The organism is Leptolyngbya sp. BL0902, assembly GCF_016403105.1.
Taxonomy (GTDB): domain Bacteria; phylum Cyanobacteriota; class Cyanobacteriia; order Phormidesmidales; family Phormidesmidaceae; genus Nodosilinea.
Window position 1 is genome coordinate 4087501 of the sequence record NZ_CP046155.1, and the last position, 56263, is coordinate 4143763.

Below are 56263 nucleotides of genomic sequence, written 5' to 3' on the forward strand. Positions count from 1 at the left end.
AAGCGACGGGCGATGGAGAGGGCGTTGGAACGGCCCGGAATGCCCCACAACAGGCGATAGGTGGGGGAGAGGCTGACATCATCAAATTCCACCGAGGCGTTTTCAAAGCGGGAATCCTGGTATTTCAGGGCTTTGAGTTCGCCATAGTGGGTGGTGGCCACGGTGAGGCAGGCATGATCAGCCAAGTATTTCAGCAAGGCAATGGCGAGGGCAGTGCCTTCGGTGGGGTCGGTGCCTGCGCCCACTTCGTCGAGGAGGATGAGGGCGTTGGTGAGGGAGTGGGGAGTCGGGAGTCGGGAGTGGGGAGTCGGGAGTGGGGAGTCGGGAGATGGGGAGATGGGGAGATGGTCTACAGCAGAACTAGGGGAATCAAAGGAATCGAGGAAATCCGGGGAATCTGATGGCGGCAGAGACTCTGAATTTTGAACTTTGAATTTTGAATCATCCAGTGCCTCTAAAATGCGACCAATGCGTTTGATGTGGCCGGAGAAGGTGGAGAGACTTTGTTCGATGGATTGTTCGTCGCCGATGTCGGCCAGGACTTGCTCGAACCAGGGCAGTTCAACGGGTTCGCGGGCGGGGATAAAGAGGCCAACTTTGGCCATCAGCACGGCGAGGCCCAGGGTTTTGAGCGTCACCGTTTTGCCTCCGGTGTTGGGGCCAGTGATGGCAATGACGCGCAGGTTGGGCTGCATCAATAGGTCGATGGGCACCACCTCAGAACCCTGTTCGTGGCGCTGTTGCCAAAGCAAGAGGGGATGACGCAGTTGGCGCAGGGTGGTGGATTCGTTGGGTTCGGTAAAGCGGGGTGGGTTGGCCTCTAGCCAGAGGGAGTAGCGGGCGCGGGCGTAGGCCAAATCGAGCCGGGTGACGGTGGCCAGCAGGTGTTCAAGATCGTTGTAGACCTCAGCAACTTGTTCCGAGAGCTGGCGTAGAACAACCTCGATTTCGGTGCGTTCTTGGCGCAGGAGTTGGCGCAGTTGGTTGCCTAGCTCAACGATGGCGTGGGGTTCTATATATAAAGTCGCGCCACTGGCGGAGGTATCGTGTACCAATCCTGGGATGGCGTCTTTTTGGGGCGCTTTGACGGGCAGCACAAAGCGGTCGCCCCGCTGGGTAATCAGGGCTTCTTGCAGGGCACCGGACTGGCGCTGCATGATCCGCTGGAGCCGTTGCTGGATGTCGCTGCGGGTGGCTTTGAGGCGGTCGCGGATGGAACTGAGCTTGCTGCTGGCGCGATCCGTCACATCGCCCCGGTCATCGATGCAGTGGTGGATTTGCTGCTCTAGTTCGGGATAGGTGCGGAGTTCGGCTACCATCTCCTGAAGCAGGGGCAGGTCTTCTGCGGATTGGGCCTCGATGGCGCGGCGCAGTTGGCGGGCACCGTTGAGGGTTGTCGCGATATCCAGCAGTTCCTCACCGCTGAGTATGCCCTGGCGGTTGGCCCGTTCTAGGGGGGCGGTGATGTCGCGGATGCCGCCAAAGCTAAGGCCCGTGGTGTGCTGATCGAGCCAGTAGACTTCACGGGTTTGGGTGAGCAGGGTTTCGCTTTCGGCTTGGGTGGCAGGGATCGCCAAATTCTGAACCGCGAGGGCACCTAACTTGGTGGCGGCAAAGGTGGACAGGTGCTGGCACAGGCGGGGCCACTCTAGCAGGTTGAGGGTTTCTTGCTGAATCAAGGCAGGCAGGCTTGGGTGAAGGGATCTAACGTTGCATCACGGATTTCTTAATTCTTAAAGTATAGGAAACTCCTGCCTATCGGGGCGAAGATGGAAGAGTGGGACGCTTCGATGGGCGATTCGCAAACAGGTTGATCCAGAGGTGCATCGTTTCCGTGGAGTCTCCCATACACTGAAGGCATAGCGTTTGGCTCTTCCCGACCCGGTTTGTCGTTGTGATGATATGCTGCCTTAACCCAAACTGCCCCCAGCCCAATCACGCAACCTTGGCGAGGACTTGCCCAAGCTGTGGAAGCCCTTTGATTCCAAAGTTGAGAGGGCGCTATCGCCCCCTGAAACTAATAGGTCGGGGCGGGTTTGGCCGTACCTACTTTGCGCTGGATACGGATCGCCTGAATCAACGCTGCGTCATTAAGCAATTTGCCCCCCAAAACCAGGGCACCAAGTCATTCCTGAAAGCTGTCCAGCTTTTTGAGCAGGAAGCGGTGCGGCTCAACGAACTGGGGGAACATCCCCAAATTCCTCACCTCCTCGCCTACTTTGAACAGAATAAGTATCTGTACTTAGTACAGCAAATGATTGCGGGCCGCACCCTATTCCAGGAGGTCGCCGTCAAAGGGCCGTACGAAGACCAGGACGTTCGCAACCTCCTAGAGGATTTACTGCCTGTCCTGACCTTCATCCATAGCCGAGGCGTCATCCATCGCGATATTACACCCGCCAACATCATGCGCCGCAAGGCCGATGGAGTGCCAATTTTAATTGACTTTGGTGTAGCCAAACAATTTAGCGAGGCGGTGATGTATGAACCGGGCACCCGCATCGGCACGGAAGGCTATGCGCCCATGGAGCAATTACGCAGCGGCCAAGCCTACCCATCTAGCGACCTCTATAGTTTGGGGGTTACTTGCCTTCATGGGCTGACGGGGTGCAGACCTGAGGATCTCTACAGCCCCCTAGAAGGGCGCTGGGTTTGGCAAGAGCGGCTTCAGCAGATGGGCCGTACCCTTAGTCCTGGACTGGTGGATATTCTCAACGGCATGACTAAGGACTTGGTCAGTGAGCGATACCAAACAGCCCAAGATGTGCTGAGCGACCTGCAACGTCTGCCCAAGCTGTCTGGCTCAGTGCCGGGATGGCGCAGTACCGCTAGCCCAGACAGCCTCTTTACCGGGTTGCCCAAACCGCCGATGAGCGGGCCAGGAGAACGGGCAGGGCTATCGTTACCCACAACAGTGCTGCCCTCTCCGTTGGGATTGCCTGGGGCAGAGGTATCCCCTCCAATGCCCCCCCCATCCAACCCTATCCAACCCCATCCAACCCATTCAGAGCGTTCGACTCCTCTCATACCTTCCCCCCAATCGCCCCAGTTGCCGCCGCCGATCCCCACCTCCGCGCCTCCCAGCGGCCCTGGTTGGCAAGAGGTTAGGCGGCTGACGGAACACCAGTCTTGGGTGGTGACAGTAGCCTTTAACGCCAAGCGGCCTCTGTTGGTCAGCGGCAGCCTCGATAAAACGGTACGAATTTGGGACTGGCAAACAGGTCAAGTTCTCCACACCCTGACCGCCCACGACCGAGGGGTAAACGGCGTTGCCATGGGCAGCGGCGGGCAGGTACTCGCTAGCTGTGGTGATGATGCCACAGTCAAGGTTTGGAATCTAAGTAATTGCGCCCTGTTACACGTCCTCAAAGGCCACCTGCGAGATGTAACCACCGTGGCGATTGGTAGCCAAGGCTTTCTCTTGGCTAGCGGCAGCGAGGATCGCACGATTCGGCTATGGACGCTAGATCGAGGCAATTTAGTCAAAACCCTGGTGGGCTCAGCCGGGATGGTTAAATCCGTAGCCTGGGCGCTAGATGACAGCCTCCTCATTAGCGGCGGATTAGATAATACGGTGCGACTGTGGAACCCACAAACAGCCGTGAGCAGCCACACTCTCAGCGGCCATGCCAACACCGTTAACCAAGTTGCCGTAAGCCCTAACCACCAATGGATTGCCAGTGCCAGCAAAGACCGTACCGTAAGGCTTTGGCACCTGCCCAACGGAGATCCAGGGCCAATTCTTCAGGGCCATACCCAGGAAGTCAATACCGTCGCCTTCTTTCCCGACAGCCAGCGACTAGTGAGCGGCGGCAGCGATGGCACCCTGCGAATTTGGCGGATTGACGGCACCCTACAGCACGTTATTCACGCCCACACCAACCCCATTCATAGCTTGGCGGTACACAGCCACGGCGAACTATTAGCTAGCTCCAGTTCCGACAAAACCATCAAACTATGGCAATGGTGCCCACAATAGCGATTCAACGCGCAAGGGTTCAAGCCACCATACCCAGTATTTGCAATAGCCTTTTGATTAGCTTTAACGACCCTAGCAATCTGATGGAGGAAGATGGCCATACAGCACCAGCAGAAATAACCCATGGACAATTGTAGCCTTGGCTTTATCTTCCCTGACGAGTGAATAGCCAGCAGTCAAGGGAGCGTTGGCTTTCGCTGCTGCGGCGACCTGCCAGTAAGCCTTCAATGCCAATATGCTCATCGAGATCAGGCCATTCGATGGCATATCCTTCACCCAACAACTGCCAGTTGGCTCTTTCCTGCCTAGAGCCATGCATGAGGCGGGGATACCATACCAAAGGCACGACTAGACTGCGACCATCGGCGAGTTCAACGATGAGTTTGTCAGCTTCAAAGGAGATTGCCACCGCAAGGGGTTCTGTTTCAAGGGTCAAAGTAGTCATGCCAAGCCTCCAGAATGTCCTCTTGATTGGCTGAAATGATCTTAGCGATCTGGTTGAGTTCGTGATCTTTGAAGCCTCGGTTTGTCTTTAACCTAACGGAGTTAAGTCAAAGTTTGGCGATTATCGTCTACGCTACAAAATTGGCGATGAGAACCAAGTGGTTATTTTGGGCCGATGTCAGCACTTAAAAAGTGTTTACGACTAACTTTAGAACCGCCGCAGGATAGATTTGCGTAGTATAATTTAGTCGTCGAGGAGAACTTATGAGGGAAAAATTAAATAGGGGTGATGCGCTACGCTACCGCTAGCCTATCCTACGAACTAAGACAATCCACAAGTAATAGGGTTAGTATAGGTACATTGTTCTGGTGGGCTTAGTGATGAGTAACCATCCGCTGCTGAAAATGGATATCTCTCAGCTTAGTGTGGCTGAACGGATTCAGTTGGCTGAGGATCTTTGGGATAGTATTCTGGCGATGCCGGATGAGCTGCCGTTGACTGATGGCCAAACCCAGGAGCTTGATCGACGGTTAGAGCAATATCAACAAGACCCCACTTTAGGTTCTTCTTGGGAAGTGGTTAAAGGACGGTTAGGGTTGTCTCAATGAGCAACTATCGTCTGATAATTCGCCCGGAAGCTGAGTCTGATATTCAGGATGCCTTTGAATATTACGAAGCTCAAAGTTCTGGTCTAGGTTCTGAGTTTGTTCGAGCAATTGATGCTTGCTTGTCTGGTATTGGGCGCAATCCGCAGGCTTATCCGGTTGTTTATAAGCAAGCTAGACGAGCTTTGATTAGACGATTTCCCTACGGAATTTTATACGTAGTAGATCAAGATGTGATTGTTGTCTTGGCATGTTTTCACGGTAGGCGGAACCCAAAAACATGGCAGGATCGGCTCTAGGCATAGCATAATCCATGCTGAGTATCGTATTCGTATTGGTGATTACCGTCTACGCTACAAAATTGACGATGAAAACCAAGTGGTTATTTTGGGCCGATGTCAGCACCGCAAGAATGTTTACGACTAACCCCGGAACTACCGTAGGATAGATTAGCTCAACGTAATTCACATAGCGAGAAAAGTTTCGGGATGCAACATATAGGATTCTTACACTACTATGATATTAAGAAGTCTCATGAATTGCACCAAGCCATGACTATAGTTACCTATCAAATCTTAATATCTCTAACTATTATATTTTCTGGCATTTTTGCTGGCGAAAAAATGTTGACGACGATTACTGAAGGTTGGGCTGTCTGGACATTGACTCACGTCTTTATACCTTGGCTTATGTTTTTGCAGTTTGCGACAATTGGGTTGTCATGGCTTATTGCCAGTAGCTACATTAAAGGAGGATCTTCGGAATGAAAAATTCTTTGATTAGTAGCTATAGTATGGATTAGCACAGCATGATCTATACTATGATGAAAAGACTTTTTAAGGAAAAGTTTAATAGATGCTGATGTGTTAAGCTATCGCTAACGTAGCTTATGCGCTTACATGAGTTTCCAGACAATTTTGATATGCAAAATTTCCTGCTTCAGGATATCTCGAAACCTAGTATCATTAGAACAAAAAGACACCTGCCCAATAAGTTTTCCAGGAGGAATAACGCCTTCCCTTTCAAGGAGTGCGTACTTTATGAGAGGCTCTATTTCTTTTTTCCCTTTTTGAGACAAGAAAACTTCGAGGCTTGGATAGGTTGAGTGTTCAATAAAATCATTAATACCTAGACTTTTATCATTCAGTAGTTCTTCCCAAGTTTTAATTAAGTTTATTCTTTCAGTATTTCTTTGCCGCTGTTGCTCGAGTTTTGAGTCTACAATATATTTTCCCATAATACCTATCAAAGCAGCAACTATTGCGCTAAAACCAATTGTGTTCAGTAATGGGGCTTCAAAAGTTAGCCATTTAGGCAAATCAGTTGATGGAACTGATATTTGACTTGATGCTGATGTTGAACTTTGCATTAAGAATTGATTTGGCAAGGTTTTACCAGCTAATTTCATGATGTTAATAAACTTAATTATTGATTTTCTGAAGAAGAGTATGGCATGATCTGCCCGATAGATTGAAGGGGTTTCTCGATACAGAAATCTCATCAATATTGATGTGTTATATTGTCACCATCAATGCAGCCATGAGGGCATCAGTAAAATCACCTTATCTCGGTTACGATCACTAAAAAATGCCACAGGACGACTTAAGTCTTGCATCCTAATTTCCAATATATCCTTTTCGTTTAGGTGGCTAGTAGCAACATTAAGTAGCCAAGAGGCAATTGTAAAATTCTCCATCTTCCCCGTTGTTCGACCACCTAAGCAATAGATTGAATTAGTCATTCCTAAAGGAGTGATACACATTCCTAGATTCAGAAACTCAATTTTCAGTTGATTTGATATAACACCTTTCTTGGAGTCGTCATAAATTATGCCTATCATATCTCTATCGACTACACTTTCTATCTCAATAGTGCAAATATTCTGATATTTTTCTATCTCATCAAATCTTTTTTTGATGTCGTTAAATTCAGGGATGAAATCAATAAAGAGTGTAGAATTACGCATAGGAATTAAGATTCCAGATTCTCTGCCTATCATCCTCAGATACGAAAGAAATGGAACAGGATTAGATCGAAGAAGATCCTGTATCGCACGTATGTGGCCACTCTTGAGCGTAAACTTTGCAGCTTCCCCTGAAGAATAAAAGCATTTAAGGCCAGAGTCAGGAACGTAGTCTGAATTAATTTCTTTAGTATATAGAGAAGCATGACTGCCGCAATATGACGCTACTGATAAGCAGTTTTCATCTACGTAGATTGAGATCTCTTCAGGAGGCGAAGGAACTTTCCAGTACAAATCTCGAGTATTTTGAATATCTTGAAACCATGTGCGACTTTCAACGAAAGAAAAGATTTCATACAAAACAGGTTGTAAGATTTGAAGTTCAAACATTGTATATCCTCAAATCAGCATGATAGCTCTATCAGCTAAGCAGTCATAAATTCAATTTTAGGGCTTTCACCTTCAGCCAGTTCGTAGTTCAGACGTTCAAAACCAATGACAACACCAGCCTGATTTTTGATCAACAAAACTTCTTCTCCGGTTTCTTCCGCAATAAATTCGTCCGATGGATCGCCAAACCAGACAGTCAGGGTTTTGCCAAGTTCGTCGTAGTAGATCTTTAGGGTGTCCATAGAAGAGTACCTTCTTTGATTTTGTTGGTACGGTAGGCTGTAATCAAGAAACCATCACCATTGAGATAGCGGGCTACCGCGCAAATGATGTAGGGCGGCTCAGCGGCATAGTGTAGGTAAACATCAGGGTCACTTCTACTTTGCCGAATTTCTATCGGTGATTGCAAGGCTTGCTGCACCAAACCTTCTTTGCCTTGCATGATGGGATGCTTGATCGTGACGATGACTTCCCAATAGGCCACCGTCACTCTAATGCACCGCCCCAATGGTGTTGTTACGTCAAAGTATAAGGAATCTTCCACAACGATTGTTCAGGTGAAAGGGGCGGGCATGATTTTCACCACACCCACCCCTATAGTTTAGCTATTCAGCCTAGGCAGAGCAGCCCTAGCCCACCCGGTCTTCGGTTTTGGCGATTTCCAGCATGGTTTTCAACACCGTGTCGGGGTTGAGGCTGATGGAATCGATCCCCAGTTCCACCAGGAAGGCGGCGAACTCAGGGTAATCGCTGGGGGCTTGGCCGCAGATGCCGATCTTGCGTCCGGTGGCCTTGGCGCGGGTGATGACTTGGCGCACCAGTTCCTTCACCCCTTCGTTGCGTTCATCGAAGATGTGGGCCACCAGGGCGGAGTCGCGATCCAGGCCCAGGGTGAGCTGGGTGAGATCGTTGGAGCCGATGGAGAAGCCATCGAAGACTTCCGCAAATTGATCCGCCAGGATGACGTTGCTGGGAATCTCGCACATGACGTAGACTTCCAGGCCATTTTCGCCGCGCTTGAGGCCGTATTTTTCCATGGTTTCCAGGACGCGCTTGCCCTCTTCGGGGGTGCGGCAGAAGGGAATCATGGGGATGACATTGGTGAGGCCCATGTCATCGCGGACACGCTTGATCGCCTTACACTCTAGGCCGTAGGCTTCGGTGTAGTTGGGATCGTAGTAGCGGGACGCGCCGCGCCAGCCGATCATCGGGTTTTCTTCGTGGGGTTCAAACTCACGACCGCCGATGAGGTTGGCGTACTCGTTGCTCTTGAAGTCCGACATGCGGACGACAACGGGGTTGGGATAGAACGCCGCCGCAATCATGCCGACCCCCGTGGCCAGTTTGTCCACGAAGAATTCGGGCTTGTTGTCGTAGTTGGCGGTGAGCTGGGAGATTTCCCACTTGGCGGCCTTGTCTTCGAGCTTATCGAAGTTCATGAGGGCGAGGGGGTGGGCCTTAATTTGGTTGGCGATGATAAATTCCAACCGGGCCAGACCAACGCCATCGCAGGGAATGGCGGACAGGCCAAAGGCTTCTTCCGGGTTGCCCACGTTCATCAGGATCTTGGTGCGGGTGCGGGGCAGGTTATCCAGGGGCGTTTCCACCACCTCGAAGGGCACCAGACCGGAATAGACCCGACCTTCTTCCCCTTCGGCACAGGAGACCGTCACTTCCTGTCCCGGCTTGATCACCTCCGTGGCATCGCCGCAGCCGACGATGGCCGGGATGCCCATTTCCCGCGCAATGATGGCGGCGTGGCAGGTGCGTCCCCCCTGGTTGGTGATGATGGCGCTGGATTTTTTCATGATCGGTTCCCAGTCGGGGTCGGTGCGGTTCGTGACCAGCACTTCCCCTTCTTGGAACTCGGCGATGCGGTGCACATCCATGATCACGCGGGCCTTGCCTGCGCCGATCATCTCGCCCACGGCCCGCCCGGTGGTGACTACATCGCTGGTGCCTTGCAGCTTGTAGTTTTTGATCACATTGCCGGATTTCTGGGACTGCACCGTTTCGGGCCGCGCCTGCACAATGTACAGTTCCCCGGTCATGCCGTCCTTGGCCCACTCAATGTCCATCGGGGTTTCTTTGCCCCGGTGAGCGCTGTAGTGATCTTCGATGATGCAGGCCCACTTGGCCAGGGTGAGGGCTTCATCGTCGGTGATGCAGAACTTCTTGCGATCCGGTTCGGCCACGGGCACGTTCTTGGTTTCCTTGCCGCCGCCGATGTCGTAGATCATTTTGATCTCTTTGCTGCCCAGGCGCTTGTTGAGGATGGGGCGCTTGCCATCCTTGAGGGTGGGCTTAAAGACAAAGTATTCATCGGGGTTGACGGCCCCCTGCACCACGTTTTCGCCCAGGCCGTAGGCGGCGGTAATCAACGCGGCATTCTTGAACCCGGTTTCCGTATCGATGGAGAACATGACGCCGGAGGTGGCCAGGTCAGACCGCACCATCTTTTGCACACCGACAGACAAGGCGACGGAAAATTCGTCGAAGCCGTCAATCCGTTCGGCGTACTGGTGGCGATAGGAAATGGCCCGGTCGGTGAACAGCGACGCAAAGCACTTGTGACAGGCTTCCACCACGCCTTTGACGCCGTGGACATTCAGGTAGGTTTCCTGCTGTCCGGCAAAGCTGGCATCGGGCAGGTCTTCAGCGGTGGCGGAGGAACGCACGGCCACGTCCAGATCGCTGGAGAACTTGCGGCACTCATCGGCATATTCGCCCTCAAACCGCTCACAAAATTCCTGATCCTGACCATAGCGTTCACACAGCCGCAGGTAGGCGCTACTAATCGCCGCCTCCAGTTCGGGAGGGAAGGGGGTGTTCATCACCATGGAGCGGGCCTGCTTACCCCGCGCCCGCAGATCCAGCACATCATCGAGATCCAGTTCGGCAAACAGTTCCCGCAGTTGGGCTTCCAGTCCGGCCTTTTCAATAAAGTAGCGATAGGCGAAGGCGGTGGTGGCAAAGCCCGTGGGCACGTTCACGCCTTGGGAGCCGAGCTGCTGAATCATTTCCCCTAGGGAAGCGTTTTTGCCGCCCACCAAAGGAATATCATCAATGCCGACTTCCTCAAACCAGAGAATAAAGGAGTTTTCCTTTGCTTGTTGACCGGAGAGGTTGCCTTCTGGACGATGAGATAGCACCATAATAAGTCTCCAAATGCAATAGGATTTGATCTGCGACGCCTAAGCCTCGCAAATCCACGAAAACACAGTCAAAGCGTAGCCGATGGCGTAGCCATGGAAGGCTGAAAAGATGTTGAGACAGCCTGGACAACGACACTGAATAACGACACCAAAAACCAGCCCAAAAGCTGTTTCCAATAGCTCTTAAGCGCCTTCGCTGGGAGGTAAAGCCATAAAATTTGCTTTACCTTCCTATCGTAGAATTTGAATTGGTCAATGTCGCTACAATGACATGGTTATTTAAGGTCTTTGTTTCAAGTCTTAATCTTTTAGAAAAGCAAATTGTTTTAGCAAAAATTATAGAAATACATCATGGCATTACAGTGAAAAACTGTGACGATGCTAGGGGGATTACGGTGGCCATGGCCAAACCTATGGGTTAAATCGGATTCCCTAGCACTCCTTCAGCGAGGCCTCCCGAAACGGCTTTGGCGAATCATGGCGCTTTTCCGTGCCGCGAATTCCTATGGGACAAACGGCGGCAGGGGTTCTTTATAATGGGGTCTCGATGGCTAGGGTGAGTTGTCCACTCTCGCCCTTAATTTGCCTTCGCCGTTCCCGTTTATCCCCGTGTCCCTATGCCCTCTCAACCGTCTGGCTCCAAACTGTCCCCCAGTGACTCCCCAATGCCAGACGCCCCGCCCCGCCAAGATAGCCTGTGGGGCAATGTGCGGGTGTTGCTAATTGCGCTGGTGGTGGCGCTGGTAGTGCGCGTGGCCATTGCCGAGCCCCGCTATATTCCCTCCAATTCTATGGATCCAACCCTGCACATTGGGGATCGATTGCTGGTGGACAAGATCAGCTATCGCTGGCAATCGCCCCACCGGGGCGACATTGTGGTGTTCAACCCGCCCGCCCAACTGGTAAAGCTGGGCTATACCCGTGATCAAGCCTTCATCAAGCGCATCATCGGTGAACCGGGCGACACCATTCAGGTGCAGGGCGGACGGGTGATTCTCAACGGTCAGCCCCTGCCGGAAACCTACATTGCCGAAGCGCCCCAGTATGAGATGCCAGCGGTAAAGATTCCCCCCGGCTATGTGTTTGTGCTGGGCGATAACCGCAACGACAGCAACGATTCCCACGTTTGGGGGCCGCTGCCCCAGCAGAATCTCATCGGCAAAGCTCGCCTGCGATTTTGGCCCTTTGACCGCCTGGGTAGCCTTGCCTAGGCGCTGCCCTCACCCTAAATCCCTCTCCCGCTGGGAGAGGGACTTTGAGCCTTTCTAGCTCCCCTCTCCAAAATTGGGAGAGGGGCTGGGGGTGTAGCTGGCTTCCCGTCAGGGTGGGCCAAAGGGACTCTGCCATCTGGCAAATTTCCATAAATCCAAGGCTTCTCCTACAGATCTCGCTCCCCTCTCCCAGGGAGGAGAGGCGCTGGGGGGGAGGGGCTTACTCCAGAGTTTCTCCCACGGCCTCAATTTGGGGCAGGGTGGGCAGGGGTTGGCCAAAATTGTTGATCAGGGGGCTGGCCTCTAGGCGCTGGCGAAATTCCTCCGCCCCAAACCGCCGCACCCGCTGTTGCAGCACTGCTATATCGACCTCACCGGGACGCACCAGCAACTGTTCCCCATCGCGAATCACCACCACTCCGGTGGCTCCGGTGGGCTGAAAGGTGACTTCTCCCTCCCAGGCAAAGATTTCTACGGGGGCTTGGGGATCCTCATCGATATTGACAAACACCGTGGTGCCGCGAATACCCGCAGCGCCCACCGGGGTTTGAATCGTCACCGGGCCGGGAGGTGTACCCTCCAGCCAGGTAATCATTTGCCCCGCCGCCAACTGAAGGGTTTGGTTGGGCCGCAGGGTCAGCGTGGCATTGCCCCCTAGCCGAAACACCAGCGTACCTAAGCCAATCTCCACCAAGGCCGGAGCTTCGGTGCGAACGGTGTCTTCATGTTGCAGGGTGGTGCCCACCTGGGCCGGGGCTTCGTCGCTCTGGGCAGGGCGCACCCACACAGGCTGATCAATAATGTCGCGGATCACAGCCGTGACGACTTGAGGGGCAGGCGCTAGCGTCTGGGTCGGCGAGGCATTGGGCGCTTCCGTCGAGGTGGGAGGCGCTACGGGGCCACGACATCCCACCAAGGCCAGCCCTAGAAAGCCGCAGCACAGCCCCCAGCGCAACGGTTGCAGCAGGCGAGTTGGGCGTTGTTGAAGGGAAGGCAAAACCCTATGGTTCATGGTCGATGGTTGTCCTGGGTGGGCAGTGGTGGATTGGGAGATGTCTTCACCTGCGTTGGTTGACTTTCCGAATGAGCCCCATCCGGCAATCGCTCTAGGGTAGCCATCATGGGCAGATGGTCAGAGGCTTGGGCGGCGGTGGTGATGATCTGCCAATCCCGGACGGCGAGGGTGGCGGGGGTGTAGAAAATATAGTCCAAGCTGTACTGGGGCTGATCCGACGGAAACGTGGCGGATTGGGCCTCAACGGGACTGGCGCTAGCCAAGACCGGAGAATCCAGCAGGGTTTGAATGGAGGGCATTTCCCCCGTCGCCCTTTCCTCCGCCCGGTCTAGGTCGCTGTTGAAATCCCCTAGCAGCACTACGGGCATGGTTTCGGCGTACTGTTCGGCCAGTTGCCGCACAACGGCGGTTTGGCGAAGGCGGGTGGGGGCGTCAAAGGCTTCGAGGTGAACGTTCATCACCATCAATGGCTGGCCCGATAGATCCAGCTCCATCATCTGGGCCACCCGGTCGAGGTAGAGAGCATTGTAGTAAAAGGGATTCGTCGGCACCCGTTCCAACACCAGGCGATGGTTACGGCGGATGGGGTAACGGCTCAGTACCGCCTGCCCGGAGGTCACGGCTCGGTAATGGGCCTGGGGGGGCCAGTAGGGGAAGGGTACATAGCGCTTGTCCCAGTTCACGGCCAGGGCGGCAAAGGGCAGGGCGAGGGCACTGGATAGGGCATACTGCTGATTCAGATGAAAGGAGCGGTAGGCGTCAAAATCTACCTCTTGTAGGGCCAACACGTCGAGATTCTGCGGCTGTAGAGCAGCAATAGCTTTTCCTTGGTTGGTTTCCAGCCGTCCTCGATCCCGCACTACTGCTTGCTGGTTGGTCATTCCCGATAGATAGCCCAGGTTGTAGGTTGCTACCCGCAGGATGTCTGGGTTGTCGGGGCCGGGGGGATGGTTGTAGGTGATGGTGTTGTCGTAGTCGGCCTCGTCCCAGCGGGGGCTGCTGATGTAGAAAAAGGTAGCGATTAAGATCACCAAGGGCAGGTCAAAGGCGAAGGTGCTAATCCAAAGGATTTTTCCCAGCCGATGACGGCTAGTCGTTGGGTGTTGGTGGGTCATCTCTAATCTGCTCCTTTCCCTGGGTAGCCTCCACCTTGCGGCACACTCTGGGGGAATCCCATGAACGGGCCTTAATCAGTGGATGGATGGTGAATGGTTGGCGGTTCCCTCGCCCTAGGTTTGCTGTGCCTTTTGTCGCCAAGCAGTGGCGGTGTAGAGGGTGAGGGCTATCCAGATGCAGCCGAAGGTAATCAGGTGAGTCGGGGTGAAGGGTTCGCCATAGACTAGCACCCCCAGCAGCAGCGCAATGGAAGGAGCCAGGTATTGAAAAAAGCCCAGAGTAGCTAGGGGCAAGCGTTTGGCGGCGGTGTTAAACCACAGCAGCGGCATCGAAGTGGCCACCCCGGCCCCCATAAACAGCAGCGTGAGCGGCAGCGACTGGCCAAAATGCCCCTGCCCGGTGACGCCCAGATAGCCGACAAAGGCCAGGGTGAAGGGGGTAATCAGCAGAGTTTCCACCGCCAGCCCTACCAACGGGGCCACGGGGGTCGTCTTGCGCAGCAGCCCATAAAACGCAAAGCTAACGGCTAGACTCAGGGCTATCCATGGCACTGTGCCGAGCTGAAGTACAAAATAGCCCACGCCCACCGTTGCCAGCGCCACCGCCAGCCATTGCAGCGGATGCAGTCGCTCCCTCAGAAAGACAAACCCCAGCAGCACCGTCACCAGCGGGTTGATGTAATAGCCCAGGCTGGCTTCTACCACCTGATCACTGTTCACGCCATAGATGTAGATTCCCCAGTTAAAGCTGAGCAAACTGGCGGTAATCAGCAACACGCCAACCCGTCGCGGCTGACGCAGCAGGGCCACCAGGTCAGATAGCCGCTGCTGAACCAGCAAAATCAGGCTCAAAAATACCGCCGACCAAATCATGCGATGGCTCAACACCTCCACCGCTGGGCTAATACCAAGCCATTTCCAGTAGACAGGCAGCAACCCCCAGGCCCCATAGGCCAGCAGGGCATAGAGGGCACCCTGTTTGGGGTCGGGCTGAAGGGAAGAAGCAGCAGGAGAGGATGGAGCCAAGGGTCTACACTAAACGAATCAAGGGTATGAATTGAGGGCAGAAGGTCTATTCTACGCCGACGGCTTCACGGTCGAATTGCCCCTAATGACAAACCCAATGATGAGTCCGGTGTCGTCGGATGGCCCTTGCCGCCTTCGTTATCCTGGAAGGGCTAGCCCAACCTGCCAATCCTTACCCTTCCGTTGCAGGCGGATGGAGGTACATTTTGCCAAGAACTTTGGCAGCCCCTTGGGTTCACCAATGCTCTGAAGCGTTTGATTCATGGGCTGTTGATAGACCTGGGCAAAGGTACTGCTAAGGACAGAGAGCGACACCAGCCCCCCCGGCTGAGCAATCAAGCTAGGCAACACCGAAAGTATGGCCTGCTCTAGGCTTTGAGCATCCGTGATAGGGCCAGCAAAGGGTTGATCAGGCTTGGGCAAGAGCGCGGTGAGTCCTTCTGGGCTGGGCAACTTGAGGGCAACGTAAACCCCGTTCCCCTCGGCGGCTGGAGTGAGGACGAAAGTATCATCGGCTTCCAAGAGCTGGGTCAGGGTTGCATAGTCACCGCTGGTTTGCAAAATTTGATTGGGGCCAATGTGGTTGCGCTCCCGAAATAGTGCCCCCAGTCGCCCAACGGTGACGGGCTGGCCGGGGTTCGCCTGCTGTTCTTGCAGGATGAGAATTCGCAGCCAGTGTTTCATCTGCGCGGGAGAAGTAGGAATATGGGGGGTAGCCTTTGCGGCGCTAGGGCTGCGAACCTCTCCACTCTCGGACGGCAAGGCGATGGTATGGGTCGTTTGCTGGGCCAGGTTAAACACCTTAAACCCCTGGGGATTGTGGCTCACCTGGTAGGGAATCATCCCCTGGCGCAGCAGCGCATGGCCGAGGTGCAGTAGGTCAGAATCGGCGGAACAAATGAAGACTTCCCGAATGGAAGGATGGTGCAGCGAAATCAGCGATGCATCCAGAGACATCTTGATATCGGCGCTATTTTTCCCAGACGGAACGTGGATCATCTGGTAGCCCCGCCGATAAAACTCCTGGTCGCGATTGCCCAGGGTGCGCCAATTGCCAAAGGCCAGCCGATAGCGCAGCGGATAGTGCGCCAAAGACTGGAGATGGGCTTCGAGGGCGGCGGGTGGGTTCATGTTCTCGGCATCCACCAGCAACAGCCCAGACCAAGGCACTGTCGGATCTATCCTGACAGCCAGGGATGGGTTAGGGCCATCTTGGGGCAGGGAGGCTGTCGGGGCATCGGCTACCACCTCGGCGGATGCAGTCCCTAGGGCAGCGGACGGCTCACCTTCCGCAGGGATGGGCGTTGTATCAGAGGGTGGCGGCGGCGCAGGATCTAGGGGCAACGGGGTCAAGATCTGCTGCACCCGCTGGATCACCTGACCATAGGCTTTGGTCGATGGAAAGCGTGGCCCAAAGAGCTGATCCAAAAGATGATCCACCGCCCGACGGAGGCTTTCTGTATCGGTGTGGTGCGCCAACAGGGCAGCAATAACCGTGGGCTGAGCTTCCACCGGATCAGACTGCAACCAAACCAGTCCACTTTTTGTTAGCAAATGAGGATACTGCTGGCGGGCAGCGACGGCAGTAGCGTGAATCAAACGGGCAATGGCTTCACATTGATCAAGCCTAGGCGGCGCATCGGGCACAGAAGTCATGGGCCAAGTCAACAAGAGGACTGGGGAAACAATACCAACGCTACCCAGCATTTTCCACCGGAGGGGCGAGGTTCTTCCCCTAGACTACCCATTTTCCAGGCATGCTACCGTCGAACAGAGGAAAAGCAGGCGTGCTTTGGGTCTGTGCCCATCACCTGATGCGATGCGACATGGGCAGAAACCCGTTTCTAAAAAGGTTCCTAAAAAGTAGAATGGGCAGCCTTGTATCTAGTTTTGTAATCTATCCTTTTTCTTTTCTTCACTCATCAAGTTCGTTGGCATTCTGTGGCGCGATGCAAATTATTTCTAGCAACGCAAGAACCCACGGAATACCCTAATCTTCCCGACTTGTCTTCCCGTCGCCACTCGGCATTATCATGGTCTAGAGTTCGCAACCCGTGCAGCAGTAGGAGTTAGGGACGTGGAGTCCAGATATACCCCCGCCGAGATTGAGCCAAAGTGGCAGCAGGTTTGGGCCGATCAGCGGCTAGACCAGGCATCGGACGAGGCCGACAAGCCCAAGTTCTATGCCCTGTCGATGTTCCCGTATCCGTCGGGCAATTTGCACATGGGCCACGTTCGCAACTACACCATTACCGACGTGGTGGCGCGGGTGCGGCGAATGCAGGGCTATCGGGTGCTGCACCCCATGGGCTGGGACGCCTTTGGCCTGCCTGCGGAAAATGCGGCCATTGATCGCGGCATTCACCCCGCCCAGTGGACGTACCAAAATATTGACCAAATGCGGGCGCAGCTCCAGGAATTGGGCCTCTCCTACGACTGGGATCGGGAGGTGGCCACCTGTGCGCCGGATTATTACCGCTGGACGCAGTGGATTTTCATCCAAATGCTGACCATGGGTCTCGCCTACCAAAAAGAGGCGGCGGTGAACTGGGACCCCATCGACCAAACGGTGCTGGCTAACGAGCAGGTGGATAGCGAAGGGCGTTCCTGGCGTTCCGGTGCCCTGGTGGAGAAAAAGCTGCTGCGCCAGTGGTTTTTGAAAATTACCGACTACGCCGAAGAACTGCTGCAAGACCTGGATAAACTCCCCGGCTGGCCGGAGCGGGTGCGGACGATGCAGGCCAACTGGATCGGCAAATCCACCGGGGCACGGGTGGTCTTCACCACGGAGGGCGGCGACGAGTTGCCCGTGTTCACCACGCGGCCCGATACCCTGTGGGGGGCCACCTTTATGGTGTTATCGCCGGAGCATCCCCTGGTGGAGAAGCTGACCGCACCGGATCGCGTGGCCACGGTGGAGGACTACCGCAAGGAATCCGCCGCTAAGAGCGAAATCGACCGCACCGCCGAAGACCGCGAAAAAACCGGGGTGTGGACGGGCAGCTATGCGGTGAACCCCGTCAACGGCGCAAAGATTCCCATCTGGATTGCGGACTATGTGCTGATGGGCTACGGCACCGGGGCCATTATGGCCGTCCCTGCCCACGACCAGCGGGACTTTGAGTTTGCCCGCAAGTTTAGCCTCCCGGTCAAAGTCGTCGTCCAACCGGAGGGGGACACCCTGGATGGCGATACTCTGACCGAGGCATGGCCGGGGGATGGGGTAATGGTGAACTCCGGCCCCTTGGATGGCACCCCGGCAGGCAAGGGTGAAGGCCAAAGCGTGGCGGCGGCAATTCAGTGGCTAGAGGCCAACGACAAGGGCAACGGCGAAGCCAACTATCGTCTACGGGATTGGCTGATTTCGCGCCAGCGCTACTGGGGTGTGCCGATTCCCGTGGTGCATTGCCCCTCCTGCGGCATTGTGCCCGTCCCCGATGACCAGCTTCCGGTGACGCTGCCGGAGGATGTGGAATTTTCCGGTCGCGGAGCCTCGCCCCTAGCGCAGTTAGAGCATTGGGTAAACGTGCCCTGCCCCACCTGCGGCACTCCCGCCAAGCGCGAAACCGACACCATGGACACCTTCATCGACTCGTCCTGGTACTTCCTACGCTATTCCGATGCCAAGAATCCTGAGCAAGCCTTTGAGGCCGCTAAGGTGAACGGCTGGATGCCTGTGGATCAGTACGTGGGCGGCATTGAACACGCCATTCTGCACCTGCTGTATTCGCGATTTTTGACCAAGGTGCTGCGGGATCGCGGTCTGCTGAACTTCGATGAACCCTTCCAGCGGCTGCTGACCCAGGGCATGGTGCAAAACCTCACCTACAAAAATCCCAAAACGGGCAAATACGTCCCCACCGACCAAGTGGCAGATACCGCTAACCCCGTCGATCCCGATACCGGAGATACCCTGGAAGTCTTCTACGAGAAGATGTCGAAATCCAAGTACAACGGTGTCGATCCCAAAGCCGTCCTCGCCAAGTATGGGGCGGATACGGCGCGGATGTTCATCCTGTTCAAAGCGCCCCCGGAGAAGGATCTGGAGTGGGACGATGCCGACGTGGAAGGGCAATACCGCTTCCTCAACCGCGTGTGGCGACTGGTGACGGAATTTGCCGCCCGTGAGGGAGACGCCATCAACGCCGCCCTGCCCGACAGCCTCTCTAAGGACGAGAAAACCCTGCGTCGCGCCATCCACAGCGCCATTAAGGACATCACGGAGGACATCGAAGGCGACTACCAGTTCAATACCGCCATCTCGGAACTGATGAAGCTCAACAACGCCCTGGGGGATTTTGCCACCAAGGATTCCCCGATCTACGCCGAAGGGGTACGCGCCTTGGTGCTGCTGTTGGCCCCCTTTGCCCCCCACATGGCCGATGAACTCTGGCACCAACTGGGGCAGACCGATTCTGTCCACCTCGCCCCCTGGCCCAGCCTTGACCCCGCCGCCCTAGTCGCCGACGAAATCACCCTAGTGATTCAGGTGATGGGCAAAACTCGCGGCACCCTAGAAGTCCCCGCCGATTCCGACAAAGCGGCCTTGGAACAGTACGCCCGCGACTCCGAAATCGCCCAGCGCTATCTGGAAGGCAAGGACATCAAAAAGGTGATTGTGGTGCCCGGAAAGCTGGTGAACTTTGTGGTGGCGGGATAAGTCGCTAGAATGCCCCTGAATCGCCCTGTAGGGTGCCATTCGCGAAGCAATGCACCCCGCCATCCAGGCATCCCGCAGAGCCGCTAATATCAACACAATTTGCAACGACCCTGGACAATTTCGGCTAAGCTGGGCAAGCTAGAGCTACGGAGTTTTTAGCCCCCAGGAGAGAGCCATGATGAGCCAGCGTCCTCCCAGCAAAATTCATCCCAAGGTCAGCACCCTGCCCCGCCAGCGCACCGAGGCCGCCCACTACCTCGACCTGTACAAGCTGACAGTGGAGAAAAAGCGCATTCAGCAGGAAATCGAAAACCTGGAAAAGCGCCGGGAACGCCTCTACACCCGACTGGCGGAGATTGACCAGGAGGCGGATCGCCTGAATGGTCTAGCGGGCTCTATTCGGATCCAAGATAGCCAACGCCTTGGCACCAATGGCCCTCGTCCCGATGCAACTGCAACGCCGAGCAGCAATGTCTTTGTGCCCGAACGGCCCAGCACCACCCAGGGCGACTTCAACACCGTGCTACTGGAGTATTAAGGGTATAGCGATCTCTGAAAGCGAGATACCGAAGTTTTTGAAAAATCCTGATATCTAGGTATCGCCCTAGATTTTCCTGCGGGAGAGGCCGCTAAAATAGAGCCATGAAAGCTGTTTTATTGCTGCTCATTCAGGGCTATCGGCGGTTCATTTCGCCGCTGTTTCCGCCCACTTGTCGGTTCACACCCACCTGTTCGCAGTATGCGTTGACGGCGATTGAACGGTTTGGGCCACTCAAGGGAACCTGGCTGGCGGTGCGGCGCATCACTCGTTGCCATCCGTTCCATCCCGGTGGTTACGACCCGGTGCCTGAGGCAGGGACTTGCAATCATCACACCTCAGATATATAGGTCAAGCGTACTATATTAACTGTATTCTTGAAAACCCCAGTTTCTTGATTTTCAGTGCTGTCCGGCTGTCACTCGGGGAGGTAGAAATCGGGGTTATGGGCTGTTTTTAGGGCAGATTACGGCATATTGCCAGAACAGTCTTCGCTTTGGGAAAGATTCTGAAATCTAGCCAGCATCCACCAAACTTGACCTAGGCTAGAGACACTGATAGGTCTCTCCCGATGGCGGATACAACCGATATTGTGATTATTGGGGCAGGGGTTGCGGGGCTGGCAGCAGGCTGCTACGCCCAAATGAATGGCTACCACAGCCGCATCATCGAAGCCCAGGCGGGGCCGGGGGGATCCTGTTGGGCCGATTGGCAGCAGGGCTATTGCCTGGAGGGTGGCCTGCACTACATCTTTGGCAACGGGCCAGGGCAGCCGTTTCATAGCACCTGGGAAGAGTTGGGCGTGGTGCCCCAGATCCCCTTTTTGCATGAAGATTACCTGGCCCAACTATACGGCCCCAATGGGGAAGTGCTCACCGTCCACAGCGACACGGAGATTTTGGCCGAGCACATGAAATCTCTTGCGCCCCAGGATGGCAAGCTGATCGATCAGTTTTGCAAAGGGGTTCGCAACTTTAAGGATTTTGACCTGTCGATTCTGCAACAGAAGCCCAAATCAATGATGACCGCAGCCGACTGGGCCAGAATTGGGCGGCAGGTGTTGCCCTTTGTGAATTCCCTCGGCAAGTGGGGCAGCCTGTCGCTGCAAGATTTGGGCACCAAGTTCAAAAATCCGTTTTTGCAGCGGGCCGTTCCCCATATGTTTTCCTGGCCAGAGGTGCCCGTGATGGTGGGGATGTCGCTGCTGGCCTACCTCGACAATGGTAACGCGGGCTTTCCCCAGGGCGGTTCCCTCGCCTTTGTGAAGGCCATCGAGCAACGCTACCTAGCCCTCGGTGGCGAAATTTATTATTCCACCCCTGTGGAACAAATTTTATTGGAGGGCGACCAAGCCGTGGGGGTGCGCCTCATCGACCAGCGCGAGTACCGGGCCAAGCGGGTAATTTCCGCCTGTGATGGTCGCCAGACCCTCTTCCACCTGCTGCAAGGGGATTATCTCCACCACCGCCTGGAGAAAATCTACAAGAGCGATCTCCCCATGTACTCCCAGTTTCAGGTGTGCCTCGGCGTCAATCGCGACCTCTCCGCCGAGCCCCACTGGACCACCTACCTCCTAGAAGAACCCCTCACCATCGCCGGAGCCCCCCAGGGCGAGATCGGCCTCAAGCACTACAACATCGACCCGTCCCTGGCTCCTCCGGGCAAATCGGTCCTCATGGCCCTGATGACCACCCCCTACCGCCACTGGCAAGCCGCCTATGGCGAGGGTCATCCCCCCGCAGACGAACTGCCGGAAGTAGAAACCGTTCTAGACTGGCTCAACCAGCGCTACCCCGGCCTTCGCAACGACATTGAAGTGATGCAGGTACGCACCCCCCTCAGCCACGAGCGCACCACCGGAAACTGGCAGGGGTCGAGCTGCGGCTGGCTGCTCACCAAAGACACCCTGCCGATGATGGTGCAGGGCATCCCCAAACGCCTGCCGGGGCTGAAAAACTTTGCCATGATCGGCCACTGGACAGAACCGGGGGGCAGCGTCCCTATCGCTGCTATGTCTGGGCGTAACCTGGTGTACGAACTCTGCCACGAAGACAGCAAAGCCTTCACCCTTATCTGAGGCTCATCCCCTCGTACCAACCTTCCAGTCCCTTCACCCGCCCCACAATAGGGGAACAGTCTCCGTATCCGCTACGGTCAAGAACAATTCACCAGAATTTGCTCTCCCCAGGGAATGTAATTCTTTGTAAGGGCCGTTAACACTTCATTGCAAAACCCCAAAATTTAGGAAATCCCTCAGACAATGAGGATAAGGGCAAGTTCAGTTCAGCGGCACTTCATCGCTCATCGTCTTTGGAGGGTTACTCCATGCTGTCCTTCATTTTTACCTACCAAGACATTCTTTACCTAGCGACCAAGCTGGGAGCTTTAGGGGTAGTCGTCTTAGCCTACTGGCTCATCAGTCGGCACGACCATAAAGCCACCCATCACGGATAATTGGCCCCTTCCTTCAACATCTTGGCCGTTGCTATTGCCCTTAACTCTTCCAGCGAGTTATCCCATTGTTTAGAGGGCTCAAGCTATGCATCCAAAAATTCTGGTTGCCATTGATAACAGTGCCTTTAGTCGCGATATTTTCCAGGAAGCGCTTGATCTTGCTAAAGCTAGTCAAGGTTGCTTGTTTTTGGTTCATAGTCTTTCTGGGGAAGAAGAAAGTAGTCCCTTACCCATGCAACGGAGGCTGGACAGTATCTACTGGGCTCCAGGTACCGAAATTAACTTAGACGCCTGGAAAGATGAATGGCATCGCTACGAGGGCGATAGCCTAGATCATCTCAGGCATTTAGCTGGAAAAGCAAATGCCATGGGGATAAAAACAGAATTTAGGCAACTCATCGGCAGTCCTGGCCGAGTCATTTGCAAAGCGGCTCAGCAATGGGGCGCAACGATGATTGTGATGGGCCACCGTGGCCGTAGCGGCCTGTCAGAACTAGTGATGGGCAGTGTCAGCAACTATGTGATGCACCACGCGCTCTGCTCTGTGCTAGTTCTTAAGCCAGAGGAAGTGATTCGTTCCTCGCTTGCCTAAGAGATTTTTTCCTAGTGCAAATTGCCCCTGATCTAGGCCATCTAGTCAGGGGTAATTTGCGTGGGTACCGTCTTCACTAGCTAATCTAGCCGCGCCCTGAGATGAGCACGACAGCAAGGCATAGATCTCTCTATCTTCAGCCCAGTCAGTCAATGCTAGCCCATTGATTTTTCCTCAGAGGCGGATCAAAGCGTGCGACGAAGGCATACTCAAATCAGTTATCAAGCTTTAGCTTTTCCAGAAAGCATCTGTTCTTTTCAAGAAAAGCATCTACTATTCCTTAAAAATCACCCATAAAATCTGTGGAAAACCAGCTTTTTTCTGGGGAAAACCCGTGGAAAACCCGTGGAAAAAAGTGACTTAATTGGTGTTTTAAATAAATTTTCCAAGCCCCTGTGGAAAACTACGTTTTTCCTCCACATCTTTTCCACAGGGGCTTGAATAATCAAGGCCAAGCACCATGGGCGATCCCAGAGTTTTCCTCAGTTTCCACAGGCCCTACTACTACTACTATTCTTTTAAAAAAATTCTAGATAAGAAGCTCAATGCCATCAACCTAAAAAACAGGAAGTGCCATTGAAGATTGGGGAAAATAGTGTTAGATTGATGCAGCTTCACCCAAGAATCAGTAAAGTTTCCATCCTAAAGGCGTTTCGCTTAGGATTCCAGCTTTTTCCAGATCAGCACTCAATGTGTTATTTCACAGACATTCCACCTGTGGAGTAGGATGCTGGATTAAAAAATGAGATACTGCTACAGCTAGCCCAGTTCCACAACGGTGGAAGTTGGTTGGTTGCCTCTCTCCATCGCTAGTTGTCATCCTCCTGTCATTCGACGTCAGTAAACCCACCATGAAGTTTGTCTGTTCTCAAAGCGAGCTGAATAATCAACTCTCATCGGTAAGTCGGGCTGTGGCCTCCCGACCCAGTCGCCCGGTTTTGGGCAATATCCTGGTGACGGCAGATGCAGGCCAGCAAACGGTCACGCTAGTGGGTTTTGACGAGGTGTTAGGGATTGAGAGCTGCTTCCCGGCCCAGGTAGAAGCATCTGGTGTGCTGACGCTGCCCGCTAAGCTGTGGGGCGATATTGTGTCTCGGCTGCCCAATGACGACGTTCGGCTCGAAACTGATACCGATGGCACCACCGTGACGATCACCAGCGCCTCTGGCCGCTATGAGGTGCGTGGCCTGAGCGCGGAGGACTACCCCTCCCTGCCCGCCGTTGAGGAAGGTGACACCGTTGCGCTCTCTGCTGAGTCGTTGCTCCACGGTCTAGAGGGCTCGCTGTTTGCCACTAGTGGCGATGAAACCAAGCAGGTATTGACTGGGGTACACCTGCTGTCAGATGCGGACTGTTTAGAATTTGCGGCTACCGATGGGCACCGCCTTGCCGTGGTTCAGACTGTAGATGAGACGGGCACTCCCACCCCTCAGATGGATGTGACTGTCCCCGCCAAAGCCCTGCGCGAACTGGAGCGCATGATTAAGGGGCATCCGTCCAATGAACCCGTACAGGTGCGGCTGGATGAAACCCAGGTATTGTTTGACCTCGGCAACCAAAAGCTCACGACTCGCCTGCTGGAAGGGCAGTACCCAAACTATCGCCAACTCTTGCCGAAACAGTTTGCCCGCCAAATCACCGTAGATCGCGATGGCCTGATCAAAAGCCTGGAACGCATTGCGGTGCTGGCCAGCCAAAAAAACGATATCGTCAAGCTCTCCCTCGATGCAGCCCAACAGTGCGTGGCTCTATCCGTGGAGGCCCAGGAAGTGGGCAGTGGCCGCGAGGAACTGGCAGCTCAAATCAGCGGCGATGATCTGGATATTGCCTTTAATGTGCGCTATCTGCTAGACGGTTTGAAAGCCTTTGACAGTAGCCAGGTTCAAATGCAGTGCAATGCAGCTACCAGTCCAGCGGTGCTGAGCCCCCTGGGAGAGGCCAAAATTACCTACCTGGTCATGCCTGTGCAAATCCGCAGCTAGCTGTGGAAAACTCCCCACCCTGTTGAAAAGTCAGCCCCTCTGTGGAAAACTTGTCAAACAGTTGAAAAAGCTAGGGTTCTAGGGATTGGCGATCCCCCTGTGGAAAACCTACCCGTGCTGTTGAAAACTTTAGAATCTTGTTGAAAACCCTGTCCCCGTGGCAGGGTTTTTGCTTGGCTCCAGGCTTCCGACCTTGGTTAGGATAAAGACGTTCTGACCTTGGTTTCTCATTCCTATGGCAAGGCTTGTTCTGATTACGGGTGCCTCTAGCGGCATTGGCTACGAAATGGCGAAGGTGTGTGCCACCCAGGGCCATGATGTGATTGCGGTCGCTCGTCGCGAAGATCGTTTGACCACCCTAAAACAGGAAATCGAACAGACCTATGGTGTCACAGTGTGGCCCTATGCTGCCGATTTGACCGATGCCCAGACCCGTCAAGATCTCTTTGATTGGACACAAACCCTCGGCCAACCCCTCTATGCCCTGGTGAACAATGCTGGGTTTGGCCTGTTAGAACCCTTTGCCGAAACGAATTGGGAACAGCAAAACGCCATGCTCCAGCTCAACATCGTGGCGCTCACCCACCTCACCCACCTGGTTTTGCCGGGAATGATTGCCCAAGGCCAGGGCCGCATTCTGAACGTGGCCTCCACCGCCGCCTTTTTGCCGGGGCCATACATGGCCTGTTACTACGCCTCCAAAGCCTTTGTGCAATCCTTCACCGAAGCCATCGCCAGCGAACTGGAGGGCACAGGCGTCACCGCTACCACCCTTTGCCCTGGCCCCACAGAGTCCGAATTTCAGGACGTGGCGGGCATGGGAGAACTGGAATTTTTCAGCGGCAAACTGCCCACCTCGGCAGATGTCGCCACCTTTGGCTATCGCGCCATGGAAAAGGGCGAACGCACCGTGGTGCATGGGCTGGTCAATAACCTGCTGGCCTTCGCCACCCGCCTGCAATCCGACAAAGCCCTCGCCACCATGATGAAAGGGTTTCAGCAGCCCAAAGGCTCACCGAATTAGGGTTTATACCAAATCCGAATTCCACAACTCCGATTCTCAAAAGGCAAGCTGTAGGGTGCATTCGCGGCTAGATTCTAATCCGGTAACGCCCTAATCTCCGTGTTTAGCCGCAATGCACCACCGGGAAATCAGTGGTGGCCAAGTAGGATTTGGCATTACCCCGGCAACCAATCGGTGTTGAGCACATTCTCCAGAGGGAAGGGCGGCTGGATGGGGAACATCTCCCCCGGTAGTCCAGATTTCTGGAGGATGTGTTGTCTAGCCTTGGCGTAGGAGTCCACAAAAATCTCGGCTAACCAGGGCTTGAGGCTAGGGCTATCTTCCAAAATGAGATCCACCTGATTGCGCTGTTCAATCACCGTATTGCGCCAACCTCTGGCGTTTTGAGGCTTTTCGCTGTCCCAAAATATCAGCTTGAGGAGGTGTTCGAGGATGACCAGCAATCGGCTTTTGAGTTCCCGTTTTTCGCTGCGGCCCATGCTCTCCACTTCTTCTATTAAATTGTCCCAATCGACCTGATCAAAATTTCGGTGTTTGATGGCCTCAACGGTGTGCTGAAGCCACTCATAAAAATCGACCTCATACAGGGTTGAAACCGCAGATGTAGGCGTCGTAAACGGCATGGTAGCCTCACGGGATGAGGGGACTATGGCTATTGTAGGCAATAGGCTAACTTGGTGACGAAGGGCATCTCTACATCCCAGGGCTGGCCAGGTTGCGGAAACGGGTAAACTGCGGCTCAAACAACAGCTTGACGGTGCCCGTGGGGCCATTGCGATGCTTGGTAATAATCACCTCAGCAATGCCGCGATCTGGCGTATCAGGATCGTAATACTCCTCACGGTAGAGCATCATAATCAAGTCAGCGTCTTGCTCGATGGCTCCAGAGTTATGGGATACAATGCCGTCCGCCAACCAAGATGCTGGCCCTGGAACCGTCAAGTCATACACAGCCTCTTCCCCAGCAGGTTCAATCGAAATCACCTCATCCCAGAAAATATCAGCGGTTTCCTGGGCATCCTGGGCATCCTGGGCAACTGCGAGATAACTTCCTGCGCTCAATTCCTTAAGCCATTGCCAGCCGTCGAGGGTATATAAACGATGCTCTGCGGTAGCCCGAATTTTACGTCCGCTGGCGGTGGTCAAGGTATAAACGGGGCGGATGCCTACTTCCCAAACCATCTCCGCCTGGGCTTGAATGAGCTTGCCGTGGCTATCTAGACTGACAACCTCAGGGGTGTGACCGACTAAGTCGCGAATAGGAACTCGACGACCATCGGCCAGGATCACTAAGGTGTCTCCGGTAACGCACTCGCGCAAATCGCTCATCATAGGGCGCTTGTTGGTGCGAGATTCGACCCCCCGGCTGAGCTGCGAGAGGGCAATGATGGGGACGTTTAACTCACGGGCCAGACCCTTGAGGGAGCGGGTCATTTTGGAAAGTTCCTGCACCCGGTTATCGCCGCCGCCTTCCATCAGTTGCAGATAGTCGATTAGCACCAGACCCAAGGCACCGCCCTGTTCGGCCTGTAAGCGACGGCAGCGAGACCGAATTTCGGTGACGGAAATGTTCGGCGTATCGTCAATAAAAATCGGCATTTGTGACAACACACTGATAGCATGGCCCAGTTTTTCCCACTCATTTTGGGCAATGCGTCCGGTGCGGAGGCGGCTGCTTTCCATTTCCACTTCGCTGGAGAGCAAGCGATAGACCAGTTGCAGCTTCGACATTTCTAGGCTGTAGATGGCCACGGGCAGCTTTTGCAAAGCGGCAATGTTGCGGGCAATGTTCAACACGAATGACGTCTTGCCCATTGACGGCCTCGCCGCCGTAATGATCAGGTCAGAGCGCTGGAAGCCCTGGGTCATGGCATCGAGGTCGTAGAAGCCGCAGGGCACACCGGGCAGCACCACGCCGAGGGAGCGCTGCTCGATTTCGGCGAAGGTGTCGATCAAAATATCCGACGTTGCCGTGAGGCCCGCCTGGGGGCGCACCTGGGTAATGCCAAACAGCTTTTGCTCCGACTGATCTAACACCTTTTCTAGGGGAACCGTCGTATCGTAGCCGAGCTGGGAAATTTCGCCCCCGGTTTGGATCAGCATCCGCCGAGTGTACTTGTCCATCACCAGGGTGGCGTACTGGTCGATGTTGGCGGCGCTAACGGTGCGGTCAATCAGTTGGGCGATGCGGGCTTGACCCCCCACTTTCTCCAGCTTGTCGTGATCCTTCAGCCACACGGTAATGGTGAGCAAATCCGTGGGCTGTCCCTTGGCGTGGAGTTCGAGGGCGGCGCGGTAAATTTCCTTGTGGGCACCGATGTAAAAGGCGTCGGGGGTGAGAATTTCCATCACCCGACCAATGGCCTCCGGGTCGAGCAGTACGCCGCCAAGAATAGCTTCTTCGGCCTCAATATTTTGGGGCGGCAGTCGGTCGTTGACCGCATCAAACTGCAAGTTTTGTACCATGGCAAGTCCGGGGCGGAAGGGGGCCAATATTTAGAGCCCTAGTGTATCAGGCTGGAGAATTTCGGGGCGGTTTGCCTCACCCTGTCTGGGCGATGGCGTGATCTGGGCGTGCTGAGTTGGGAAGTGATGGACTTCCACAACTGTGGAACTTTGAAATTCTGATGAATGGATGTCCACAGGTTGGGGATGATCATCGTCATTGGTACGGGAAATGAATAAAAGGTGAATCCGTAATCAAGTTTGACTGAGTTCGGATTGAGCCAGGGACTGCAAGCGTGAAGATATCTTCTTCCATGCGTGTCTTTGGCCCTCACCCCCAACCCCTCTCCTTGTGGGAGAGGGGAGCTAGAAAGATTCAAAGTCCCTCTCCCCATGGGAGAGGGATTTAGGGTGAGGGCTTTCAGGGCATCGGGCTATTGAGGTTATCCCGAACCCAAGCAAGTTTAGTTCAATTGTACTATAAATATTCCGAAAAAGAACCCCGGTAAAGGGCCGGGGTTCTCTATTGTGTGACCCGGAGGTTATTCTGCGATGATGCGCAGGTTGACCGTTGCGGTCACTTCGGCATGAAGTTTGATTTGGGCTTGGTACTCACCGAGCTTGTTGATGTCGGGAACGGTGATGTCGCGGCGATCCACGTCTTTGCCCGACAGAGACTTGATCACATCGGCCACATCGGAGGAGGTGACGGTACCAAAGATGGCATCGTTTTCGCCCACGGGCTTTTGAATGGTGAACATACCAATGGTGGCCAGGGCTTTTTGGGTAGCCTCGGCTTCTTGCTTGATTTCGAGCTGACGTTGACGCTCTGCCTCACGACGACGCTCCACCTGCTTCAACACGCCAGGGGTGGTGCGGACGGCTTTGCCATTCGGCAGGAGATAATTACGTGCGTAGCCCGGTGCTACTTCCACCAGGTCGCCATTTTGGCCCAGTTTGCGAATGTCTTCGGTGAGAACTACCTGTACCCGTTTTGCCATGATCTTTCTCGTATAGCCCAGTTGACTATACTACTCAAAGAGGCTGCCCTCTGGCAACCCCCACTTTTTCTAAGATCTGTCCTGATTCTGGGTAATGTCCTATGGCAAGACCGTTATTGGCGTTGATTCCGGCCCTGTGGGTGGTGGCCATAGCCATTGTGGCGGTGCAAAATGCCACTCCGGTTTCGCTTCGGCTGCTGATGCTGCAATCCATCGAAATTCCCTTTGGGGTGCTGCTAGCCTTTGGCGCGGCGGGGGGCATGGTGGTGGCAGCTCTGGGATTGTGGCTGTTGGGGTTGTCCTCTGGGAAGCGCCAACCCCAGCGCTGATGGGGGCAGGGAGATTGCGGTAGCGTTGACGTTGGGACTGGACGAATGGCGTGTGTTTTTGGGCAATATGGTGGCCGCTTGGCTAGGTTGGGGCTGGTGGGTCTGCTAACCTTGGCCTGCCAACCCATGACCGATGGGGATCAGCCCATGGCTGTCGATAAAATTACCTTTGATTTGGAACAGCTCGACGACAACGGCCTTTATGGGCCACCGGATGGCAAGCGCTCTTTAGATTACGAGTTTTGCGTGCCTGGGGAGCCTGTCCTGGTGGAGACCGTGCAGGCTATTGATCCGTCACTGACGCTGTATCCCGAAAGTCCGGGCCGGATAGGTTGCACCGCAGAGCAGGTGTTGGCGATTGGCCATACCCACCAGCCCAATGCCGTCCTGATTTTGATGGAATTGGCGAATTTGGACTTCATCGAGCGCATTGACCGTGTGGATTGGGAATAAATGAAGATGACCCACGTCCATAGACAGCGGAGTATTCGCCTTTAAGGGTAAGTTAAATAGACGTTGACTCCACCCTTGTATAAGCATTTTCTATGGCGAACTTTTTTGTGATTTTTCTGGCCATGATGGGCGGCATTGCTACAGCGCTGCAAGGCCAGTTTATGGGTCTGCTGTCGGTGGCCATGGGACCTTTGGAGAGCGTATTTATCACCTATTCCGGTGGGGCCGTGGTGGTGGCCATGGTAATGCTGGTGGCCAAGGGCGGCAACCTCAAGGCTTGGGACACGGTGCCCTGGTATGCCTTTACCTCTGGGCTGATGGGGTTGATGATTATTGGGGCGATTGGCTATGTGGTGCCTCGGCTGGGGGTAGCGGCGGGATTTACGGTGATGGTGGCAACTCAGTTTTTGGCAGGGGCCATCATCGACCACTACGGCCTCTTTGGGGCCATGGTGCGCCCCATGGATTTGACCAAGGCGCTGGGCTTGGGGCTGTTGATGACCGGGGTGACGCTGCTGGTCCGGTAGCTCAGCGGTGCATTGCTTTGCGTTGACGCAGTCTCGCCTCGGCGTTATGAAACCCTACGGATGGCGGTAGGGGCGAGGTTTCCTCGCCCTTGTGGAATATGGCTCCTTACCGACCTAGACCATGGGTTGATAGTTGACGATGCGGGCGAAGCTGTCGGGTTCTAGGCTGGCCCCGCCCACCAGGGCACCATCGATTTCGGGCTGGGCCATCAGTTCATCGACGTTGTTGGGTTTGACGGAACCGCCGTACTGGATGGTGACGTTGGGATTGATCAACAGCTTGCGAATTGCGCCGATGACGCGGTTGGCTTCTTCGGCTTCGCAGGTGTCGCCCGTGCCGATGGCCCAGATCGGTTCGTAGGCAATCACCAGGTTGTTCTGATCTACGTCCACCAGGTCTTTTTCAATTTGGGCGGCGATCACCGCTTCGGTTTCCCCGGCATCCCGCTGCTGCTTGGTTTCGCCCACGCAGAGGATGGGGGTGAAGCCGCATTTTTGGGCCTGCTTGAGGCGGAGGTTAACGGTTTCATCGGTTTCGCCAAAATACTGGCGGCGTTCGCTGTGGCCCACGATCACGTAGCGCACCCCCAGTTCCCGCAGCATATCGCCGGAAATTTCTCCGGTGTAGGCTCCTTCGTCTTCCCAGTGGATATTCTGGGCACCCACCTTAATTCTGGCTCCGTGCAGGCTCTTGGACAGGGCGCTGAGGGCGGTGAAGGGCGCACACAGCACAATGCCGCGATCCTCGGGGGTTTCGTTGAGCTGTCCTAAAAATTGTTTCAGAAAATCCAGGGTTTCCGCCTGGGTTTTGTACATTTTCCAGTTGCCAGCAAGAATAATTTTTCGCACGGTGTCTCAGGATTAAGGGGTTTGTCTATGAACTCGCGTCATTGCATCCTACTAAGAAAGGCACCCTAGATCAAATCCCTAAACGCCCCAGGGGTAGGGAACCTGTGGGACTAAATCCCGCTTGATGGCCCCGCGTGAAAAGGGCGAGGAGACCTCTCCCCTACCGATTAACGCCTTGATCAGGGCGGCAAGCGTAGGGTATTCGCGGCTACGGGCCGACTAGGCTACCTCTTCCCCATCCTTTGCTGCAATGCACCCCTAGAATCGCGGTTATAAGCTGACTAATCGACCTCTCGAAGGAACAACTTATAGGCTCCCCCGGTTTCCCGCGATTGGTGATTGATCATAATGATGTAGGAGCCTGTATCGGTCAGGGTGACAACATCTTGGGCTTCATAGCCGCATTCTGAATCTCCGCCGCCAATCATGGCGCTGAGCCATCTTTCTTCGTCAACGGTCAACACCGTTAGCGTGGGCGCGAAGTCTTGGCTCCGCAGGCGAATCTCAACGCGCTGCCCAGCCACCCCTTCAATGGCATGGAGGTGGTAAAAGGTGCCATCATACAGCGTGGAACCGCCATCCTGAAGATTTCCCTGGATTTCGTTGTTGAGGGCCAGGGTGCAGATCACTTCATCTCTCTGGGACGAGCGCAGAAACATTTCAAAGCAGTTCTGGCTTTCGTTGGCATTGTCGCCAGTTTCAGCATCCTCACCGACTTCAGTACTCTCGCTGACTTCAAGATTCTCGCCAATGGCCAGCACCAACTGGGCCGATGCAGGAAGGGCCAGACTACCAACAAGGCCAAGGCTGGCGGCGAAAAGAGCGAGAGACTGAGCAACGTTAATCGTCATGGATTTTTGAGGTCTATGAGTACAACATAGGGCCAAGGACAAGCAGGGGCGACTGGATTTCCCTGCTTGGAAGTTTCCGCTATCAATCATGTCCGCCCTTAGCCTACAGAACCCAACAGCTCTACGGTTTGTAATTACGGACATTCCGGTTATCCCCCGTGCAAAGTTTGGGTAAAGCTTCGCTAGGAAAACCGCCTGTCCATCGCCCTTGCCAGAGAGGCAAACTATCGGAGTCAGTCGCCTCCTTCGCTGATACTGAAGACTTGGCCGGGGCTAACGACGATTCTCTAGCCCCAACGTTTCGGAGGCCATTTGCTGCAAAAAGAGGGCATCCTCCGCTGACATTTCGGCGGGGCGATAGACCAGGCCAACGGGGCTGACCTGCATCAAAAAGCCGTAAATCACACAGGCGGCGAGGTAGGTGCCGTAGAGGGTGGGGTGGGCGTCGCTTTCCGCCAGCACCAAATCCGGGCGGTTCTGCTGGGCACGCTCAAAGGCCAGACCCACCGGGGCGACGTAGACCCCCAAGGTTTGACCAAGGGCGGCATAGGCTTTCCACAGGTTGTCGGTGGTGACGCCTTTATCCAGGCTGTCCCGCCGTTCCCAGGTCATCATCAGGATCGGTTCTGCGCCGCTTTGTCGCACTTCGGCGCTGAGTTTTTCGGCAAAGTCTTCTGAAAAGGACGGATTGATCACCGGGAGCTGGCTTTGCTCTTGCAACACAATATGCGTCCAGCCGCCGGATTGGATGGATTGCCGGGTGTCGGGGCTGTTCCAGTGGTCTTGCCAAGCATAGTTGGGCTGGCTAACGCTACCCGCTTGGAAGGTGCGAGTAAAGCCGTTGAGGTGATAGTTGATGCCGTTGTTGTAGAAGGTGAGGCTGTTGCCCACAAACAGCACCCGAATCGGGCCTTCGGTGGGGGGCGGCAGGGTGATGGTGGGTTCGGCCTGGGGACGCTGAAACTGACAGGCTACGGTGAACAGGGCCACCAGGATCGCCAGAATGCAAAACTGGGCTATTGCCCTACCGTGGTGATGTCGGTCATCCATAGCCCAGTCCTGGTTGAGTTGTTGATGAGTTGAGGGTTAAAAGCCGTCTAAGCTACAAACCTTTTGCCCTCCCCCTAAATCCCTCTCCCAGGGCGGGAGAGGGACTTTGAGATGGACGATGCCTAACGAGCCGCCGCCGCTGCCCGTGCTGCTGCGGCTTCGTCGGGGTGGATGTTGAGACGGGTGAGGTTGACGCGGCCCCGACCGTCGATTTCGCGGACTTTGACGATCACCTCGTCGCCCACGTTCACCTCATCCTCCACCTTGGCCACGCGGTAGTCGGCCAGTTGGGAGATGTGGATCATGCCCTCTTGACCGGGCATAAATTCCACGAAGGCACCGATGGGAATTACCCGCATCACCGTGCCCACAAACACATCCCCAGCGGAGGGCTTGAAGACGATGGCTTCGATCATGGCCTTGGCCTGCCGCGCCTTTTCCCCAGACAGGCAGGACACGGTGACGGTACCGTCGTCGTTGATGTCCACCTTGGCTCCGGTTTGCTCGGTGATGGCCTTGATCTTCTTGCCGCCGGGGCCGATCACCATCCCGATCATTTCGGGGTCGATCTTGAAGGTGATCAACTGCGGCGCATACTTCGACATGGTGGTGCGGGGGGTGTCGATGGTGGCCATCATTTTCTCCAGGATGTGGAGACGAGCGGGCTTGGCCTGGTTGATGGCCTCGGCGATCACCTTGATGGGCAGTCCGGTGATTTTCATGTCCATTTGCAGGGCGGTGATGCCGCTGTCGGTGCCCGCCACCTTAAAGTCCATGTCGCCCAGGAAGTCTTCGATGCCCTGGATGTCGGTGAGGATGCGGACTTCGTCGCCTTCCTTAATCAGACCCATGGCCGCACCGCTAACGGGCTTGGTGATGGGCACCCCGGCATCCATCAGGGACAGGGTAGACCCGCAGACGGAACCCATGGAGGTGGAGCCGTTGGAGGACAGCACCTCAGACACCACCCGGATCACGTAGGGGAAGTCTTCTTTGGGGGGCAACACGGGCACTAGGGCGCGTTCGGCCAGGGCACCGTGGCCAATTTCCCGCCGACCGGGGGAGCGCATGGGCCGCGTTTCACCCACGGAGTAGGGGGGGAAGTTGTAGTGGTGCAGGTAGCGCTTTTCTTCGTCGGGGTGGAGGTCGTCCATCATTTGGGCGTCGCCCGGAGTCCCTAGCGTCACCACCGACATCACCTGGGTCAGCCCCCGCTGGAACAGCCCCGTGCCGTGGACGCGCTCTGGCAAGAGGCCCACCTGGCAGTAGATGGGGCGCACTTCGTCCAGCTTGCGGCCATCAACGCGCACCTTTTCCTCAACGATTTGCTGACGCATCAGCTTTTTGGTGACGGATTTGTAGGTGTTGCCCAGGGCTTTGCCGTTGGCCGCTACGGCAGCTTTGACGGGATGATCGTCTTCCAGCGCTTCGATGGTGGTGACAAGCTCGGCCTTGATGGCGTCCAGCTTTTCGTCCCGCTCCGGCTTGGTGAGGGTGAATTGCTTCAGCACCTCTTTAATAGACGCGCTGGTCTTTTCTTCGATGAAGGTGGCCAGGGTGGGATCGGTTTCCGGCTCGGCTTCCTTGACGATCTCGATGCCCAGTTCCTTAATCAGATCGAGCTGAGCCTTGATCAGGTCTTGCACCACCTCATAGCCAAAGTCGATGGCTTCGATCATGTCGGCTTCGGGCAGTTGGTTGGCCCCGGCTTCCACCATGATCACGCCGTCGGGGGAACCCGCCACGATTAGATCCAGGTCGCCGTTTTCCACTTCTTTATAGGTGGGGTTGATGACAAAATCGTCGCCCACCAGGCCCACACGCACCGCCGCCATGGGGCCATTGAAGGGAATTTTGGCCAGCAGCACCGCCACGGAAGCGCCCGTCGCCGCCAGCACATCGGGGGGCACTTGCTCATCCATCGACAGGGTGGTGGCCACAATTTGAATATCGTCCCGCAGCCATTGGGGGAATAGGGGCCGCATGGGGCGGTCAATCAAACGGCTGATCAGCGTGGCCCGTTCTGGGGGCCGACCCTCCCGACGCAAAAAGCCACCGGGGATGCGTCCGGCGGCGTAGAGGCGTTCTTCGTAGTCCACCAACAGGGGCAAAAAGTCGATTCCTTCGCGGCCCGTGGATCGGGTGGCCGTCACCAAAACGGCGGTCTCCCCCGACTGCACCAGCACCGCACCCCCCGCTTGGGGAGCTAACAGGCCGACCCGCAGCTTAATGTCCCGGCCATCAAAGGATATTGATTTTTCAATTTCTTGCATTGACTTCCTTCGTCCTTCTCGCTAGTTTCAGCGTCTTTGTACGTTCTTTTGCCTGATCCTAGCACTGATGGCCCTTTTGGCCCTCGACGACGCCCCTCAGAAGCCTAATTCTGGCCAAGACTTAAGGTTTGCTCAACAGTTCCAGAGGAGAGGGGCGTACCCTTCGGCCCCTCATCCCCGACAGTGTTGTGCCTTGCCCCCCCATGTCCGGCAGCACTGCGTCCCGTGCCTTAAATTCTGGCCTCCGGTGAAGACCCAGCCAACGAATTTGGCTTCTATGACCAATGCTCCTGACTCAAAACATCGGCACCAAGTTCAGCGTCTTTTTTCTCTGGTGCCCATGAAAAACATGAATTATTTGTGTTTTGCAGTCTCCACAAAACTAGGTATAAACTACTTCTTCATCTTGTATAAGATTTATGTTCTTCACAAGTTCCTCACAAGTCTTGGGAATAATTTGAATCTAGATTCAGGATTCATATTTGTGAGTTCTAAATCTTGCTTTGCTTTGAATTTATGATCAATCAAATAAAACGTTTCAGCGGAGACTAAATCTATCTAGTCTCAGTGTCAATTTTGTGTGTTTATCTTTCGCAGAATTTTCTTTTTCATTCAATCAAATCATCAATGCAAACCATGAATACGCCATTACTGGTCTCCATTTGTATTTCCACTTACAAACGTCCTGAGAAGCTAGCGACTCTGCTGATGAGCCTTAATAGCCTGACCTTTGATGAGTTAGATCCTCCCAACATCGAGATTATTGTGGTGGATAACGATGGCTATGGGTCAGCTGCTGCCGTCTGTGAAAATATGGCCTCATACCTAAGATGGCCATTGAAGTATGATATCGAACCTGTCCAGGGAGTTTCTTATGCTCGTAACAGATCAATCAATAATGCATCTGATTTTTCCGACTTTATCGCAATGATTGATGACGATGAAGTTCCTCATCCTGCGTGGCTAGAACGCCTCTTGATAGTACAAAATCAGTATTGTGCAGATGTCGTAACGGGGCCTGTCTTTCCTATTTTTGAAGCGAGTGTTCCTAAATGGATTAAGAAAGGTAATTTTTTCGCTCCAAAATCTTATCAAACTGGTCAAACTTTGGAGACTGCTTTTACAGGCAATGTTTTAGTAAGAACGAGAGAATTGAAGAAGCTTGACAGGGTCTTTGATGAGCGTTTTGCAATTAAGGGGGCAGAAGATACTCATTTGTTTATGCGATTAAAAGCTGATGGATGTAAAATTGTATGGGCTAATGAAGCCGTTGCTGATGAGTGGATTCCATCTTCCCGTACAAACTTGAAATGGATTTTGAGACGTGGCTATTGGGGGTGGAGTTCGTATAGTTTGTTTGAAAAAGAAATCTATCCCTCGCTTAAGATCCAGTTAATTCGACTTTTGAAGGGTTTTGCTCTGATGGTTTCTGGAGTGGTACTCATTATTCCTTCACTGTTCCAAGAGAGAGATAAGTTAGCCGCTGCATTGCTGAATATCTCCAGGGGCTTTGGCACCGTATCAGGTTTGCTAGGATTCCAGGGAGACTGGTAGTCAAAAAGAAGAGTATCTTGTTTTTCTTTTTCTCTCTCGGTGCTGATCCTTCTGTAAGGGAAGATTCCCCTCATTCAAAGAAAATGAAAAATAGAGGAGCATAATTTATTTCCTGTGAGATGGGCAATGAATATTTAAAGTAATCATTGCCTATCTCTCTCTTGCTTCGATCCATAAGTAGAATGGCTAAATTAAAATCAAGTTTGGCTCCGGGTTTCGACTGCGCTCAACTCTCCTGCTGCCTTGCGTGGGGGCATTGAGCGAAGTCGAAATGCATTCGACCCATAATTATGACCCCTTACTTAGAATATGAAAATACGTGATTGAATTGAAAAATTAGAGATATATGAAAATTATATTTATTGCTGTTATTGTAGCGATTGTGGCAGCTTTCTTGCTCTATAAGATAATACGAAAAATAATCATCACTCCAAAACTTCAGAAAATAAGCTAGACCTGGATCCCAGGTCTAGCTTGGGTTGGCCTCAGTTCATTCCTACAGCGTATCCGGGAAGAACTCTGGAGAAAACATATCGAAAAGCACCTGGGTATAGGGCTCAAAGTGCTGCATGTTCATCCGGCCCACACAACGACTAATTTCTTGATGCAACAAACTCACCATCAGGCGCACCAGTTCCCAACTCACACGCAGGGCGGGGTAGAGCATGACGCAGAGGGGAAATAGCTCCTGGGCAATCGCGCCCACGTTATCTTCTAGCACACAGGTCAACAGATAGATCTGAAACATCTCCACATCCCGCACGCTAGAGGTGCGTACCACATCGCTACTTAGGGAGCCCGTGTAGGTGGCGTAGCGGGGGTAGGCTTGGGCTACGCGGTCTACGATGGTGTGGGCAATGCCAGTAATGGCGGGTAGCGCTAGGCGTACCGCCTTGAGCCGGGGATGGTCGTAGTCGTAGTTGGCGGCGGCTTCATAGGCCCGATGCAGCGGCATGTATAACTGATCATCGACCACCTTAAAGAAATCATGCAAAACGGGTCGCTCTGAGGGTGGGGCGGCTTCAGACAGCATTTGGCCGCAGTAGTGGAACTGCATACTCACAAAGCCAATCACTCGCGGATCCATGGCGGTGTGGCCTTGCCGAATTGCGCCTAGCTTTTTAGAGGCCACAACCGAGAACCGTTGAGGAGAGACGTCGTTGGCATAGGCGTCTAGCGCCAATTCGTACACGTGGTGGGCGTCCTTTGCAATCGTCCAGGGATCAACTAGGTCACGAGAAATTTGGTGCCGCCGAATCTCATGGCCAATTAGGGTTTCCGTCTTATTCCAGGCATTCGCGCTGATGGAGCGCAGACTCTCCAGCAGGTTTTGGGCCACATCTGCCTTGGACTGGGATTGATTGAGGCCAGCTAATGCTTGGTCTTGGCGGTGCAGGCTCTCGACATACTTCCTGGCCCAAACTTCGGGTAAGGAGGAAGTTTTGCTGCTGGACTGTGCCGTGAGCCTGGGGTTAGTGTAGGTTTGGAAGTTGGCTAGCATAAGACAGTCCGCCTAGATCTACTGCATAGAGAAAAACCACTTTTGAAACAAGAGTTGTACCTATGTTACGTAATGTTAACGTGACCTCCAAAGGGCGTCAATCTATCCGGCGGGTGATGTCTCCACCCCCATGACGACGGCTCAGAGCTAGCCCATGGTGCGAGGCAGCAGGCAATCCTTGGTCTGCACCCCATTTCCAGGGCAATCGCTATAGACTGCAAGGGTGTTACTGCGAGTGTGTTATGGGGTCTTCCTTTGCAACGGAGGCGGGTCGTGTCCAGATTTTGTCAGCCCTAGAGCGATTGGTGGCAGTGGTGGCCGATCTGCGCCATCCCGAAACGGGCTGTCCGTGGGATTTGGAGCAAACCGCCGAAAGCCTGATTCCCTATGTGATTGAAGAAGCCTATGAGGTGGTGGACGCCATCCACAGCGGCGATTCTGTGGCGATTGCGGAGGAATTGGGCGATCTGTTGTTGCAGGTTGTCCTACAGGCCCAGGTGGCGAGTGATGCCGGGAATTTTGACTTGGCGACGGTGGCGAACGGCATTGCCGATAAGCTAATTCGCCGTCATCCCCATGTGTTTGGCGACGTGACCGTGGCCGATACGGACGAAGTGCATCGCACCTGGGATCGGATCAAGGCCGAGGAGAAGGGCGTCCCCCATGAGCCAGATCGACTGTCGCCCAAACTGGTCAAATATAACCGCACCCTGCCGCCGCTGATGGCCGCTAGTAAAATTTCCGCCAAAGCGGCCAAGGCCGGGCTTGAGTGGGACGATGTGGAGGGCGTGTGGGCCAAGTTCCACGAGGAACTGGAGGAATTTCATCAGGCCGTGGCCCACGAACCGAAGGAAAACCAGGAGGCTGAACTAGGGGACTTGCTCTTTACCCTGGTCAACATCGCCCGCTGGCATGGGTTGGATCCCTCGGCAGCGCTGCACGGCACCAACCAACGGTTTATTCGCCGTTTTGCCATGGTGGAAGCGGCTGCGAAGAGACCCCTAGTAGATTGCTCCCTGGAGGAAATAGAAGCGTTTTGGCAACAGGCCAAGGCTAAGCTTGCGAAGGAATCAAACCAGTAACTTGGCCTTGGCCCCATCACCGCTTGACGCTGCCGACGGACGATCTCAGGCTGACTAGGGCAATGGCACAAAGTCAAACCCAGTGCCAGAGCGGGTGCCGGGTTGCACTTGGACGAGTAGCACCGTGGTGTTGCGGTCGCCGGAGGGTAGGAAACTCACGGCCCCGGTAGACCCCGTAGCTGAGAACCCTTGGCCACCTAGGGCGGTAGCCAGGGCCGTGCGTCCGGTTGCGCCGCTGCCCGGAGCCACGTTGCCCACGGTGCGGGCCGCTTTTAGGGCTTGGAAGGCGTCATAGCTGAGGGCGGTGCGCCAGTTGACATCGCCGCCCCACAGGCTGGAGGCATTTTGGGCGAAGGGGGGCGTAGATCGCAGGGGGTGCCAGGGCACGGTAAGGATGGCACCGTTTAGGCTGTTGCCGCCTTTTTCCAGGGTTTCAATGCGGTAGAAGGCGTCTCCGGCAAAGACGGGGAGCTGGCCTTGGTTGGCTTGGGCCACGGCAATGGCGGCATCAAAGGTAGCGGAATCGGGCATCAGCACCACCGCATCGGCCCCGCTGCCCTGGAGGGACGCCGATGGGTTGCCCTGGGACAAATCCACCAGGCTGGCCACCTGTCCGCCTTCTAGGCCGAGGGTCGTGGAAAAGGCCGTTTGCAACGACTGGCTGTAGGAGCTTTGGGAGTTGTAGAAGACGATGGGGCGGCTTTTCCCGGTGGAGAGCATATGACGGGCCAGGGTGGTGCCCGTAAATTGGTCGCTGGGGATGACCCGGAAGAGCATATTGCTGCCCTGGCGGGTGAGGGTTGTGAGTTCTGTGGTGGTGCTGGTGGGGGCAATCATCGGCAGTTGCCCCTGCTGATAAATGGGCGCAGCGGCCAGGGTGGCGGTGCTGGTGCCGTGGCCTACTACGGCAACGATGTCGGCATTTTGCACCAGGGCATTGGCAATGGCAGCGGCCTGGTTGGGGTCGTTGCGGTCGTCGGCAATCATCACTTTGATCGGCACCCCCGCCTGGATCGATTCATCCTGGGCCTGGGCCACGCCGCGCAGCAGTTCGCGGGCGGCGTTAGGGGTGTCGTTGGCGGGCACCACCACAGCAATGCCGAGGGCTGTGGTGGTGCCCAGTTTGGCGTTGTTGAGGTAAATCAGGGGTTCCGGGTCGTTCCGCAGGGCTTGGCGAGCGGCCTGAAAGCGGGTGACGGCGGTCGCGAAGTCCCCAGCGGCAAAGGCGGCAACCCCAGCCTGGAGGTCGGCGTTGGTGTTGTCGGCAAAGATAACCTTGTCGCCCCAACTAAGGGCACTAGCGGCGTTCCCTGGTTGTGCGGGGGGAGTGGGCGTGGTGGGATTCGTTGGTGTGGTGGGTGGCGTTGTCGCCGTGCCGCCACCAGGAACAACCACTTGGCCCGGTGGGGTTTGGGCCTGGGGCTTAACAAAGGCGTTGTAGCCCAGCACCCCCAGCCCTGCCAAACCGCCCAAAAAGGCCAGTGCCCCCGCTCCGACCAAAATCGGCGCAAGGGATCCACCCTTTTTCAGGGCTTGACCGCAGATTTCACACTTCTTGGCGGTGTTGGAGTTTTGTTCGTAACCGCACTTGGGGCAGGTGACGTGGTTAAAACTGTCTGTCATGGCAGGAGGATGGGGTGCAAGGGTTTGAGGGGGCAGCGGCGAGTCTAAAACCCGCCGCCAGCCCTTAGGGGAGTTTTCCCCGAATATAAACCCTGTCTCTCGTTTTGACGGAAAACTTAATCTCTGGTCAACGGACGATCAGAGCCTTAGATTTCCGCGACGGCGCGTTCAATCAGGCGGCGGGCTAGGGTTTGCACGCCCGTGTGCTCGTAGTATTTCACTGAGACATCCAGGAACGCCCCCAGGTAGTCCAGCTTGGTTTTGGATCCTTCAATGAAGCCCCCTAGGTTATCGAGCAGACGGCTTTGGGTAATACCCTTATCCGCCACAAATCGATCCATCCATCCCTGGGTTGATTCAAAGCTTTCGGTGATGAAGGCGAGTTTACCCTTGCTGTCTTTGCCGGGAATTTCGTTTTTGATGCCTTTAAAGGTGGGGTTGTCGTCAATGTCCGATGGCCCCATGCCCTTGATGGCGTTGAGGGCCTTGAGGGAAAAGTCTGGCCCTAGGGGGATGATGCCATCGAAGCACACCAGCGCCGCCATCCGAATCAGGGACTCGCCGCCATAGTCGCCTAGGGCGGTGAGAAAGTCGCCCAGGCTGTCGCCGGGGATGCCGCTAATTTTGCAAAAGGCCACCACTTCCGTGACCAGCTTCACCGCCAGGTCAATGGTTTGGGCCTTTTCGGGCTTGGGGGTCATGCCCTTGAGGAACCCTAGAAACGTGTCTTGGCCCAGACGGTTGGCCATCGCTGCCGCCCCCAGCAAGCCAGAGGCCGAATCCACGGTTTCGTAGAGCCAGAGGGCGGTTTGGTAGCCTTCCCGCTTGTCGTTAAACAGCGTGATGGCCCGCTCTCCGATGGCCTGAATCATGGCCTCATCGGTTTCGCCCGTTACAGTGCGGATGGTGTTGTCAAACCCCACCAGGTTGTTCCACTGACCGGGGGCAAAGGTGTCTAGGGTTTTTAGAGCGCGGACGGTCAGACCTCCCGTGGGTAGGTCGTCAACGATTTTTTGGATTTTTTTACTCACAATTCTCTCCTGAAAAAAGTATCGGTTAGGGGGCGATGGCCCGAATCATCAGGACAACGTTTACTTAGACAATCAGAACTCAGGCTAGGACGCCGGAACGGGGACAAGTTCAGGGCTACGGGCAGCGGGGGGCAGCAGGGGCGAGGTGGGCGTTGCCGGAGCCGCCGGAGCCTTCGCCGCCTTGGTGGAGGGTTTGATGGCACTCTTCAACTGGGCCAGCCCTTGCAGGTCAAACCTTTGCAGCCACTCCACCCGATTGGCCTCGGTAAAGGCAGCATCCCGCGACAGCACCTTCACCTGGTAGCGCCCATTGACGAGGAGCCCGGTGCCCGTGCTGCCCTGGTTCATGGCAGGAAAGCCCGCAACAGTGTCCGTGGCATCGTTATATTTCTCGGCGGCGGCGGGCAGGCTGATGGTGTCGCTAATGCTTAACATCGCCAGGGTTTGATCCCCCCGTTGCAGTTTGTATTCCGCAAACCCTTTCTTCTCTTGGTAGGGAATCACCTGATAATCCCCCTGGCTATTGGGGAAAAATTGGTTAAAGGTGCTGCCCTGTTCTGCTCCGCGATCCACCGCCGAGGGCGCACCAAATCCGGTGGTATCTTGCTGCACTTGGTCATAGCGAGAGGGGGCCGAAGCACAGGCATTGACCATCAGCAAAAGGCCGAGCGCCAATGGGATCAATCCCTTGAGCCAGCGAGTTTGACGCATAACTTTCTCCTTGTTAGGGGCAAACAAAGTTTTGGAGCAAAGCCAGGAATCCCGATGGAATCGGCTGGCCATCTCCTGACCATGCCATGGAACGATAAGGCTGAGATAAGCTGTAAAACACTTGTTAACAAACTGCCGTCCATCTAGCCCCTCAAGACAAAAAAATCCCCTGATCACCATGGGGCTATCAAGGGAAACTGAACTGGAGATAAAACTTATGGGGTGCTGTGAGGGCGGACATCAGGCGACATCCGCCACCGAAGAACGGCCTACCAGCCCTGCTCGGCTTGGCTCAGCACATAGGCCGCAACATCGGCAATATCCTCATCGGTGAGGCGACCCTTGAAGGCGGGCATCGCCGCTTTGCCGTTGGTGACTTGGCGCGTAATGGCTTCCACCGAGGCCATGTCGTACTGATCCAAGTCGGCCTGCTTCAGGGTTTTGGCCCCGTTCACCACATTGCCACCCCCAATGTGACAGGCCACGCAGTTGGCTGAAAACACCTGCTGGCCATGGCCCAAATCTGCCGCTAGGGCGGGGGCCACCCACACTACTAGAGCCAATAGGGCAAAAGCTAAGGTTAAAACCGTCCGTCGCATGACTGTTGTTACCCACAAAAAACTGCGCTGTGGGCATTATGAAGATGACTCCAGCCCGGATCAAACGACACACCGTCAACTATTACGAACGGTTACAGGGCGAAAACAGCCTTGGCCATCCGCCTCATTCTGGCTCCCCTCTCCTTGCGGGAGAAGGGTTGGGGTGAGGGCGGCTCACATTCGCTAGACTGTTATCACCCGTTAGGGCAGAATCCTGATATCCTCCGCACCCAATCTCTTCACCCAAAACACCATGGCTCCTCTGCCCCACCATCGTCCCCGTCAGCTTGCCCTTGGCCCCCTAGAGCAAGAAATTCTCGCGATTCTCTGGCAGCGAGAAGCGGCCACGGTGAAGGATATTTTAGACACCATTTTGGCCGACCCCGACCGGGATCTCAGTCAGGCCACGGTGACGACGATCTTGCAGCGCCTCGCCGCCAAGGGCTGGGTACGGCGAGAACCCGTGGTGGAATCGGGCCTAGGCAAGGGGCGCAAGGGCTATGTGTGGCATCCCCAGGTGAGCCAGCAGGAGGCCACCATGCTGCAATCCCATCGCCAGCTTGAGGAATTTTTGGCCATTAGCAACCCCGATCTGGTGGCCGCCTTTGCCGATAGCCTGGATGCCAGCGCCCTAGATCGGCTCGATGCCATTGCCCGTCGTTTGCGAACCCTGCGCGATACCCAGGAGGAAGCCTAGCCATGCACCTTGGTGTCTTGTTGTTGGCGATGATCCTCGCGGTGGGGTGGCGGTGGCGATGGCAACCCACGGCGGAAGCTTGGTCGCAGCGGTGGTGGCGGGCGATCTTGGCTCTCTGTGGCCCGCTTGTGGTGTTAGGAACATCGGCCTGGGCGGTGCTGTGGATGGGGCACCACGGCACCATGCTGGGCTGGGCGGTTGGGCCACTGGGCTGTCGCATTAGCCAGGTGGGGCTGGGCTTGGGAGCGGCGGGAATGCTGTGGAGCCTCATTCAGGCCGGGTGGACAACCTGGCACTGGCGGCGCTATGCCCTGGTGCCGCTTCCCCAAGGAATGTCGGCGCGTCTGGTAGAAACGGCGGTGCCCCTCGCGGCCCAGGTGGGGTTTTGGCAATCTCGCCTTGTCGTGAGCCGGGGCTGGCTGGACGCCCTATCCCCCGAAGAACAGGGGATGATTTTGGCCCACGAACAGGCCCACGCCCACCACCGCGATCCCCTCGTCTTTTGGCTGTTGGGGCTGGTGAGACGGCTCACGATTTGGCTACCCAACACCCAGGCCCTTTGGCAAGAACTGCTGCTGCTGCGAGAAATTCGGGCGGATCGGTGGGCGGTTCAACAGGCCCATCCCTTGGCAGTGGCGGAACTGCTCGTCAAACTCTCTCGCCCTACGTGTTTAGACGAGGGCATCCCCACCCCCGCCCTGATTGGCTTTAGCGCCGCCGAGGATCTGGATCGCCTAGAGCAACGGGTCAACGCTCTGCTAGATCCCATCCCCGCCGGAGAGCCGATTTCCCTCACCCTGATCCTTTGGGGACTGGCCTCGGCCCTGCTGCCGCTGCTGGCCGTAACCCTGCACCACTAGGCGACGGTTCCTAATCCACCAAGCTCCACCAGCCGAGGCTAGGGCCGATGAACCGCAGGGTAATCCAAAAGGCGATGACGACAATAATCATGGCCCAGGTGCCCCGGCTCGTCCATTTCATGAAGTCCTGAGATTGCTGTTTGGTGATGGGCAACCAGGGCAAAATCGGCTCCGCTTGGCCATACTTTTCGCCCAGTTGTTCGCGACGACGTTTCGACTCTCCCATTAGCGTTCTCCTTATCTCAATAGCCGAGTGCTGCCTGGATCATACCAACTGGACGGCGATGGAGCGGATCTCGCAGGTTGGGGTCGGTGAACTAGCCTCAGTTCGGGATAACCTCAGTAGCCCTCACCCTAAATCCCTCTCCCATAGGGAGAGGGACTTTGAACCTTTCTAGCTCCCCTCTCCCCATGGGAGAGGGGCTGGGGGTGAGGGCCAACAATGCGGCTTGAGGCAGATATCTTCACGCTTGCAGCCCTTGCTTAACCCGAACTGAGGTTGAACTAGCGAGGGGAGGGGGAGGAGTTGGGGCTTAGATCCCAATCGGGGCGCAGGGAGCGGGTTGTCGCTGAGGGGCTGAGGGCCTCCAGAATTTGCTGGCCGTAGCTGCGGTAGTGGACGCGGGTATCCAGCAGCGCTACGAGTCCCTGATTGGCCCGCAAAGGCGCAATGGCCCGCTGAATTTCGGCCATGGCGGTGGGAAACAGGTACAGCCGAAACCAATCCTGGCGGCGACGTTTGTGGAAAGCCACCCTGCCCGCCACCAGGGGATGCTCTAGGGAGGGCAGGGGCAGCGTGGCCATAATCAGCAGGGCGGGGGCGGGCAAACGGTGGCGATGCTGGTGCCAAAACTCCCAACCGCTGACGAGGATGCTATTTTCCGTGATATCCAGACTTTCTACCTGCACCCGTGAGCCAAATTCTCCGGCCAGCGCCGCCGCCAATTGGCCCTTGAGGGGCAGGTCATTCACCAAAATCAACGCAGGGCCAGGACGATTGGCGCAAACCAGCAACCGCCGAATTTCTTGATGCACCCGACCCTGAAACTGCGGCGTATTGGGCAGGGGCAAATGATCCGGCAGGTAGAGATTCACCACGTCATTGTGGCGGTCGGGGGCAAACTTGAGGCAGGTCAAGTCTTCTAGGCCAAACCGCTGACAAAAAATGTCCGCCTTAGCATCGTGATCCAACGACGCCCCAATCAACACCACGGGCTGCGGTTCCCAGAGCTTTTCGCGATGCACCGCCAAATCCACCGGGGTGCAGTGCAGCGTAATGTGGCCCGATTGACGGTCGGTGACAAACCAGCGCAGATGATCGGCCTCGGCAAAGGACGGCCAAAACCGCTGCCAGGATGGGGGCATGGCTTCGGCCCGTCCGTCGGTGGTGAGCACCTGGTAGAGGCGGTGCAGGCGGTCACGGTCGCTCTCTTCTAATAGATGACAGTGGTAGGGGTTGGGCGGATGCTGAAAGGCCGCAAAGGTCAGCGCCACGCGGGTATCGCGGATCAAATCCCGGTGCTGGGGATAGGCCAGCCCTAGGGCTTCCCAATCGGCATGGGTAAGCGTCGCGGTGAGCAACGTTCCCAGCCAGGTTTCTAGATGATCCACATCATCAATTAACGTCGGAATGCTGATGGGAAACTGGTTGGCCTCGCCCAAGCGGTCGGCCAGCCACGCCTCCGGGCTGGTAATCAACACCCCGGTAAAGTCCGATTCGGGCCAACGGTCGCCCACCTGTACGGGTTTCGTCAGGCCCAAACGCTCCTGGAGCCGGGGCAGATCCCCCAATAACAGCCGTTGTCGCGTCTCATCGGGCACCACCAACACCGCTGGCCCCGGCCACAGCAGCAACGCCACCAGATAGCTCAGCCGATAATCCCCCTGGTAGGCCGACAAGCCCCCCACCTGCAACAGCGCACTGCGCCCCAGCCGCAAGGCCCGCGCCACCAACCGCGCCAGGGTCAGATGATGGGGCCAGCTCGAATCGCCGCAGTCCCGCAGAAACTCGCGCAGTTGTTGATGGACTTGGGCTTCAATCACCATAATCCGCCACCACGGCAGAAAAACGACAACGGGACGAGGGTAAGCCTCCATTGTTGCACACCTGTTTTGGCACCGAGTCGCCAGAGATACGGGGGCCATCTGCAAGCCAGCGTAAACTTGGGGCATCCAAAGCCTCCGTTAGAATAGGACTATTCACTTCGCCCCCACCGACGACCACCGACGAGAACTAGCCTTTACCTTGGCCCAGCTTGAGGAGTATCAGCAAGTGTTGGATCGGGAAGCGGTGGAAGCAGTAGATCTAGTTGGTTAGAGAGAGCAGACATCCTTAATTTTCGTAACTCTCCTTAGCTTCAATCGAAGAGTTTGCTAGAACAGTATGGGCACTAGCTGCTGAATTACCGTAGCTAAGTGTTGCCATCTCTCAACCATCTAGGAGTACACCCATGGGATACATATCGCTCAATCTAGATGAGTTGAGAGAACAAAATGCCAATCGCTCACCTAAGCAACCCTTTCAACATCAAATTGAATCCTTTGCAGCGTTAAATAAAACGTTTCGGTCTAATTTAGGTAAGACGGGTAGTGGAATCTTAGCTTTGCCGACCGGAGCCGGGAAAACCTTCACATCTGTGAAGTGGCTAATGGATTATGTGATTGCCAAAAATATAAGAATCCTCTGGCTAGCTCCTTCCTTTTATCTGTTAGATCAAGCCTTTGCGGAATTCTGCCATAACGCACACGGAATCAGCGCATCGAGGCATCATCTCAATATTAGGCGTGTCTCTAGCAGCCCCCATCACGCCCAGGCATCATCGATTGAGTTGACCGATGACGTCATTATCATGACCATTCCAACGGCTATCAGCAATCTCAATACTAATTCTCTCGATGGCCGTGGAAAAACTCGCAAAACTGCCTTCAGAGAATATGTAGAACATTATCAAGACTCAGAATTCTTTGTGGTCATTGATGAAGCCCATCACTCGCCAGCCTATGGGTGTCGAAATTTATTGATTGGCGACGAAGAAATCAAGCCCGGACTCCGTAGACTCCTCCCAAAGTCGCAATTTTTGGGGCTAACAGCTACTCCTACTCATAACAACCAGTATATTCGGGGTTGGCTGTGGGAGATTTTCAAAGATAAAGTGATCTACGAAGCCGAAAAAGCTACGTTGATTACTCAGGGCATCTTAGCCAGACCTAACTATATAGAGGTTCCTACAGGGAAGAAGGTAGGTGTTGACGATAATCTATACTCACGCCTAACAAAACAACATAAGGATTTGCCAGAGTCGATTATTGAAATCTTGGCTAGAGACCAAGATCGGAATAACTTGATTGTCAACGCCTATGTGAAGAACAAAGAAAAATATGGAAAAACCATCATTTTTGCTGACCGATGGTTTCAGTGCGTATATTTGAAGGAAAAGCTACAAGAAAAAGGCATTCAAGCGGATGCTATTTATTCCCATATTGATGCTGATCCTGATGCTGGTGTCGGCTCTAATCAACGCGATGCCAACAAAAATCAGATAATTCTACAACGCTTCAAGACTGGAAAAGATGAGCATGGCAATGATGCCCCACTAGATGTTTTGATTAACGTCAGAATGCTAACTGAAGGGGCAGACGTGCCCTCGGTACGGACGGTATTTTTGACCCGACAAACCACCAGCACTATTTTAATGGCTCAAATGATAGGTCGAGCCTTGAGAGGAGAGAAGGCCGGGGGTGAAAGTGAAGCCAATATTGTGCTGTTCTTTGATGAATGGGAACGATTGATCGATTGGGCTGTTCCAGACGGAGGTGATAAGGTTGAAGGTAAACCTTCAGTCAAAGGCTACTTCCCTCTCGAATATATTTCCATTCGATTAGTAGAAGAAATTACAAAGCATATCGAAAATCCTGGTGATCCCTTACCCCCATTTTCTACGATCTTTCCTGTAGGTTGGTATCAAACGGAAGTCGTCTATGCCAATACAGACGGACAAGATGATTCGATGGAAGGCTTTTCTGAGTTTGTTATGGCCTATGAGCATAATAAAGAAAAGTTTGACGCTTTCATGAATTTTATTGTTAATAATGAAAATCTTGATGACGAGTGGGCAAGAGAAGATCTAGTTAACGACTGGGGACAACACCAAATTGAGAAATGGGCTAAACAGTATTTTGATTTGGAATCAGACAACTTTGGCAACAAGCTTTATGCAGATCTAACTCGTCTTGTCCGACATATTGCTCAAAATCAAGAAAAGCCCTCCTACTATTCTTTTGATGATCGAGGGCGATATAACTTAGACAAACTGGCACGGAACTGGCTTAGCTTGACACCTTATGAATTGAGGCAAGAACTTCACAAAAGGTTCTCAGATGACGGACTCCTGTGGAAAGCTTTTTACAAAACCTATCATCGACTTGAAACAGCAGCTTATCTGTCAATCAGTCGAGTTCTGGATGGAGAGATGCCCCCGACACCCCTGACTTCACCCGTTGATGTAGAAGATACAGAAAAATTTGACGTATATCAAAGGCAACAAATCATAGAAAGGGATGGTTGTCAGTGCCTCTGTTGTGGTATCAGGAATCCAAAAATCTTACAGGTTGACCATATCATGCCTCGCAAGTATGGTGGTAAAACTGTTATTGAAAATGGGCAAATGCTATGTCGTACTTGTAATAGTATGAAATATAAAGGCACTGATGAGATTAACTTTAGAGAGGTAGGTTCTCCACTAGAAATATCGAAGGGTCAATCCAAACTAAAAGCTCTCCTAGATACTCCAAATCAGGATGATGACTCTATTCGTAGTCTGACTAGGGCTATCAATATCTTTTACCACTGTCGAGCAGTAAAGGTAATTGACTGCGATTTCGACAATAGGAAGAGTCCTCACTACTACAAGTGGACTATTCACCTCCATGAAGGCAACGATCCTGACTGGTTATCAGACTGCAAAGACATCTTGATGGCTGGCATTCACCAAAAACTCGGCTGTGCCTATCTGCAAGGTATTCAGATCTTTGGATCTAAGTAAGCTAGGAATCACATGACCCAACAAGATAAACTCCTAGCCAAGATTCTTAGAGGGACATCGGATGCTAATATTTCCTTCGATGCACTGTGCCAACTTCTTCAATCCTTAGGCTTTGAACAGCGCATACGAGGAAGTCACCACATTTTCTCTAAGGATGGCATAGAGGAAATTATTAACATTCAGCCAAAACAGGGGAAAGCAAAAGCTTACCAAGTGAAGCAAATAAGAAGCATGATCGTGAAATATAAGTTGGGCAATTAGTATGACCTTTAAGTACGAACTCATTATCTATTGGAGTGAAGAGGATCAGTCCTTTATTGTGGAAGTGCCTGAACTGTCAGGTTGTGCAGCGGATGGAGAAACCTATCAAGCAGCAGTGGCTAATGCCGAGGTTGTCATTCAAGAATGGATTGAAATTGCCCAAGAATTAGGTCGGCCAATCCCGACGCCTAAAGGCCGTCTTCTATTTGCTTAGCCCGTAGGTGCATTCGCAGCACCACCATCTTTTGTTCCTGCGACATACCCTTTCTTTGCTGTAGTGCATCTCCATCTCGGCTACCCCAACCCTCAGTACGGGGACAAAAGTTGAAGCGCCTGGTCGAACTCGGCAGATCGTAGGGCCAGATCGCAGCAGGTACGGCGAAGAAAGTCGCAGCCATAGCGGAAGAGCTCCTTGGCCCTGCGGCCATGGGATTAGATGGCAATGGGGTGATGCTGATGGTGCCAGAGTCCGGTGAGCATGGCCCAATAGAAGCCCAAGGAAAGGAGATCAACGAGTTTACTCAGACGCTTGCCATGGCAGACAGAAATTGCGTCAGACGTTTGTAACTCGACTCCGGTTTGGCCTGATTCGCAAACACCGAGGACAGTTTGTCCAAGTTCACCGTCTCGACCCGGAACAAGGCCACCAGAAACAGCGCTAGAAAGGTCAATCGAGCACCGGGCCACGGCAGATGAGCACGCAGGGCCGCTTGAAGTCGGTTAATCTGAGTTATGGGGAGGGTCAGGCTAAGGTTGTGGTAATCCCTAGCTCACCTCCCTATTCCTGATTCTGTCAACCCCAGACGGGACAAGGTTTCAGCCCTCTTATCTCCTGTTTTGTCCCTGTACCGTGACCCCAACCCCATCCACCGAGGTTTTCTTTATGGATGAAGTTGGTGCATTGCTGCGCGAATGCACCCTACGGTTCTGGATGGTACGCAGCAAAATTTCGCGGCACTCATCTCGAATCAGCTGAAACTCGCGATTATTACACCGCACCGTAACGTGGTAACAAAATCTCGCCTTGAAGATACGTTTAGGTCTAGTCATACTATGCAGAATCAGAAACCCGGTTGCTTCAAGAAACTGGGTTTCTACATCCCACCCTAGCCACCAATAATCAGATTTAGCGTTGCCACTACTTGATCCACCACCACAGCGGGCAAACATTCCTTGGTGCTACGCCACCAGCGCTGACTGAGATCGAGGGTGCGTACTTGTTCAGCAATCACCGAACCCCTCACCCGAAACCCATCAGGAATGGGAATAAGCGTTTTAACATCGGGCCGTACCGTGCTGGTAATGGGCGACACCACCACGAGCCCACCCCTGGCCGCATTAAACGCCGCTTGGCTCAACACCAGGCAAGGGCGAGCCTCCCCCATTTGTTCTCTCCCTTGGGTTGGGTTCAGATTTACGCGAATCACCTCACCTCGATGCAGTGCGCTCACGGTCTTCTCTGTTACAGCCATTCTTGCCCCTGAGGATGGCTTTGCACAAAATCAGCGACATCTTCGGGGTAGGTAAAATCATCAGGGATGCTGGCTAATAATTCCTCTAGGGAAGTTACAGCGGCCTTTTTGCGAATCATCAGCGCCCCATCCTGCTCTAACAGTTCCACCGTCGAATTTTCATCCCAACCGAAGCTCTCCGCTAATTGATAGGGAATGCGTAGACCCAAACTATTGCCCCATTTTTTCAGTTGAACATCCATAATTCTGGCCAGAATTATACGTTGTATAACATTCTAATTCTTCTAGGCCAAACTGATAGCCAGAGAAAATCTTCAAAGGTTTTCACAGCCCTCAGGGCCAGCGGGAGGCAATCGGCATTCGCCAGCCCATGCCAAAGGCGCGGTCGGTGACTTTGAGGACGGGGGGCGCTTGGCGGCGTTTGAATTCGGCCCTGGCGACCAGGCGCGTGACTCGATCCACCACGGCAGCATCGTGACCAGCGGCGACGATATCGGCGATGGATTCGTGGCGCTGTACCAAGCGTTCCAGGATGTCGTCCAGCACCTCGTAGGGCGGCAGGGAATCTTGATCCACCTGGCCCGGTTTTAGTTCGGCGCTGGGGGGTTTGGTGAGAATGTGGCTGGGAATAAAGCCCTGGGGAGCCTGACCTCGGAGATAGGCGAGGGCACCGAGGGGATCGTGATTGGGGTCAACAGATGGGGCACCTTGGCCCTGTTGATTTAGCCAGTGGCAGAGGGCATAGACGCGGGTTTTGGGCACATCGGCAATCACCGCTAGGCCACCGTTCATGTCGCCGTAGAGGGTGCAGTAGCCCACCGCCATTTCGGATTTATTGCCCGTAGACAGCAGCAGATGGCCAAATTTGTTGGAAATCCCCATCAGCAAATTGCCCCGAATGCGGGACTGGATATTTTCCTCGGCAATGCCGGATTCGGTGTCGGCAAACAGCGGCTCTAGCACCTGGTCGTAGTCAGCCATCAGGGGGCCAATGGCCAGGGTGTGGTGAGGAAGGCCCAGGGTTTCGCAGAGGGCGAGGGCATCCGTCACCGAATGGTCGGAGCTGTAGGGGGAGGGCATCAGCACCGCCAACACCTGTTCTGGGCCGAGGGCCGCTGCCGCAATCGCCGCCACCAGGGCCGAATCTACCCCGCCGCTGAGACCGACGACCACCCGCCGAAAACCACACTTGCGGGCATAGTCTTGCACCCCCAGCACCAGGGCCAGCCAGAGGGCTTCGTTGTCATCGGCAGGCAAAGGGGCAACGGTTCCCGGCAGCAGGTCGGCCTTGGCGAGGTCATACTCCACCACCATCAGCCCCGGTTGGCAGGAGGACAGCCGCGCCACCAGTTCCCCCTGGCGGTTCAGGGCCATGCTGGTGCCGTCAAAAATCAGGTCATCGTTGGCCCCCACCTGGTTGGCGTAGAGGATGGGGCAGCGGAACCGCGTGGCGCTGTGGGCCAGCATGGCGGCTCGTAGCTGGGGCTTTTGCACCGAAAAGGGCGAGGCCGACAGGTTAATCACCACGTCCACCCCCGCCTCGGCCAAATCCGCGATGGGGTTGCGGGGATAGCTGCGTCCGCCCCAAAATTCTTCGTCGTTCCACAGGTCTTCGCAGATGGTGACGCCGAGGTTCACGTCGCCTTCGGGGGTGCTCAGGGTAAAGCGGCTCGGCCCTGTTCCTGGCGCGAAATAGCGGTCTTCGTCGAACACATCGTAGGTGGGCAAAAGCTGCTTATGGAACACCTGCTGCACCCGCCCCCCTTGCAAAAGCGCCGTGCTGTTGAACAGGGGCTTTTCCCCCCGCTGGCGAGCCTTGGGGTTCTCCGCCGCATAGCCCACCAGCACCGCCAATTCTGGGGGCAGTTCCGTGGCCAACGCCTCCAACCGCTGGGCCATCGCCGCAATGAAACCGGGCCGCAACAGCAAATCCCGGGGCGGATAGCCACAGAGCGCCAGTTCCGTTGTCACCAAGACCTGTGCCCCTTGCGCGTGGGCTTCCTGGGCGGCAGACACAATTTGCTGAGCATTGTGGGACAGGTCGCCGATGGTGGGATTGAGTTGGGCAATGGCGATTTTCATGGGGGGATGGGGAGTTGGGAGTCGGGAGTGGGGAATCGGGCGTAGGGTGCATAACGCAAGGCGAGGCTAGCGCCCTAGCGTCAGCCATGCCTGAAAGGCTATACGCGAAGCCATGCACCAACGGATCAATGGGGTCAATTCAAGGTTGAAGGGCATCATCCACCAATCGCCAACTTCTTTCAATCGCCGACTTCTTTTGGCATCAAGGGGCATGGCTTCACGCAGGAACCCTACAACTCTACGCCTCCAATGCCCTGAGGTTAGCCTGCTCCATCGACCTAGTTTCCATCGGCCTAGTACCCTGTGACATGAACGACAACCTCGCGGGTCGAGCCTCGTGCCCGGTGCTCCCAGAGGTAGAGCCCTTGCCAGGTGCCTAGGGCCAGCCGCCCCTGCATAATGGGGATGGTTTCGGAGGTATGGGTCAGCACCGTGCGAATGTGGGCGGGCATATCGTCTGGGCCTTCGGTGCTGTGGCGATAGCCGTTGCCCTCCGGCACCAGGCGCGACAGAAAGGTTTCCAAATCCGCCAGCACATCGGGGTCGGCGTTTTCTTGAATAATCAAACTGGCCGAGGTGTGGCGCAAAAACACCGTACATAGGCCCGTCGTTATCCCCGAAGCCCGCACCACCTCCTGCACCTGGGACGTAAACCGTAGGAGCGTTTTGCCCTGGCTGCGTAGGGTGAGCATCTGTTGATGGTGTCGAGTGATGGCGGTGTCAGCGGTCATGGGTGGCCCTCCTGGTTGTCGCGGTATGGCTCTCGTCTATCTGGCTGGGCGAGGATCGACTAGGAGGCGACCACATAGGAACTCACCTCACTAAAATCAGCCTGACTGAGTTTAGCGGGATCAATGAAAAAGTAGAAGAAGACCCCATCATCATCGGGGTGATCTAACTCTAGCAAAAGTTGTCCTTCGGCATTTTCCAAGGTTTCTGGCACATAGGAATGAACTTCGGGATATCCTCCTACCTTCCCTCTGCCTTTCAGGGCCATGTGTTCAGATTGCTCATAGAACCACTCATAGTAGAATTCCTCCCATAGCGCCTCTAATTCCGGGGGCTCATCCAGGGGGTGAAAGGTTGGAAATGTGGAGGTGCGATAATCAAAGAAAACATCCTGTTCAATGGAAAAACTCAGGCGATAAACCTGATCATACCAATTATTGAAGCTACGCTCTTCGGCCAAGAAGCTAAAGTCGGTAATCAGAGTTTCTGGATCTTTAGAAAATTCAGGAAAGTATCGAATGTGGTGTTGCGTTTCCCCCCATTCCCCCATGGGGACAATGTATCCTGTGTAGAATTGCAGCAACCCTTGTTTGGGGAAATTAAACCCCTGAAGGTCGGGTACGTCTGCACAATCTATTTGCCCCAGGAACATGAGGAATCGATCCGTTTCGGGATCTTTGGGATAGTCCATCGTTTTGGGCAAATAGGGATATCCGCCTAGTTTGGTTGCCCAAGGAGGTAAAAGGTCTGAATCGGTGGCGCTATCAATCCAGCCTTCCGATTCGCAATCGAAGGCAATGTAGGGTAGAAGATTTTGTTCTAGGAAAGGCTTAACGGCGGAAAATTCGTCGGGGATTTTCGCGATCAATGGGGGGTCAATCATGGTTTCCTGCCCAGCGTTATTCTTTATGGTACCGATGATAGCCAATCTGAGGAAAACCTACCGTGTCCTATTCCGGCCAACGAGAGGGGCCGAGGGCGGTGACATAGTGGCTCACCCAGTGATCGATTCCGGCCATTTTAGGCCGTAGGAACCGATGGAGGAAGCCATTGGCTGAGAGTCGTCAGTTCTGGGATGGCGGTGAGG

At 54.7% G+C, this 56263-nt stretch carries 54 protein-coding genes and 3 pseudogenes (2 of these 57 running past the window's edge); 24 read left to right on the forward strand and 33 right to left on the reverse strand.

Annotation, left to right across the window (positions count from 1 at the left end; translation table 11 throughout):
- Positions 1-1679, reverse strand: partial view of an endonuclease MutS2 gene (locus GFS31_RS18075; RefSeq protein WP_198806119.1) — the 5' portion only. Its footprint begins 874 nt before the window's first position; the window shows 1679 of its 2553 coding nt (coding positions 1-1679); the start codon lies at positions 1677-1679; its stop codon lies off the left edge, out of view.
- Positions 1680-1897: 218 nt separating this feature from the next.
- Here GFS31_RS18075 and GFS31_RS21710 point away from each other — a divergent pair.
- Together GFS31_RS21710 and GFS31_RS18080 are read left to right on the forward strand one after the other, a co-directional pair.
- A pseudogene (locus GFS31_RS21710) lies at positions 1898-1969 on the forward strand (hypothetical protein); the annotation flags it as partial.
- A gap of 9 nt (positions 1970-1978) precedes the next feature.
- Positions 1979-3979: a serine/threonine-protein kinase gene (locus tag GFS31_RS18080; protein WP_225907494.1), complete on the forward strand. Its 2001-nt coding sequence runs from the start codon at positions 1979-1981 to the stop codon at positions 3977-3979.
- 145 nt (positions 3980-4124) lie between these two features.
- Here the strand turns inward: GFS31_RS18080 and GFS31_RS18085 are convergent, their stop codons facing one another.
- A complete protein-coding gene (locus tag GFS31_RS18085; protein WP_198806120.1) occupies positions 4125-4424 on the reverse strand; it encodes a DUF2442 domain-containing protein in 300 nt (99 codons plus the stop codon).
- Positions 4405-4479: pseudogene (locus GFS31_RS21715) on the reverse strand (hypothetical protein); the annotation flags it as partial. The gene GFS31_RS18085 and the pseudogene GFS31_RS21715, both read right to left, overlap by 20 nt.
- Positions 4480-4804: 325 nt before the next feature.
- On the opposite strand from GFS31_RS21715, the gene GFS31_RS18095 reads away from it, so the two are divergent.
- The 3 genes from GFS31_RS18095 to GFS31_RS21535 are packed head-to-tail and all read left to right on the forward strand — an operon-like array spanning position 4805 to position 5455.
- Positions 4805-5032 (forward strand): addiction module protein, encoded by a 228-nt coding sequence (locus GFS31_RS18095; RefSeq protein WP_198806121.1) that lies wholly within the window; start codon positions 4805-4807, stop codon positions 5030-5032.
- Positions 5029-5328: a type II toxin-antitoxin system RelE/ParE family toxin gene (locus GFS31_RS18100; RefSeq protein ID WP_198806122.1), complete on the forward strand. Its 300-nt coding sequence runs from the start codon at positions 5029-5031 to the stop codon at positions 5326-5328. Before GFS31_RS18095 ends, GFS31_RS18100 begins: the two co-directional genes overlap by 4 nt.
- The gene (locus tag GFS31_RS21535; RefSeq protein ID WP_198806123.1) at positions 5270-5455 is read left to right on the forward strand and encodes a type II toxin-antitoxin system RelE family toxin; all 186 of its coding nucleotides are present in this window, start codon (positions 5270-5272) and stop codon (positions 5453-5455) included. Before GFS31_RS18100 ends, GFS31_RS21535 begins: the two co-directional genes overlap by 59 nt.
- A 469-nt stretch (positions 5456-5924) precedes the next feature.
- Here GFS31_RS21535 and GFS31_RS18110 read toward each other — a convergent pair whose 3' ends face one another.
- The 5 genes from GFS31_RS18110 to ppsA form a co-directional block, all read right to left on the reverse strand.
- Positions 5925-6437 (reverse strand): hypothetical protein, encoded by a 513-nt coding sequence (locus GFS31_RS18110; RefSeq protein ID WP_198806124.1) that lies wholly within the window; start codon positions 6435-6437, stop codon positions 5925-5927.
- A 120-nt stretch (positions 6438-6557) separates the two neighbouring features.
- Complete coding sequence (locus GFS31_RS18115) at positions 6558-7382, reverse strand: hypothetical protein (RefSeq protein ID WP_198806125.1); 825 nt, start codon at positions 7380-7382, stop codon at positions 6558-6560.
- Positions 7383-7417: 35 nt separating this feature from the next.
- On the reverse strand, positions 7418-7624 hold the full coding sequence (locus tag GFS31_RS18120; protein WP_198806126.1) for a DUF2283 domain-containing protein: 207 nt from the start codon (positions 7622-7624) through the stop codon (positions 7418-7420).
- On the reverse strand, positions 7612-7926 hold the full coding sequence (locus GFS31_RS18125) for a DUF4258 domain-containing protein (protein WP_198806127.1): 315 nt from the start codon (positions 7924-7926) through the stop codon (positions 7612-7614). The genes GFS31_RS18120 and GFS31_RS18125 overlap by 13 nt, the downstream gene beginning before the upstream one ends.
- An 85-nt stretch (positions 7927-8011) precedes the next feature.
- Positions 8012-10537: a phosphoenolpyruvate synthase gene (ppsA, locus tag GFS31_RS18130; protein ID WP_198806128.1), complete on the reverse strand. Its 2526-nt coding sequence runs from the start codon at positions 10535-10537 to the stop codon at positions 8012-8014.
- Positions 10538-11154: 617 nt separating this feature from the next.
- Between ppsA and lepB the strand changes: the two genes are divergently transcribed.
- Entirely contained in the window at positions 11155-11748 is a 594-nt protein-coding gene (gene lepB, locus GFS31_RS18135; RefSeq protein WP_198806129.1) for a signal peptidase I, read from the forward strand.
- 220 nt (positions 11749-11968) lie between these two features.
- On the opposite strand, the gene GFS31_RS18140 is transcribed toward lepB, so the two are convergent.
- The 4 genes from GFS31_RS18140 to GFS31_RS18155 all read right to left on the reverse strand — a co-directional run bounded on the left by GFS31_RS18140 (position 11969) and on the right by GFS31_RS18155 (position 16560).
- Entirely contained in the window at positions 11969-12745 is a 777-nt protein-coding gene (locus GFS31_RS18140; protein WP_198806130.1) for a FecR family protein, read from the reverse strand.
- Between the two features lie 11 nt (positions 12746-12756).
- Positions 12757-13878, reverse strand: a complete 1122-nt coding sequence (locus GFS31_RS18145; protein ID WP_198806131.1) for an endonuclease/exonuclease/phosphatase family protein — start codon at positions 13876-13878, stop codon at positions 12757-12759.
- A gap of 114 nt (positions 13879-13992) precedes the next feature.
- Entirely contained in the window at positions 13993-14904 is a 912-nt protein-coding gene (gene rarD / locus GFS31_RS18150) for an EamA family transporter RarD (protein WP_198806132.1), read from the reverse strand.
- A 138-nt stretch (positions 14905-15042) separates the two neighbouring features.
- Positions 15043-16560: an NYN domain-containing protein gene (locus tag GFS31_RS18155; RefSeq protein WP_198806133.1), complete on the reverse strand. Its 1518-nt coding sequence runs from the start codon at positions 16558-16560 to the stop codon at positions 15043-15045.
- A 421-nt stretch (positions 16561-16981) separates the two neighbouring features.
- Here GFS31_RS18155 and leuS point away from each other — a divergent pair, with 421 nt between their 5' ends.
- The 8 genes from leuS to GFS31_RS18190 all read left to right on the forward strand — a co-directional run bounded on the left by leuS (position 16982) and on the right by GFS31_RS18190 (position 26154).
- Positions 16982-19564, forward strand: a complete 2583-nt coding sequence (leuS, locus tag GFS31_RS18160; RefSeq protein WP_198806134.1) for a leucine--tRNA ligase — start codon at positions 16982-16984, stop codon at positions 19562-19564.
- A gap of 175 nt (positions 19565-19739) precedes the next feature.
- Entirely contained in the window at positions 19740-20102 is a 363-nt protein-coding gene (locus tag GFS31_RS18165) for a hypothetical protein (protein ID WP_198806135.1), read from the forward strand.
- Between the two features lie 104 nt (positions 20103-20206).
- A complete protein-coding gene (gene yidD / locus GFS31_RS18170; protein WP_198806136.1) occupies positions 20207-20452 on the forward strand; it encodes a membrane protein insertion efficiency factor YidD in 246 nt (81 codons plus the stop codon).
- Between the two features lie 221 nt (positions 20453-20673).
- Positions 20674-22179 carry a phytoene desaturase family protein gene (locus GFS31_RS18175; RefSeq protein WP_198806137.1) on the forward strand — a complete coding sequence of 502 codons (1506 nt, stop codon included), beginning with the start codon at positions 20674-20676 and terminating at the stop codon, positions 22177-22179.
- 248 nt (positions 22180-22427) lie between these two features.
- Positions 22428-22556 (forward strand): hypothetical protein, encoded by a 129-nt coding sequence (locus GFS31_RS21365; protein WP_263974867.1) that lies wholly within the window; start codon positions 22428-22430, stop codon positions 22554-22556.
- 85 nt (positions 22557-22641) lie between these two features.
- A complete protein-coding gene (locus tag GFS31_RS18180) occupies positions 22642-23148 on the forward strand; it encodes a universal stress protein (RefSeq protein ID WP_198806138.1) in 507 nt (168 codons plus the stop codon).
- Between the two features lie 851 nt (positions 23149-23999).
- A complete protein-coding gene (gene dnaN, locus GFS31_RS18185; protein WP_198806139.1) occupies positions 24000-25130 on the forward strand; it encodes a DNA polymerase III subunit beta in 1131 nt (376 codons plus the stop codon).
- A gap of 235 nt (positions 25131-25365) precedes the next feature.
- Positions 25366-26154, forward strand: coding sequence for an SDR family NAD(P)-dependent oxidoreductase (locus GFS31_RS18190; RefSeq protein WP_198806140.1), 789 nt, complete (start codon positions 25366-25368; stop codon positions 26152-26154).
- Between the two features lie 155 nt (positions 26155-26309).
- Here GFS31_RS18190 and GFS31_RS18195 read toward each other — a convergent pair whose 3' ends face one another.
- The 3 genes from GFS31_RS18195 to rplI form a co-directional block, all read right to left on the reverse strand.
- The gene (locus GFS31_RS18195) at positions 26310-26777 is read right to left on the reverse strand and encodes a DUF29 domain-containing protein (RefSeq protein ID WP_198806141.1); all 468 of its coding nucleotides are present in this window, start codon (positions 26775-26777) and stop codon (positions 26310-26312) included.
- A gap of 70 nt (positions 26778-26847) precedes the next feature.
- Entirely contained in the window at positions 26848-28620 is a 1773-nt protein-coding gene (dnaB, locus tag GFS31_RS18200; protein WP_198806142.1) for a replicative DNA helicase, read from the reverse strand.
- Between the two features lie 521 nt (positions 28621-29141).
- Positions 29142-29600 (reverse strand): 50S ribosomal protein L9, encoded by a 459-nt coding sequence (gene rplI / locus GFS31_RS18205; protein ID WP_198806143.1) that lies wholly within the window; start codon positions 29598-29600, stop codon positions 29142-29144.
- A gap of 101 nt (positions 29601-29701) precedes the next feature.
- Here rplI and GFS31_RS18210 point away from each other — a divergent pair, with 101 nt between their 5' ends.
- The 3 genes from GFS31_RS18210 (at position 29702) to GFS31_RS18220 (ending at position 30909) form a co-directional block, all read left to right on the forward strand.
- Positions 29702-29929: a hypothetical protein gene (locus GFS31_RS18210; RefSeq protein ID WP_198806144.1), complete on the forward strand. Its 228-nt coding sequence runs from the start codon at positions 29702-29704 to the stop codon at positions 29927-29929.
- Positions 29930-29974: 45 nt separating this feature from the next.
- Positions 29975-30382, forward strand: coding sequence for a hypothetical protein (locus tag GFS31_RS18215; RefSeq protein ID WP_225907495.1), 408 nt, complete (start codon positions 29975-29977; stop codon positions 30380-30382).
- Between the two features lie 92 nt (positions 30383-30474).
- Complete coding sequence (locus GFS31_RS18220; protein WP_198806145.1) at positions 30475-30909, forward strand: DMT family transporter; 435 nt, start codon at positions 30475-30477, stop codon at positions 30907-30909.
- Positions 30910-31023: 114 nt separating this feature from the next.
- On the opposite strand, the gene tpiA is transcribed toward GFS31_RS18220, so the two are convergent.
- The 4 genes from tpiA to GFS31_RS18240 form a co-directional block, all read right to left on the reverse strand.
- Positions 31024-31758: a triose-phosphate isomerase gene (gene tpiA, locus GFS31_RS18225; RefSeq protein WP_198806146.1), complete on the reverse strand. Its 735-nt coding sequence runs from the start codon at positions 31756-31758 to the stop codon at positions 31024-31026.
- A gap of 281 nt (positions 31759-32039) precedes the next feature.
- The gene (locus GFS31_RS18230; protein ID WP_198806147.1) at positions 32040-32609 is read right to left on the reverse strand and encodes a hypothetical protein; all 570 of its coding nucleotides are present in this window, start codon (positions 32607-32609) and stop codon (positions 32040-32042) included.
- Between the two features lie 273 nt (positions 32610-32882).
- Positions 32883-33659 carry a DUF4886 domain-containing protein gene (locus tag GFS31_RS18235; protein ID WP_198806148.1) on the reverse strand — a complete coding sequence of 259 codons (777 nt, stop codon included), beginning with the start codon at positions 33657-33659 and terminating at the stop codon, positions 32883-32885.
- A gap of 122 nt (positions 33660-33781) precedes the next feature.
- Complete coding sequence (locus tag GFS31_RS18240) at positions 33782-35932, reverse strand: polyribonucleotide nucleotidyltransferase (protein ID WP_198806149.1); 2151 nt, start codon at positions 35930-35932, stop codon at positions 33782-33784.
- 636 nt (positions 35933-36568) lie between these two features.
- On the opposite strand from GFS31_RS18240, the gene GFS31_RS18245 reads away from it, so the two are divergent.
- Positions 36569-37486 (forward strand): glycosyltransferase family 2 protein, encoded by a 918-nt coding sequence (locus tag GFS31_RS18245; RefSeq protein WP_198806150.1) that lies wholly within the window; start codon positions 36569-36571, stop codon positions 37484-37486.
- Positions 37487-37982: 496 nt separating this feature from the next.
- Here the strand turns inward: GFS31_RS18245 and GFS31_RS18250 are convergent, their stop codons facing one another.
- Positions 37983-38987: a hypothetical protein gene (locus GFS31_RS18250; protein WP_198806151.1), complete on the reverse strand. Its 1005-nt coding sequence runs from the start codon at positions 38985-38987 to the stop codon at positions 37983-37985.
- A 242-nt stretch (positions 38988-39229) separates the two neighbouring features.
- On the opposite strand from GFS31_RS18250, the gene mazG reads away from it, so the two are divergent.
- The gene (mazG, locus tag GFS31_RS18255) at positions 39230-40069 is read left to right on the forward strand and encodes a nucleoside triphosphate pyrophosphohydrolase (protein ID WP_198806152.1); all 840 of its coding nucleotides are present in this window, start codon (positions 39230-39232) and stop codon (positions 40067-40069) included.
- A 54-nt stretch (positions 40070-40123) separates the two neighbouring features.
- On the opposite strand, the gene GFS31_RS18260 is transcribed toward mazG, so the two are convergent.
- The 4 genes from GFS31_RS18260 to petJ all read right to left on the reverse strand — a co-directional run bounded on the left by GFS31_RS18260 (position 40124) and on the right by petJ (position 44033).
- On the reverse strand, positions 40124-41692 hold the full coding sequence (locus GFS31_RS18260; protein ID WP_198806153.1) for an ABC transporter substrate-binding protein: 1569 nt from the start codon (positions 41690-41692) through the stop codon (positions 40124-40126).
- Positions 41693-41838: 146 nt separating this feature from the next.
- Positions 41839-42723 carry a hypothetical protein gene (locus GFS31_RS18265; RefSeq protein ID WP_198806154.1) on the reverse strand — a complete coding sequence of 295 codons (885 nt, stop codon included), beginning with the start codon at positions 42721-42723 and terminating at the stop codon, positions 41839-41841.
- Between the two features lie 84 nt (positions 42724-42807).
- A complete protein-coding gene (locus tag GFS31_RS18270; RefSeq protein ID WP_198806155.1) occupies positions 42808-43434 on the reverse strand; it encodes a hypothetical protein in 627 nt (208 codons plus the stop codon).
- A gap of 269 nt (positions 43435-43703) precedes the next feature.
- The gene (petJ, locus tag GFS31_RS18275) at positions 43704-44033 is read right to left on the reverse strand and encodes a cytochrome c6 PetJ (RefSeq protein WP_198806156.1); all 330 of its coding nucleotides are present in this window, start codon (positions 44031-44033) and stop codon (positions 43704-43706) included.
- A 253-nt stretch (positions 44034-44286) separates the two neighbouring features.
- Between petJ and GFS31_RS18280 the strand changes: the two genes are divergently transcribed.
- Positions 44287-44730, forward strand: a complete 444-nt coding sequence (locus tag GFS31_RS18280; protein ID WP_198806157.1) for a BlaI/MecI/CopY family transcriptional regulator — start codon at positions 44287-44289, stop codon at positions 44728-44730.
- A 2-nt stretch (positions 44731-44732) separates the two neighbouring features.
- Complete coding sequence (locus GFS31_RS18285; RefSeq protein ID WP_198806158.1) at positions 44733-45590, forward strand: M56 family metallopeptidase; 858 nt, start codon at positions 44733-44735, stop codon at positions 45588-45590.
- A 10-nt stretch (positions 45591-45600) separates the two neighbouring features.
- Here the strand turns inward: GFS31_RS18285 and GFS31_RS18290 are convergent, their stop codons facing one another.
- Positions 45601-45816 carry a DUF2839 domain-containing protein gene (locus GFS31_RS18290; RefSeq protein WP_198806159.1) on the reverse strand — a complete coding sequence of 72 codons (216 nt, stop codon included), beginning with the start codon at positions 45814-45816 and terminating at the stop codon, positions 45601-45603.
- A 278-nt stretch (positions 45817-46094) separates the two neighbouring features.
- Entirely contained in the window at positions 46095-47687 is a 1593-nt protein-coding gene (locus GFS31_RS18295; RefSeq protein WP_225907496.1) for an ATP-dependent DNA helicase, read from the reverse strand.
- A gap of 353 nt (positions 47688-48040) precedes the next feature.
- Between GFS31_RS18295 and GFS31_RS18300 the strand changes: the two genes are divergently transcribed.
- The 3 genes from GFS31_RS18300 to GFS31_RS18310 are packed head-to-tail and all read left to right on the forward strand — an operon-like array spanning position 48041 to position 51107.
- A complete protein-coding gene (locus GFS31_RS18300; protein WP_198806160.1) occupies positions 48041-50632 on the forward strand; it encodes a DEAD/DEAH box helicase family protein in 2592 nt (863 codons plus the stop codon).
- Between the two features lie 12 nt (positions 50633-50644).
- Positions 50645-50893: a type II toxin-antitoxin system HicA family toxin gene (locus GFS31_RS18305; RefSeq protein ID WP_198806161.1), complete on the forward strand. Its 249-nt coding sequence runs from the start codon at positions 50645-50647 to the stop codon at positions 50891-50893.
- A gap of 1 nt (position 50894) precedes the next feature.
- Positions 50895-51107 (forward strand): type II toxin-antitoxin system HicB family antitoxin, encoded by a 213-nt coding sequence (locus GFS31_RS18310; protein ID WP_198806162.1) that lies wholly within the window; start codon positions 50895-50897, stop codon positions 51105-51107.
- A 92-nt stretch (positions 51108-51199) separates the two neighbouring features.
- Here GFS31_RS18310 and GFS31_RS21135 read toward each other — a convergent pair.
- The 7 genes and pseudogenes from GFS31_RS21135 to surE all read right to left on the reverse strand — a co-directional run.
- Positions 51200-51424: pseudogene (locus GFS31_RS21135) on the reverse strand (IS4 family transposase); the annotation flags it as partial.
- A gap of 575 nt (positions 51425-51999) precedes the next feature.
- The gene (locus GFS31_RS18315) at positions 52000-52365 is read right to left on the reverse strand and encodes a type II toxin-antitoxin system PemK/MazF family toxin (protein ID WP_198806163.1); all 366 of its coding nucleotides are present in this window, start codon (positions 52363-52365) and stop codon (positions 52000-52002) included.
- On the reverse strand, positions 52356-52607 hold the full coding sequence (locus tag GFS31_RS18320) for an AbrB/MazE/SpoVT family DNA-binding domain-containing protein (protein WP_198806164.1): 252 nt from the start codon (positions 52605-52607) through the stop codon (positions 52356-52358). Before GFS31_RS18320 ends, GFS31_RS18315 begins: the two co-directional genes overlap by 10 nt.
- A gap of 91 nt (positions 52608-52698) precedes the next feature.
- Entirely contained in the window at positions 52699-54447 is a 1749-nt protein-coding gene (locus tag GFS31_RS18325; RefSeq protein ID WP_198806165.1) for an NAD+ synthase, read from the reverse strand.
- Between the two features lie 293 nt (positions 54448-54740).
- A complete protein-coding gene (locus tag GFS31_RS18330) occupies positions 54741-55178 on the reverse strand; it encodes a secondary thiamine-phosphate synthase enzyme YjbQ (RefSeq protein WP_198806166.1) in 438 nt (145 codons plus the stop codon).
- A 59-nt stretch (positions 55179-55237) separates the two neighbouring features.
- Positions 55238-56104, reverse strand: coding sequence for a DUF1963 domain-containing protein (locus tag GFS31_RS18335; protein ID WP_198806167.1), 867 nt, complete (start codon positions 56102-56104; stop codon positions 55238-55240).
- Positions 56105-56196: 92 nt separating this feature from the next.
- Positions 56197-56263: the 3' end of a 5'/3'-nucleotidase SurE gene (surE, locus tag GFS31_RS18340; protein WP_198806168.1), read on the reverse strand. It continues 764 nt past the right edge of the window; the window shows 67 of its 831 coding nt (coding positions 765-831); its start codon lies beyond the right edge, outside the window; its stop codon occupies positions 56197-56199.

Excerpts from the sequence above, each read along its gene's own strand:
- GFS31_RS18285 (WP_198806158.1), top strand. The coding sequence starts at position 44,733 with ATGCACCTTGGTGTCTTGTTGTTGGCGATGATCCTCGCGGTGGGGTGG.
- lepB (WP_198806129.1), top strand. The coding sequence starts at position 11,155 with ATGCCCTCTCAACCGTCTGGCTCCAAACTGTCCCCCAGTGACTCCCCA.
- GFS31_RS18260 (WP_198806153.1), bottom strand. The coding sequence starts at position 41,692 with ATGACAGACAGTTTTAACCACGTCACCTGCCCCAAGTGCGGTTACGAA.
- GFS31_RS18290 (WP_198806159.1), bottom strand. The coding sequence starts at position 45,816 with ATGGGAGAGTCGAAACGTCGTCGCGAACAACTGGGCGAAAAGTATGGC.
- GFS31_RS18250 (WP_198806151.1), bottom strand. The coding sequence starts at position 38,987 with ATGCTAGCCAACTTCCAAACCTACACTAACCCCAGGCTCACGGCACAG.
- GFS31_RS18320 (WP_198806164.1), bottom strand. The coding sequence starts at position 52,607 with ATGGATGTTCAACTGAAAAAATGGGGCAATAGTTTGGGTCTACGCATT.
- GFS31_RS18190 (WP_198806140.1), top strand. The coding sequence starts at position 25,366 with ATGGCAAGGCTTGTTCTGATTACGGGTGCCTCTAGCGGCATTGGCTAC.
- GFS31_RS18315 (WP_198806163.1), bottom strand. The coding sequence starts at position 52,365 with ATGGCTGTAACAGAGAAGACCGTGAGCGCACTGCATCGAGGTGAGGTG.
- GFS31_RS18235 (WP_198806148.1), bottom strand. The coding sequence starts at position 33,659 with ATGGATGACCGACATCACCACGGTAGGGCAATAGCCCAGTTTTGCATT.
- GFS31_RS18085 (WP_198806120.1), bottom strand. The coding sequence starts at position 4,424 with ATGACTACTTTGACCCTTGAAACAGAACCCCTTGCGGTGGCAATCTCC.
- ppsA (WP_198806128.1), bottom strand. The coding sequence starts at position 10,537 with ATGGTGCTATCTCATCGTCCAGAAGGCAACCTCTCCGGTCAACAAGCA.
- rplI (WP_198806143.1), bottom strand. The coding sequence starts at position 29,600 with ATGGCAAAACGGGTACAGGTAGTTCTCACCGAAGACATTCGCAAACTG.
- GFS31_RS18220 (WP_198806145.1), top strand. The coding sequence starts at position 30,475 with ATGGCGAACTTTTTTGTGATTTTTCTGGCCATGATGGGCGGCATTGCT.
- GFS31_RS18300 (WP_198806160.1), top strand. The coding sequence starts at position 48,041 with ATGGGATACATATCGCTCAATCTAGATGAGTTGAGAGAACAAAATGCC.
- GFS31_RS18245 (WP_198806150.1), top strand. The coding sequence starts at position 36,569 with ATGAATACGCCATTACTGGTCTCCATTTGTATTTCCACTTACAAACGT.
- GFS31_RS18165 (WP_198806135.1), top strand. The coding sequence starts at position 19,740 with ATGATGAGCCAGCGTCCTCCCAGCAAAATTCATCCCAAGGTCAGCACC.
- GFS31_RS18230 (WP_198806147.1), bottom strand. The coding sequence starts at position 32,609 with ATGACGATTAACGTTGCTCAGTCTCTCGCTCTTTTCGCCGCCAGCCTT.
- GFS31_RS21365 (WP_263974867.1), top strand. The coding sequence starts at position 22,428 with ATGCTGTCCTTCATTTTTACCTACCAAGACATTCTTTACCTAGCGACC.
- GFS31_RS18115 (WP_198806125.1), bottom strand. The coding sequence starts at position 7,382 with ATGTTTGAACTTCAAATCTTACAACCTGTTTTGTATGAAATCTTTTCT.
- GFS31_RS18175 (WP_198806137.1), top strand. The coding sequence starts at position 20,674 with ATGGCGGATACAACCGATATTGTGATTATTGGGGCAGGGGTTGCGGGG.
- GFS31_RS18270 (WP_198806155.1), bottom strand. The coding sequence starts at position 43,434 with ATGCGTCAAACTCGCTGGCTCAAGGGATTGATCCCATTGGCGCTCGGC.
- GFS31_RS18240 (WP_198806149.1), bottom strand. The coding sequence starts at position 35,932 with ATGCAAGAAATTGAAAAATCAATATCCTTTGATGGCCGGGACATTAAG.
- GFS31_RS18095 (WP_198806121.1), top strand. The coding sequence starts at position 4,805 with ATGAGTAACCATCCGCTGCTGAAAATGGATATCTCTCAGCTTAGTGTG.
- dnaB (WP_198806142.1), bottom strand. The coding sequence starts at position 28,620 with ATGGTACAAAACTTGCAGTTTGATGCGGTCAACGACCGACTGCCGCCC.
- GFS31_RS18330 (WP_198806166.1), bottom strand. The coding sequence starts at position 55,178 with ATGACCGCTGACACCGCCATCACTCGACACCATCAACAGATGCTCACC.
- mazG (WP_198806152.1), top strand. The coding sequence starts at position 39,230 with ATGGGGTCTTCCTTTGCAACGGAGGCGGGTCGTGTCCAGATTTTGTCA.
- GFS31_RS18145 (WP_198806131.1), bottom strand. The coding sequence starts at position 13,878 with ATGACCCACCAACACCCAACGACTAGCCGTCATCGGCTGGGAAAAATC.
- GFS31_RS18120 (WP_198806126.1), bottom strand. The coding sequence starts at position 7,624 with ATGGACACCCTAAAGATCTACTACGACGAACTTGGCAAAACCCTGACT.
- GFS31_RS18210 (WP_198806144.1), top strand. The coding sequence starts at position 29,702 with ATGGCAAGACCGTTATTGGCGTTGATTCCGGCCCTGTGGGTGGTGGCC.
- GFS31_RS18195 (WP_198806141.1), bottom strand. The coding sequence starts at position 26,777 with ATGCCGTTTACGACGCCTACATCTGCGGTTTCAACCCTGTATGAGGTC.
- GFS31_RS18310 (WP_198806162.1), top strand. The coding sequence starts at position 50,895 with ATGACCTTTAAGTACGAACTCATTATCTATTGGAGTGAAGAGGATCAG.
- petJ (WP_198806156.1), bottom strand. The coding sequence starts at position 44,033 with ATGCGACGGACGGTTTTAACCTTAGCTTTTGCCCTATTGGCTCTAGTA.
- yidD (WP_198806136.1), top strand. The coding sequence starts at position 20,207 with ATGAAAGCTGTTTTATTGCTGCTCATTCAGGGCTATCGGCGGTTCATT.
- GFS31_RS18180 (WP_198806138.1), top strand. The coding sequence starts at position 22,642 with ATGCATCCAAAAATTCTGGTTGCCATTGATAACAGTGCCTTTAGTCGC.
- GFS31_RS18100 (WP_198806122.1), top strand. The coding sequence starts at position 5,029 with ATGAGCAACTATCGTCTGATAATTCGCCCGGAAGCTGAGTCTGATATT.
- GFS31_RS18215 (WP_225907495.1), top strand. The coding sequence starts at position 29,975 with ATGGCGTGTGTTTTTGGGCAATATGGTGGCCGCTTGGCTAGGTTGGGG.
- GFS31_RS18325 (WP_198806165.1), bottom strand. The coding sequence starts at position 54,447 with ATGAAAATCGCCATTGCCCAACTCAATCCCACCATCGGCGACCTGTCC.
- GFS31_RS18110 (WP_198806124.1), bottom strand. The coding sequence starts at position 6,437 with ATGAAATTAGCTGGTAAAACCTTGCCAAATCAATTCTTAATGCAAAGT.
- GFS31_RS18295 (WP_225907496.1), bottom strand. The coding sequence starts at position 47,687 with ATGGAGGCTTACCCTCGTCCCGTTGTCGTTTTTCTGCCGTGGTGGCGG.
- GFS31_RS18305 (WP_198806161.1), top strand. The coding sequence starts at position 50,645 with ATGACCCAACAAGATAAACTCCTAGCCAAGATTCTTAGAGGGACATCG.
- GFS31_RS18280 (WP_198806157.1), top strand. The coding sequence starts at position 44,287 with ATGGCTCCTCTGCCCCACCATCGTCCCCGTCAGCTTGCCCTTGGCCCC.
- GFS31_RS18155 (WP_198806133.1), bottom strand. The coding sequence starts at position 16,560 with ATGACTTCTGTGCCCGATGCGCCGCCTAGGCTTGATCAATGTGAAGCC.
- dnaN (WP_198806139.1), top strand. The coding sequence starts at position 24,000 with ATGAAGTTTGTCTGTTCTCAAAGCGAGCTGAATAATCAACTCTCATCG.